The following is a 57434-nucleotide window of genomic DNA, read 5'->3' as shown; positions in this document are numbered from 1 at the left end:
GCTACGCTGCGTGCGCTCTTCGCCAATGCTGTTGTGCCGCAATTCTCTCTCCCCCGGGTTGATATCCCTGACTTTGCGGCTCACCGCATCATCAACGAATAGCCCTTCGGGTGAGCGCATCTCCTCCAACCATAAACCACTGATTGAGGATTCACACGAAAAAATCAGGCTTCGGAGGTGCTTTCGTAGTGCAACTGTGACTGATTCCGCTCCTCGGGCGACCCACCCAACCCTGCTATTAATCTGAGCCAGCGACTGTTAATCTCAGATGATGCAGCCACCATGGACCCCCGACGGCCCTGACCTCGTTGTGCACGGCGACAACCTCCCGGCCATCAGCGCCCTTCCCGACGAGAGCTTCCGGCTGATCTATATCGATCCCCCGTTCAATACGGGGCGCACACAACGCCGCCAAGCAATTAGCACTCAGCGCTCGGCTGACGGCAGTCGCACGGGCTTCGGCGGCAACAGCTACGACACGATCAAGGGAGTGCTCTACTCCTACGACGACACCTTCGCCGACTATTGGGAGTTTCTCGAGCCCCGATTGCAGGAAGCCTGGCGGCTGCTCGACGATCGCGGCACCCTTTACCTGCACCTTGACTATCGCGAAGTGCACTACGCCAAGGTTGCTCTCGACGCCCTCTTTGGCCGAGACAGCTTCCTCAACGAGATCATCTGGGCCTACGACTACGGCGCCCGTGCTACCAAGAAGTGGCCTTCGAAACACGACACGATTCTCGTCTACGTCAAAAACCCGAAGAACTATTACTTCAACAACGAAGAAGTCGACCGCGAGCCCTACATGGCTCCCGGGCTCGTGACGCCTGAGAAAGCCGCCCGCGGAAAACTACCGACCGATGTGTGGTGGCACACCATCGTCTCCCCTACCGGTAAAGAGAAGACGGGCTACGCCACCCAGAAACCCGAAGGCATTCTGCGGCGCATTATTCAAGCATCCAGCCAACCGGGTGATTGGGTCCTGGATTTCTTCGCCGGCAGCGGAACCACCGGTGCCGTCGCGCAAGCTCTAGGGCGTCGCGTGGTGTTGGTGGAACAAAATCCCGACGCGATCGCCATCATCACGAAGCGGCTGTCAGAGCACACCGCGTTCGCTAACATGAGCGCATGAGGAATCGTGACGAAATTGAATGCTGGCTCACCGACATGGATGGTGTTCTCGTTCACGAGAACCACCCCGTGCCCGGCGCTGCCGAACTCCTCCAGCAGTGGCGGGATGAGAAGAAGCCCTATCTTGTTCTCACCAACAACTCGATCTTCACGCCACGCGACCTGAGCGCCCGCCTCCGGGCATCAGGCCTTGACGTTCCCGAATCGGCGATCTGGACTTCGGCTCTCGCCACCGCCGACTTCTTGAAGCAGCAGATTCCGGGCGGTAGCGCCTTCGTGATCGGCGAGGCTGGCATCACAACCGCTCTCCACGAGGCAGGGTTCATCATGACCGAAACCAACCCCGACTATGTCGTGATTGGCGAGACCCGCAACTACTCGTTCGAAGCCATCACGAAGGCCATCCGCCTTATCGGCAACGGCAGCCGTTTCATTGTGACCAACCCGGATGCCACGGGCCCGAGCGCTGACGGCCCACTGCCCGCGACGGGCGCGGTCGCCGCTCTCATCACCAAGGCCACCGGCCGGGAGCCGTACATCGTCGGCAAGCCCAATCCCATGATGTTCCGCTCGGCGCTCAACAGAATCGGCGCCCACAGTGAGACGACCGGCATGATCGGTGACCGCATGGATACCGACATCGTCGCCGGCATTGAGGCCGGGCTGCACACCGTTTTGGTGCTCACCGGAATCAGCGATCAAAAAGAAATCGACCGCTACCCGTTCCGCCCCACCGAAGTTCTCGATAGCGTCGCCGACCTGCTCCGCTAGGGGCTGCGCTACTCGGCTGGTGTTTGTGGTTGGGCGACGGATGCCGTGAGGGCATCGTCGCCGGTCCGCGTCGCGAAGCAGTAGTAGTCGCGGTTTCCGGCGTCCCAGTCGCTCGCGTTTGCAGCGAAGCTCGCCACGATTTCGAGGTCGGCGAATGATTGTGCCGCGGCGAAGTCAATGACCGCATCCGTCGAGCAGGCTGCCGCTGTGCGCGATGCGAGCGCGTCGGCTTCGGGATACGGATCGGATGCCGCGTCATCGAACTGGCCGATAGTAAGAAGTTGGGCCGCATGTGGCTGCTCGCACTCGACCACGGTGTATTCCTGCTCCCACGCGGAGGCGAACGGATCGAGGCACTCACCACCGGCGAGCTCATTCCATTGATACGTGCCCACGGCAACCGGCCCCACGATGGGAACCGCAGCGGTCGCTGTTGCCGACGGCGTCGGGGAGGCAACGGCAGCGGGCATCATCGAGGGACCGAGGCGAGTACCCGCCAAGAACAAAGCGACCAAGGCGAGTGCAGCGACAAGGCCTCCGGCAATTGCCAACCCGATGAGTTGACCGCGCGGAATCGGCGGCCGAGGCGGCTGAGGCACCCGAGGCCGCGAAATGACCGCTGGCACCTGAGCGACGAGCGCCTGATCTTCGTACTCCACGAATTTGTCTTCGCCGAAGAGGTCGCTGACGGCATCGTGCTCGACGGATTCCGACTCTGCCGAGATGCCCCCGAGCGACTGTGCGCCCAACAGTTCGGTCGCGCCCTCAAGCGAATCGTCGACCGAAGCCGGCAGCTGAGCCTGTCGCCGAGTCGCGACATCCATCGCAGCTGTCGGCAGGTCAGCGGAATTGATCGCGGCCGTCGGCAGGTCCGAAATGTCCATTGCACCAGTGGGGAGATCCGAAATGTCCATTGCACCGGTCGGGAGATCGGAGATGTCGAGAGCTCCCGTGGGCAGGTCAGAAATGTCGAAAGCGCCAGTGGGCAGATCGGCGACATTGATGGCTTCTGTCGGTGGTGGCTCAACGAGCGGCTCGCGCGGCGGCACCGCCGGTTCGGCAGGCTGAGCCGGTTCGGCTGGCTGGGCTGCCGCCGGTGATGCCGGCGGCTGGACCGCAGGGGTTTCGCCTGGTAGCGGCGGAAGCGTAAGGAGCCCCGGAATCTCGGGAGTTGCCGGAGGCGCTGGCGGAGTGCCGGGTGGCGGCGTCAACGGGGGAAGCGGAACCTCAAGCGCGGTTGGCTGAGGAACCGTGGGTGCAACGAAGGGGTGGGGGCGTTCTGGAGCAGGCGAGTTCGCAGGAACCTCAGGAGATTCGGGCTGTTCGGGCTCGGTAGGAGTGAGTCCCCAGTTGAACGAGGACTCGCGCGGCTGCTGGTCGTCGCCAGCGCCCGAACCGTTGTCGCCAGAGGTCACGGAGTGAGCCCCAAGTCACCAAGCCCGATCGCTGAGTAGTAGGGATAGCCGGCAGCTTCGATGCGCTCTTTGGCTCCGGTGTCACGGTCGACAACAACAGCGACACCGGCAATGATCGCGCCGACCTTCTCGAGCGCCTCGATTGCGGCAAGCGGTGAACCGCCGGTCGTTGACGTGTCTTCGAGAACGATGACGCGCTTGCCTTCGAGCTCAGGCCCTTCGACCTGACGACCACGCCCGTGATCCTTGGGTTCCTTGCGCACGACAAAAGCGTCATAGGTGAGGCCGCGAGCGGCACCCTGGTGAAGAATTGCCGCGGCGATCGGATCGGCCCCCATCGTCATCCCACCCACAGCCACAATGTCGGGAACCTCGGCAATGAGGTCGATCATGACCTGACCGATGAGCGGAGCGACCCGGTGGTCAAGGCTAACGCGACGCATGTCGACGTAGTACGTAGCCTTCTTTCCGCTCGTCAGAGTGAAATCACCGTGGAACACGGCATCGGCGGAAATGTACTCAATGAGCTGTTGCTTGGCGTCGGTCACGAGTACAGAATACCTATTCTGGGGAGTCCCCTAGAGGATGGTCTCGCCGAAAACCAGCAAAGCACCCGAGATGGTGACGCCCACGAAGCCCAAGATGGCGACGATTGTCGCGTTACGGCGGTCGAGACGGTCAGCCTTTTCCGCAGCTTCGTCGAGAAGGATATCTTGCTGCATACGAAGACTTTACGGGGCAGAGCGGCCCCTGTCGTCGCCCAATGCGGGGGTAGACCTATTACCGTTGAAGCATGCTCATTGCCACCTGGAACGTGAACTCCATCCGAACCCGAGTCAGCCGAGTCGTCGACTGGCTGCTCCGCGAAGATATTGATGTTCTGGCGATGCAAGAAATCAAGTGCAAGCCTGAGCAATTTCCTCTCGAAGCGTTCACCGAAGCGGGCTACGAGGTCGAACTTCACGGCCTCAACCAGTGGAACGGTGTGGCTTTCGCTAGCCGCCTCCCGATGGACGATGTCACGGTCGGTTTCAATACCCAGCCGGGGTTCGGCAAACCGCTCGATGACGGCACAGTGCCGATCGAGGCACGAGCTCTGGGTGTCACTGTCGAAGGCGCCCGCCTCTGGAGTCTGTATGTGCCGAATGGTCGTGAGCTCGACAACCCGCACTACAGCTACAAGCTGGAGTGGCTCGCCAACCTTGCCACTCAGGCCACCAAGTGGATGCGGGAGAACCCGGAACAGCCTCTCGCCCTGATGGGCGACTTCAACATTGCGCCCTTCGACCATGACGTGTGGGATATCGCCGCGTTCGAAGGCAAGACCCACGTGAGCGACGCTGAACGCGCAGCGTTCCGGGCCTTTGAAGAGGCCGGGATGATCGACACTCTCCGCAGCCGCAACATTGAGGGCTACACCTACTGGGATTACCAGCGCCTACGGTTCCCCAGAAACGAGGGCATGCGCATCGACTTCGTGCTCGGTTCACCCGCATTCGACGAACTCGTTACGGGCGCATCGATTGACCGCGACGAGCGCAAAGGCGATGGCCCTAGCGACCACGTTCCGGTCGTCGTCGAACTCGCGATTGATACCGAGAACGACGACGATCGGCCAATGTTTCTCTAAGCGGTTCGCCTAGGCAGTTCGCCCAAGCGGTTCGCCTAGGCAGTTCGCCCAAGCAGTTCGCCTAGGCAGTTCGCCCAAGCGCGCGCGTTAGCCCTCGTCAGGCTCCGAACGCGACACCTTGAGGCCTTCGCCGTTCTCGGCGAGCCCCACGAGCACGGTGTCCCCGTCGCGAATGTCGCCAGCAAGCAACGCCTTGGCGAGCTTGTCGTCGATCTCGCGCTGCATGAGTCGGCGAAGCGGTCGCGCGCCGTAGATGGGGTCGTAGCCACGCTCCGAAAGCCAGGTGCGAGCATCCGGGGTCACAGCAAGCTGCAGGCGACGATCGGTGAGACGCTTGCCCAAACGATCGATGTCGAGCTCAACGATCTGGCTGAGGTCATCGGTCGAGAGCGGCTGGAACACCACGATGTCGTCGAGACGGTTGATGAACTCCGGCTTGAACGACTTGCGTACGAGGTCGTCAACGGCGGCCTTGCGGGCATCCCACGGCAGCTCTTGGTCGGTAATGAACTGGCTACCCAAGTTGCTGGTCAGAATCAGGATGACGTTGCGGAAGTCGACAGTGCGACCCTGACCGTCGGTGAGACGGCCGTCATCGAGCACCTGCAGGAGAATGTCGAAGACCTCAGGGTGCGCCTTTTCGACCTCGTCGAGCAGGATCACCGAGTAGGGACGACGGCGCACAGCCTCAGTCAGCTGACCGCCCTGTTCGAACCCGATGTAGCCGGGAGGGGCACCGACAAGGCGCGAGACGGAGAACTTCTCGCCGTACTCACTCATGTCGATGCGCACGAGAGCTTTCTCGTCGTTGAAGAGGTACTGAGCGAGCGCCTTGGCAAGCTCGGTCTTTCCGACACCGGTGGGCCCGAGGAAGAGGAACGAGCCGGTGGGGCGATCGGGGTCGGAGATTCCGGCCCGCGTGCGGCGCACCGCTTCGGAGACCGCTTGCACGGCTTCCTTCTGCCCGATGAGGCGCTTGCCGAGTTCAGCTTCGAGGTGAAGCAGCTTCTCGGTCTCGCCCTCGGTGAGACGGTCGACGGGGATGCCCGTCCAGGCGGCAACAACGGCAGCGATGTCTTCTTCGGTCACCTGGTCATTGACCATGCGAGGGCCGGTTGGTTCATTGCTTTCGGCGGTAGCAATCGCCTGTTCAATTTCAGGGATCGTCTCGTAGTTGAGCTTGGACGCCTTTTGGTATTCGCCGTCACGCATGGCACGGTCAAGCTTGATGCGCGCATCGTTAAGGCGCGTCTTGAGGTCACCAACACCGGTGAGGCTCGACTTCTCGATCTTCCAGCGGGCTTCGAGCTCGTGGAGCTCTTTGCTCTGAACCGCGAGGTCTTCGCGCAGCTTCGTCAGACGGGCCTTCGACGCGTCGTCTTTCTCCTTCTTGAGAGCGAGCTCTTCAATGCGAAGTCGATCGACGGCACGCTTGAGCTGGTCGATTTCGACGGGCGAGGAGTCGATCTCCATCTTGAGACGGCTCGCGGCCTCATCGATCAGGTCGATGGCCTTGTCAGGCAACTTGCGGCCGGAAATGTAGCGGTTGCTCAGCGTTGCGGCAGCTACAAGAGCGGAATCGGCAATGGCCACCTTGTGATGGGCTTCGTAACGCTCCTTGAGCCCCCGCAAAATAGCGACGGTGTCTTCGACCGAAGGTTCGCCGACGAATACTTGCTGGAAGCGGCGCTCAAGCGCGGCATCCTTCTCAATGTACTGGCGGTATTCGTCGAGCGTGGTGGCACCAATGAGTCGCAGTTCGCCACGAGCCAGCATGGGCTTGAGCATGTTGGATGCCGCAACCGAGCCGTCGCCGCCGCCAGCACCCATGAGGGTGTGGAGTTCGTCGATGAAGGTGATGACTTGGCCGTCAGAGTCTTTGATCTCCTTGAGCACAGCCTTGAGGCGCTCTTCGAACTCTCCGCGGTACTTGGCACCGGCGACGAGGGCAGCGAGGTCGAGGGAGATGAGTTGCTTGTCTTTGAGGGAGTCGGCAACGTCGCCGGCGATGATGCGCTGAGCGAGGCCTTCGACAACAGCCGTCTTTCCGACGCCGGGCTCACCAATGAGCACAGGGTTGTTCTTCGTGCGGCGCGTCAGCACTTGGCTCACGCGGCGAATTTCAGCGTCGCGCCCGATAACGGGGTCGAGCTTGCCGCTGCGAGCAATCTCGGTGAGATTGACGCCGTACTGCTCAAGAGCACTCTTTTGCTCTTCATCGGTACTTGGGGCACCCTGCATGTTCGCCATTTACAAACCCTCCGCAAACTTGAGTTGATATGACTCAACTTTATACCCGTACGCCCGTCCGTGGCTAGGTGAATGCTGTGGACTTCGAGAGATTGGCGATCAAGTGAGAGACTTTTCTAGTGAACGCCGATTCCCGAGACGATCTCCAGTCCTTTCAAGTGAATCTCACGGGGGTCGTCGACCTTCTTAGCAAGCACATTTACTCCAGTCCGCGGGTGTATCTGCGTGAGCTACTGCAGAACGGGCGCGATGCCCTGGCCGCGCGAGCAGAGCTCGAAGGCGCAGACGCGAGCCGCGGCATCCGCATCACTCCCCTCAGCGAGCACAACGACACTTTCCAGTTTCAGGATGACGGCGTCGGACTCACTGCCGCCGAGATGACTGAGCTGTTGTCGACCGTGGGCCGATCATCCAAACGCGACATTTTTGATCTGCCTCGCAGCGACTACCTCGGCCAGTTCGGTATTGGATTGCTCAGCTGCTTCATGGTGGCGGATCAGATTGTGATTCAGTCACGCTCCGCTCGCGGCTCAGCCCCGGTCGAATGGATCGGCAATAGCGACGGCACGTTCAGCGTGCGCGAGTTGGAGGGCGACCTGCCCATCGGCACCACCGTGTCGCTCAAGCCGCGCTTCGACCAGCACGACCTGCTCAGCACCCCCACGGTGTTGGCGCTCGCTCGCACCTTCGCCGAGTTCTTGCCCGTGGGCGTGCGCGTTGACCTGCCCGGCGGCGGCACCGAAACCGTGACGCACGAGGCTCCGTTTCTCGAGGCGCACACGGCGTCAGCATCCGACCTGCTCCGGTACGGCAGCGAGCTACTGGGCGTGGAGCCCTTTGCCGCGATCCCGCTGAGCGTGCCCGGCACGAACACCACCGGCGTTGCGTACGTGCTGCCGAGTTCGCCGCCGCCCGGCGCCCGGCAGGCGAACCGCGTCTACCTCGGCCGCATGTTGCTGAGCGAAAACGTGGATGCGCTCGTTCCTGACTGGGCGTTCTTCGTGCGCGTCGTGCTGAACAGCACCGCACTCACTCCCACGGCCAGCCGCGAATCGCTCGTCGACGACGACATCCTCGAGCACACGCGCACCGCCATCGGCACCGTGCTGCGGCAGTGGGTGCTGGAGCTGGCGGCCCGGCATCCGGCCCAGCTGAACGACTTTGTGCAGATTCATGCGCTCGCTCTCAAGTCGCTCGTGATCCACGACGAAGAGCTCGCGAAGTTCATCACGCCCTGGCTCAGCGTTGAAACCACTCTCGGGCGCATGACTATCGAAAGCCTCACGCGCGACCACACGCAGTTGCGCTACGCCGAAACGGTCGACGAATTTCGCCAGATCGCCAGTATCGCGAGCCCCGACCGCCCGGTGATCAACGGTGGCTACATCTACGACACCGAGATCGCGCGGATGCTGCCCACGATTGTGGACGGCCTCACCGTCGATCGCGTGAGCGTGCTCGACGAGCTCGACTTTCTCGAAGTACCCCCGCTGGACGTCCGCAGCGTCGTCGCGAAGCTCGAAGACCGCGCCAGTGCCGTGCTCGCCGATGCTGACTGCGCCGTGATCGTGCGCGGAGTGCCCGCCGCCGACGTCACGGGCCTCTACTTGGCCGACCCCGAAGTGCTGCGCTCCATCGACCGCCGCACCGCCCGCGAGATCAGTCGCCCGGGGCTGTGGAAGAACGTGCTCGGCAAAATGGATGCCTTCGCCGAGGACCGCCTCGCGAGCGACGGCACCAGCAAGAGCCTCGCGCGCCTCTGCCTCAACTGGAACAACCCCGTTGTCGTCACCCTCTCGACCCTGCGCGACGACGCCGTCTTCTCCCGCACCATCGAGCTGCTCTACGTTCAAGCACTGCTCACGAGCCAACGCCCCCTCAGCGTGCGCGACCGCGCCATGATGACCAATTCAATGTCCGATCTGATTGCCATGAGTGTCGCACTCGGTGATTCCCTCCCAGAAAGTTCTCCCCTATGAGCGCCGACCGCATCACCGAACTGTTCCGCGAAATTGATTCCATTGCGTATGGCCCCGAGGAACGTGCTCGCGTCGAAGAGGCCGTCGCGCTGGCGGTCGAAATCGGGGATGAAGAACTCGAATACCGCGCCCGGGTGCGGCTGACGGCATCCGCCAACATGAGCGGCGACACCGAAGTACTGCTGTCATCGTTCGCGTGGTGCTTGGCTAAACACGACGAAGATCCGGTGCGTTTTCCGGATGACATTGGTCACCAAGGTGCCGGCCTCATGTGGCAGTTCAAATGGATTGCCAGCTCGCTCGCAAGCTCGCCCATCTTCGACACTGCCGACATCGATGGCGCGCTCGCCGACATGGAAGCGCACTACCGCGCCGCAGGAATCGGCCAAAGCGGAGTCTTGACGTCACAATTTTCAACCGCGTGGCGCCTCGGCGAACTCGAGCGTGCCGAGGCCCTTCGCACCCAACTGATCGCTACCCCGCGCGACGAATACAGCCACTGCGATGCCTGCGTGCGCAGCGACTCAAGCGGGTTCCTCACCGAAACCGGCCGCGATGCTGAAGCGATCGTGCTATTCGATGAGCTCATTGCCGGCGGCTATAACTGCGGCGACGAGCCCGAAGCGGCACTTTCCCGTGCGCTGCTTCCCTACCTGCGCGTCGGCCGTCTTGACGATGCCAAGGCAGCCCACTTTCGCAGCTACACGCTCGCCCGCGACAACGCCGACAACCTCGGAATCATCGCCAACCACTTCATCTTCTGCGCCGTCACCGGCAACGAAGCCCGCGGCTTGGCGATGCTCGAACGCCACCTCTCGTGGTTCGTGCATGACCAACTCAACGCCGACAACCAGTTCTCGGGCCTCGTGGCTGCCGGAGTGCTTCTCGACGCCGTGACCCGCGCCGGTTTCGGTTCCCAGACCGTTCGCGGTGCGGAGAACCGCGAACTCGTCGGGCTCTTCGGAGAACACGATGGTGCGTGGACGGCCGAAGAACTCGCCGCCGCCATGTGGGCTGCCGCGGCAAAGATCGGCGACCAGTTCGACGAACGCGCGGGCAACGACTACCGCGCCCACCGCATCCAGAAAGCACACGAACTCGCCAACGAACACTTCGACCTGCCTCTCACGAGCGAAACTCTCGGCCTCGGCACGCCCGCCGATGACGAACCGACGGATGGCGCCGGCTGGTTGCTGCGCGCCGAAGAACTGATCGCGATCGGCTGGCTTGCCCCCGCGTTGCCCGCCGCGCGCGCTGCAGTCGAGCTCACGACGGGCCAGGAACACACCGCCGCGCTCAGTGCGCTGATCGCGCGACTCGTCGCCTCGGGTGATCTCGCCGAAGCCGAAGCGTTGCTCGCCACCCGCATTCCCGCGCTGCGCGAGCATGGCGATGACGCTCAAGCATCCCTCGAAGAACTTCTCGGTCTCTCGCTGTTTGGCCGTGCCGAACAGGACGACCTCGATGCCCTCCGTATCGCTGTGGACGCGTCAAGCGCCCTCGCTCCCGCCCAGCAAGCTGACCTGGAAGTATCGCTGCTGAGCGTGCTGCTGCGCGGCGACGAACCCAACCTCGAGGCGGCTACCGAGCTCGCGGCCACCGCGCTCACCCACGCTAAAGAAGGAGATGTGCCTCTGCTGCGCGACCACGCGCTGCGGTATCTCTCCGACCTCGCGGCGAGCGCGGGCGACACCGATGGCGCACTCGCGTACGTCGCCGAGCTCGTGGAGTCGACATCCAATCGCGGTGTTCTGGCGCACGCCCACGCTCTGCGGGCTCGCATCTTGGGCGGCAGCGGTGAGTTTGCTGAGGCTGCCGCGAGCGCTGATGCCGCCGCTGAGTGTGCTCACGCGATCGACGCGGTCGGCCCCCTGCACGACATGACCATTCTTGCTGGCCGACTCTACGACGAGGCAGAAGCGTTCTCGGATGCCGCCAGCCGGTTCCGCCTCGGAGTTCGCTACGCCGAGCGCCTCGAGATCGACACCGTGGGGGCGCGCTACGCCCTCGGCCGCTCCCTGGTTCGCGCCGGCGAGTCATCCGAAGGCATTGACCTGCTGCTCTCGCTGTATGAAGAAGAGACTGCGGCTGAGGCCCCCGCGGGAAGCCGCGGTGAGACCCTCTACTGGCTCGGCCATGGCTTCGCGGATGCCGGTGAACCAGGCTCCGCCGTGGGCACGTGGGAGACCGCGACCGAGCTCTACCTCGAAGCTGAAGACACTCAGAGCGCGGCACGCACGCTCGCTGACAACGCTGGCTTGCACGCGCAACACGGTGATCACGACAGCGCTGCGGCGTTGCTTGAACAAGCAGTAACCCACGCCCGCGCCACCCCCGAGAACCTCAACCTTCTCGTGCGGGTGCTTCACCAGTCAGGCCGCGCACACGCTGAAGCGGGCAAGAAGGAAGGCCTCAAGCAGCTCGATGAGGTGCTTGCTCTCGCGGCTGAACACGGCGCCGACTGGTTGCACGCCGATGTCACCGACTCAAAGGCGCGAGCTCTCGCTAGCCTGGGCAAGCCCAAGAAAGCTGTCAGCCTCGCCCTCACCGCCGCCGACGAATACCGTGCTGCTGGAGACCCCATTGCCGGCGCCAACTGTGAACGCTTTGTGGCCAGTGTGCTCGCCGCCGAAGGCCGCCATGATGAAGCCGTCGCCGTGCTGAACTCAGTGATGGAACAGGCCGCCGAGCACGCTCAATTGCGTCAGATCACCGCGTTCGATCTCGCCGAAAGTCTCGAAAAACTGGGGCGAACTTCGGATGCTGCTGCCGCCCGGGCGATTGCGGAGGGCGCATAGCGCCTATAGCCGAGGCGGCGCGTCTTACGCGAGTGCCGGGCTAGTCGTCTCGGGAACGGCTGTAGGACTTCCAGCCGGAGCGATTGTCGCCGCCCTCGGCATAGGCCTTGGCGTAACGTCCACGTATTTCCTGTGGCGGGTGGACCACGTAACTTGGAGCTCACAACGGGTCTGTTTCTCAGCGCTCAACGGCACAATTCTCACGGCGGGAGCCATGTCAACTCAGGTACTGCTCGGCTTCGCAGCCGTACTTTTCATTGCCCTAATAGCAATAGTGGGCATTTTCCTTCGAGCACGACGAGAAAAGGATCACGTGAAAGCTCCTCTGTGGGTCGGGGTGATGGCCGCGGTCGGGGCCCTCGCTCTTATCCTCATGGCGGTTCTTATCGTCGCTCTTTTCCCGATCGATTAGGGCGGATTAAGTGTCAGCACGTTACTGGCGCCCGGGCGATTGCCGAGGGTGCAGAGCGTACTCAGCCGTGACGCCCTGATCAAGAACGCACGCAAAAAGCCCCGGTCGCGACTGCTCAGTGCAGCGCGGCCGGGGCTTTTTACGCAGTAGTTACGGGCGCTTAACCAGCTTGCGGTTCATGAACTCGTCGATGCCGTGGGCACCCAGTTCGCGACCGGTGCCGGAGTTCTTGACTCCGCCGAAGGGCAGCTCGGGAGCATCCGCCCCGACCTCGTTGATGTAGACCATGCCCGCGTCGATACCGTCAGCGAGGCGGTCAGCCTGATCGGCATCCGTCGTGAAGACGTACGAACCGAGCCCGAACGGCGTCGCGTTAGCGAGCGTGATGGCTTCTTCTTCGCTGCTGACGCGGTGCAGCTGAGCAACCGGTCCGAAGAACTCCGTGATGTAGGCGGGGTTCTCGGGGCTGATGTTTTCGAGCACGGCGGGAGCGAACTTGGTGCCGTCGCGCTTGCCGGTTCCGACGCGCAATGTGGCACCAGCGGCGACCGCTTCGGCTACCTGCTCTTCGAGTCCCTTGGCGGCGGCGACTGAACACATCGGGCCAAGTTCGGTGCTCTCATCCATGGGGTCACCCACGGTGATCGCTCCCATCGCGGCGCTGAACTTCTCGGCGAACTCTTCGTAGAGCGAGTCGATGATGACGAAGCGCTTGGCGCCGTTGCAGGCCTGACCGTTGTTGTCGACGCGGGCGGCGACAGCAGCTTCGACCGTGGCATCCATGTCGTCCGTCGACATGAGGATAAATGGGTCAGAACCGCCCAGTTCGAGCACGCTCTTCTTGAGGTTGGCACCGGCGGCAGCACCGACGATGGCACCGGCACGCTCGGAGCCCGTCAGGGACACTCCCTGGATGCGCGGGTCGTCAATCATCTTGGCAATTTGGTCGTTGTCGGCGAGCACATTTTGGTAGCCGCCGACCGGCAAACCGGCTTCGTGAATGAGGGCTTCAAGCGCCGCCGAGGATTCGGGGCACTGCTGCGCCGGCTTGACCAAAACGGGGTTGCCGAGAATGATGCTGGGGCCCGCAAAACGAGCGATCTGGTAGATCGGAAAGTTCCACGGCATGATGCCCAGAACGGGCCCGATCGGGCTCTTACGAATCCACGCGGTTCCGGCTCCGGACGGAATTTGCTCGTCGGCGAGAAACTCTTCGGCGTTGTCGGCAAAGTAGCGGAAAATGTCGGCGGAAAACTCGACTTCACCGACTGCTTGAGCGAGCGGCTTGCCCATTTCTCGCACGATAATCTCGCCGAATTCGGCGGAGCGCTCGGCGAGCAAATCGGCAATGCGCGTGACGATTGCGGCACGCTCTTTTACCTGATCACGGTTCATTCCGCCGTTGTATTCAGAGTGCGCTGCCGCGACGGTCTGCTCGATGACTTCGTCACTCGCGGCGGGGTATGCGGTGCCCTCTTCGCCGGTGTAGGGATTGATCAGTTGAAAAGTCTTCATGAGAGGTTCCTCGCTGCTCGAAAAGGTCCGGCGACGTCGCCGTGAATTGTTCGTAGGCTACATCCGAAATCCTGAAAATTGGAAGTCAGAGTTTTTGTGGGGCACTGTGAGGGGCGGTCGCGGCTCGCAAAAGTGGCGCGGCTAGGAGCCGGTTTCGCCGAGGTCAATCGCCGCCAACATCGCCCACAATTCGGCCCGCCCCTGGAAGGTGTCGAGGCTCAGATTGGTGAGCTCGGAGAGCCGCTGCATCCGCGTCTTCAGACCGTGCCGATGGATGCCCAGCTCGCGCGCCGCGGGATCCCACTGCCCGTTGTGCCGCAGCCACACTTGCGCGAACCGCAGCAGCCCGAGACCCTCGGTGGATTCGATGACGCTCGCGAGCCGGGCGTGAGCGATATCGGCGACCGAGCTCGACGCCAGCAGGCCGAAGAAACTCTCGCCGACGAGACTCGCGAACTCGGTGACCGTGGCCGGCGGTGATGCTTCGAGCGAGCGCACGGCCTGGGTGATCGCGACCGTGAGCTCGGGCCAGCCAACCTCGGCCGAGAGACCGACGGTGAGACCACTCGCGGCGAAGAACCGACGTTCGGCAGCGAGCTGCTTGGCATCGATCAGCACGAGCAAGTGGCGCCCATCCGCGACCGCGAAAATGCGACTGTCGGAGCGCGCCGCCCGCCGCTCGAGCACATCGCGCACACTCGCACTTGTCTCGCTGAGATCGAGCGCCGCCACCGCGAATCGGTCAGCCGGCAACTCGATGCCCGCCACCCGCACCGCACGCCGCACGCTATCGACCCGGCCATCCTTCAGCAGCTGGAACAACTGCTCCAGAATCGCCCGATGCCCCACCCGCAGGTTCTCGGTCTGCTCGAGCGACACCTCGGCGAGCGCCGCCAACACTGTCATGACCGAACGCTCGAGCGCCCCAAATTCGGTGTCGCGAACCCACGCGATAGCGCCACACAGCCTCCCGGTGGAGCCGAGAGTCTGCACGACGCGAAACTCGCCAGCAGCGCCATCGGCGACGCGCGCGCGACGAGCCCGACCCAGCAGATCGGTGACGGACGCGTGGATGCCGGGGGCGGGATCCGCGGATCGTGTCGGCTTGCGGCTGTCGCCGGGTTCGCTCACGAGCTCGCCGTCGGCGTCGAAGATCCAGACGCGGCAGCCGAGTCGTTCAGCGGCGACGGCGGCAGCAGCGGCGAGGCGGCCCTTGCCGACGGCGGCGCGAGCGATGTCGTTTTGGGCAGCGAGCGCGCGGTCGAAACCGGCGCGGGTTTGTTCGGCTTCGTTGTCGGCGACGAGGCGGCTGATGGCGATGAACGGGATGCGGTACGGCACTTCGAAGAGCGGCAAGCCGGCGGTCGCGCACGCGGCGACGAGCCCGGCGGGCACTCCGTGGGTGATCACTTCGGTGCCGAAACCGATTGCGGCGACCCCGGCAGCCACGAGTCGGGCGACGTAGGAATCGAAGTCGGCCTCGGCTGTCGAGTCGGCGTTATCGACGAATTGGCGACCGGTCGTGAGCAGCAACTGACCCTCCGACACGAATGGCGTGGGGTCGTTGAGGTCGGAGTTGTGCACCCACGTGACGGAGCGCTCGAAGGTCGTCGAATCGGTGAGCGGGCGCAGCGCGAGACGCTCGGTCGCAATCATCTCGCTGAGGGGTGTGGGCATGGCAATCCTCCTGCTGCCATTCTGTCAGTAATCGCCGCCCGAACTGCCACTCTGTGACTGTTGCGTCGAGCATCCGCGCACTAGGTTGAACCCAACGTTTTCGCACGACCCGCCCGCCCTCGACGCGTGCGGGTCATCTCCACAGATTGGATCCTGGTGGCCATGTCTACTTCTTCCACCCCCACGGCCCCGCTCGGCGGCCCCTCGCTTCCGCAGAAGCGCGAACTCGTCACCGCCATTCCCGGCCCCCGCTCGCAGGAAATGCTGGAGCGCAAGAAGCAGGCTGTGCCCTCCGCGATCGGCATCACCCTTCCGGTCTTCGTCGAAGCTGCCGGTGGTGGCGTGCTTCGCGACATCGACGGCAACACCCTCATCGACTTCGGTTCCGGCATCGCCGTGACCGGTGTCGGCAACTCGGCCCCTGCCGTTGTCGAAGCCGTGACCGCTCAGGTCGCCCAGTTCACCCACACGTGCTTCATGATCAATGGCTACGAGGGCTACATCGAGGTCGCTGAGAAGCTCAACGAGATCACCCCCGGCACGCACGAGAAGCGCACCGCGCTCTTCAACTCAGGCTCCGAAGCCGTCGAGAACGCGATCAAGATCGCTCGCTACTTCACCGGCAAGCAGGCCGTTGTCGCTTTCGATCACGCGTACCACGGCCGCACCAACCTCACGATGGGTCTCACCGCCAAGTCGATGCCCTACAAGAGCGGCTTCGGTCCCTTCGCGCCCGAGATCTACCGCGCACCGATGTCGTACCCGTTCCGCGATGGCGGAATCAGTGGCGAGGATGCCGCAGCCCGTGCCATCCTGCAGATCGAGAAGCAGGTCGGCGCCAGCAACCTCGCCGCGATCATCATCGAGCCCATCCAGGGCGAAGGTGGCTTCATCGAGCCGGCCCCCGGATTCCTCCCGGCACTCGCCGAGTGGGCCACGGCCAACAACGTGATCTTCATCGCTGACGAAGTGCAGACCGGCTTCGCTCGCACCGGAGACCTCTTCGCTTCCAACCACGAGAACCTCGTTCCCGACATCATCGTCACGGCCAAGGGCATCGCCGGCGGCCTCCCGCTTTCGGCTGTCACCGGCCGGGCCGATGTCATGGATGCCGCTCACGTCGGCGGACTCGGCGGAACGTACGGTGGAAACCCCATCGCCTGCGCCGCAGCGCTCGCCACCATCCGCACCTTCGAAGAGTCGGGCGCCATCGAGCGTGCCCGCGAAATCGGAACCGCCTTCCGTGGCCGCCTCAACGGCCTCCGCGCCGGCGACCCGCGCATCGGAGATGTTCGTGGCCGTGGCGCCATGATCGCCATGGAACTCGTTGACCCCACCACGAAAGAGCCCGACGCCGCCCTCACGTCGAAGGTCGCGGCTGCAGCGCACGCCGCCGGCGTTGTCGTGCTGACCTGCGGAACCTATGGCAACGTCATCCGCTTCCTCCCGCCGCTCTCGATCTCTGACGAGCTCATCGCCGACGGCCTCGACGTCGTGCGCGACGCTCTCGCCAACGCCTGATTCACCGCAGCGGGCACTGAGCGCGCGCTCAGTGCCCGCCCATGCGGCGCCAAGCCGAAGTTCAGCTAGCGCTGTTTGACTGACTCGCAGATTTCCCACCACGAAAGGTGCACACCGTATGACGAACTCCACCGAAACCCAGCTTCTCGAAGCCGTGCCGAACCAGCTCTTCATCGGCGGTGAGTGGGTCGCCGCAACGGGCAGCAAAACTCTCGACGTGACCGACCCCGCTACGGGCAAGGTCATCCGCACCATTTCGGATGCCTCGGCTGAAGACGGCATGCGGGCGCTCGACGCGGCCGTTGCTGCGCAGGACGCCTGGGCTGCGACTCCCGCTCGCGAGCGTGGCGAGATTCTGCGTCGCACCTTCGACCTCGTGCAGGAGCACCGCGACGACATCGCTCTGCTCATGACGCTCGAGATGGGCAAGCCTCTCGCTGAGGCCAACGGTGAGGTCACTTACGGCGGCGAGTTCTTGCGCTGGTTCAGCGAAGAGGCCGTGCGCATCTCGGGTCGCTTCGGCAACACCCCCGAGGGCACCGGTCGCATGATCGTGTCGCAGCGTCCGGTTGGCCCGTGCTTCCTTATTACGCCGTGGAACTTCCCGCTCGCGATGGCGACCCGCAAGATTGCGCCCGCTCTGGCCGCTGGTTGCACGGTTGTCGTGAAGCCCGCCGCGCTCACTCCGCTCAGCACTCTGTTCTTGGCGAAGCTGTTCGAAGAGGCCGGGCTGCCGGCAGGCGTGCTCAACATCGTCACGACCTCGAGCTCCTCTGAAGTCTCCGAGCCGATCATCGCGGACTCGCGCCTTCGCAAGCTGTCGTTCACCGGCTCCACCCCCGTCGGCAAGGCGCTCATCAAGCAGGCTTCCGAAAACGTTCTGCGCACCTCGATGGAACTCGGCGGCAACGCCCCGTTCGTCGTCTTTGATGACGCTGACCTCGACAAGGCCGTAGACGGCGCGATCGCGGCCAAGTTCCGCAACATCGGCCAGGCCTGCACCGCCGCCAACCGCTTCATCGTGCACAGCTCGGTTGCCGCCGAGTTCGCCGAGAAGATTGCCGCTCGCGTCGCCGATATGAAGATCGGTCGCGGCACCGAAGACGGCGTCAACATCGGCCCGCTCATCAACGACAAGGCCGTGGACAAGGCCGACGAGTTGGTTCAGGATGCCGTGAAGCGCGGCGCGACTCTCGTCTCCGGCGGCAAGCGCGTCGAAGGCGATGGAAGCTTCTATGAGCCCACGATCGTTTCCCACGTGCCCGCCGACAGCGACATCCTGCGCGAAGAAATCTTCGGACCAGTTGTCTCGATCGTGGAGTTCACCGACGAAGCCGAAGGCGTGCGCCTCGCGAACGACACCGAATACGGTCTCGTCTCGTATGTGTTCACCGAAAGCCTGGCTCGCGGAAACCGGATGATCGATGCCCTCGACACTGGAATGATGGGCCTCAACGTGGGCGTGCTCTCCAACGCAGCCGCCCCCTTCGGTGGAGTGAAGCAGTCCGGCATCGGTCGCGAAGGCGGCTCGGAAGGCATCCACGAGTACCTCTCTACTAAGTACACGCTCGTACCCAACAGCTAATGTGCAACTGCATCCCGTCAGCGCATCTCGAGGAATGTCCTCTGTGCGTTGACGAGCCCCACATCACGCGCGGCTACAACTAGATTCCCGTGAGCGAGTGGCCCCACCTAGTGCCGGGGCTGCTCGCTTTCTGGGTTAAAGGGCTCGCCTCCGCGTGGGGGCCGCTCGGGCGCGCTGCAGCCCGGTGCTGTGTTGTCACCCGCCGGCTGCATTCGCGCGCTCGGCTACGCTGGGAGCACCGCCACACCTGCTGGTGGCGGTGTCGCGCCACTGAAAGAGTTCCCCATGTCTGAGCACTTGTTCGCCACTCTGCGACGTTGGCCCGACGTGGAAGCCCCTAACCTTTTCGCGGTGGATGCCAGCGATCGGCTCATTCTTGATGAGGCCGCTCCGCAGTTGGCCGACATCCAACCCGGCGAGCTCGTCGTGATGGGCGACAACTATGGGGCGCTCACACTGGGTGCTGTTTCGTTGCACGACTGCCGCGGCATCCGCGTGTTTCAGGATTCGCTGGTGTCGGAGCTGGCGCTGGCCGAAAACGCGGGCGATCTTGCCCCGCACTACACGTCACACACCTTGGGCGCTGAGCTGCTCGAGGGCGCGCGCTTGGTGCTGATGCAGTTGCCGCGCAGCCTGGCCGAGTTGGATGAGTGGGCTCAGGCCATTGCCCGCTTCGCGTCGCCCGACGTGGTCGTGATTTCGGGCGGCCGCATCAAGCACATGACGATGGCGATGAATGAGGTGCTGGCGCGTTCCTTCGATGATGTGAACGCCGGTCGTGCCCGCCAGAAGTCGCGCACGCTCACCTCGCTGGGCCCGCGACGCGATGGTACCGAGGCTCGCTACCCGACAACTTCGGTGCTGCGCGAACCCGAGCTTCCCATCGACGAGCTCACGGTGAGCGCCCATGGTGGCGCTTTCGCCGGGGCCACCCTCGACATCGGTACCCGTTTTCTCATGACGTTCCTGCCCGAGATGAAGCCGGACGCCGCCACCGCCGTCGACCTCGGCAGCGGAACCGGAGTGCTCGCCGTGTCGCTCGCCCTCGCCCGCCCCGACCTGCACGTGGTTGCCGTTGACCAGTCCATCGCCGCCGTGGCATCGACCCGCGAAACGGCCGACGCGAACGGAGTCGGAGCCCGCGTTGAGGCGGCGCGCGAAGACGCTCTCACCGAACGGCCGACGGCCAGTGCTGATCTGATTGTGTGCAATCCGCCCTTCCACACCGGCGCCACCGTGCATGCGGGCGTTGCGTTGCGGATGCTGGCTGACGCCCGCCGCGTGCTCAAACCCGGCGGCGAACTGTGGGTCGTCTTCAACACCCACCTCGGATACCGCGACTACCTGAACCGCACCGTCGGCCCCACCCGCCAAGCCGGCCGCAACAGCAAGTTCACCGTGACGGTTTCGGTGCGGGAGTAGCTCTCGCTGTGCAGGCTGCCGACTTCGAGCTATGAGCGGGGCAAACCTAATCGTTGCCGGGAATCCGGCCCTTCCGGCTGAGCGCTGCCGCTAACTTTTGGGTGTCCGTAAGCGCATCCTGCTCCTCTGCCGGAAGGGTGTCGTAGGTATACGTCGAAACAGCTAGCGGGGAGTTGGACTGCCCCAAGGAGTAACGGACGGTGTGCTCATTGCGACTGCTGCACACCAAGATTCCGATTGTCGGGTTGTGAGCGGGCTGTCGAAGTTTGTCATCGACCAAGCCAACATAGAAGCCGAGCTTGCCAGCGTATTCAGGGCGAAACTTTCCAGCCTTCAGCTCCATGACGATGTAACGCAGTTGGACGACGTGGAAGAAAAGCAGGTCCAGATAGAAGTCATCACCTCCAACATCGAAGTGAACTTGGCGGCCCACGAACGCGAAACCGGCACCGAGCTCTCCCAGCGTTTCGACGATTCGATCCATCAACGCCTGTTCCATGTCGCGCTCCGCGACCTCACCAGTCAGGCCAAGGAAGTCGAAAACCTAGGGGTCTTTGGCGATTTGTTGCGCAAGTTCGGAGTCTCCGGCTGGCAGCTGCCGTGCAAAATTCGTGGCTTCTGAACCGACGCGTTCGTGGGTGCGATTCATAATTTGGTTCAACATCACAGCGCGCGACCACCCGTTTTCGATGGCTGCCGTCGTGTACCACGCGCGAGTCTCGGCATCGTCGAGCTTGTCGATCAACACCAAGATGTGACCCCATGGCAATTTCCCAGCAGCCTGCTGGGAAATTGGATCTGGGCCGGGCCACGCGTCAGCGAAGGCCCGCATATATTGCAGGTTTGAAGCAGAGAATCCCTTCATCTCCGGAAACTCCGCCCGAAGGTCTGCGGCGAGATGACGGATTACCCCGCTACCCCATCCGGCCTGCGCCTGCTGCTCAAGAATTTCACGCCCAATGTGCCAGTAGAGCTCTATAAGTTGAGTGTTTACAACTCGCTGAGCGCGCACCTGCGAGTCGCGAACCCGTATCTTCAAACTCGTAAAAAGTTCGATGTATCCGTGCGGAAGGTCGAGAGCACTGTTTGCCATGCTCGGGATCTTTTCCCAAGCCACCGACATTCTTCACGAATCACGCTGCGCACATCCGCCCTATGGCGAGAAACCAAAAGAGCTAGATCTGCTGGCCCTCATACGGGACCTAGGGACACATGGTTTCTGACGCATTGCTAAAGTCGACGCATGAATGCCGACGCTCCCTCATCTTTCGCGAGACGCGCCCTCGGACTACTCGGCGCGAGGCTGGCACTCGTCGGCCTCGCAACAGTGCTGGTCTGGATGCTCTCCCGCGGCTTCGATCCGAGTGCCGCGTTTCCGCCCTCACCGATGCTGCTCTCACTCTCGCTGCTGCCGGTCAACCTGATCTCGTTGTGGCTCGTGATCCGCCTGCTGCGTGTGGACGGCCAAACACTCCGCGGCCTGTTCGCGCCTCGGCGCGGAGTCGGGCTCGTCGCCGACATCGGGTGGGCGCTGCTCTGGATTGCCGTGCTCTACATCCCCTTCGTTGCAACGATCATCGGCACGATGTGGATTCTGCACGGGGCGAACACGTTCACCGCTTTCGAAACCGTCTTTGTTAACTCGGATGCCGCATCCGTCACGTCACCGGTCTGGGCACTCGTGCTCGGGGTCGTCGCCGTGATCACCTTCGCCCCGCTCAATGCCCCCGCCGAGGAGGCCGTGTATCGCGGCTACGCGCTCTCTCGTCTCAGCGGAATCTGGCCACGGTCGCTCGCGATCGCCGCCTGCTCCGTAGCGTTCGGATTGCAGCACGCGTTCTTCGCGCCGACCGTCGACGCCATGATCGTCTACGTTGTGGCCTTCACCGTGTGGGGCATCGGCTCCTCGCTGATCGCTCAGAAACAGAAACGGCTCATGCCCATCGCGATCTCGCACTTTGTAGTGAACCTGATGACGAGCTCCCCCGCCGTCATTTTTCCTGCCTTGCAGCTGGCGGGAGTCATCTAGGCGTGAGATATGGGCAAATAGCAGCTACTCGCCCGGAGAACGACGAGATTACCTGCTTCAATAGAGCATGACGATAACTCAGGCACAAGCGGATGTGCGCCGAATCTACCGCGGCGGCTACAGCGGTCCACTCGTCTCGGCGATCCTGTGGGCCTCCGCGAACGCTGTCTACTTCCTTGTGTCACCGGGAGCTGCGATGGTCACCCTCTTTTTCGGAGGCATGCTGATTTTTCCGCTCTCCGCCATCATCCTCAAACTCACGCCAGGCGAGACCGCGCTCCCGAAAGGTCATCCCTCGATTGGGCTCGCGATGCAGTCCGCTTTCACGGTCCCGCTGGGGCTTCTTGTCGCGATTGCGCTAGGCGCTCACGCCCCCGAGCTGTTCTTCCCAGCCTCGCTGATCATCGTCGGCGCCCATTACCTCACCTTCATCTCGCTGTACGGGATGAAGTCGTTCGCGGCACTTGCGGGCGCGCTCGTTCTCGTTGGGACTATTCCCCTCTTCTTTGTCCCTGCGATTGCGCCGGTTAGCGGCTGGATTGGAGCGGGAGTGTTTGCTGTCTTTGCACCGATCCTGTTCAAGGCGGCGAACCTGGGCAAACGTTGAGGCGACTAGGCGTCCAGAAACGCCTCGACCGCTTGCTTGAAAGCCACGGGCTGCTCGACCCACGGATAATGGCCGCTTTTCTCAATCACCGCGGTGCTCCCCGCAGGAAAGAGTGATGCGAGCGCGATCACAGGATTGAGCCCGGTGAGGCAGTCCTCCGCGCCGGCGACTACGAGCACGGGCGCCGCGATGTGCCCTAGCCGCGAAGCAAGGTCATCCGGAGGGGCAGCGGTGAAATACGCCTGAGTCGCCGCGAGGCTCCAGCCGCCGACGAGGGCGTGAGCCTGTTCCTTCGCACCCCAATTCGCATACCCCGCGGGCGCTGTTTGCTGCTGCCACGCGTTGTAACCGGCCTCGTCCGTTACTGCTGGACCCACAGATAGTGCGGCAAAAGCTGACTCGAAAACCGGGTCTCCCCGTCGTCTTTGGCTAAGCACGTCGGTATCGGATGCTTCGCACACTAAGTACGTCGCCGGAGGAGTTATCAGCACCATCCGGGCGAGGGGTTCAGCGAATTGAGCAGCGTATGCAATGGCCAACCGCGTCCCGGCTGAATGCGCCACGAGAACGACGCGCTCGAGCCCTAGATGGATACGCAGCCGTTCTATGTCGGCGGCTTGAGCCCAATACGAGCCGCGCTCTTCGGCAACTGGCATCGGCGAGCGACCCACGCCCCTGAGATGGGGAACGATCAGCCTATTTCTCTCACCGAGCCCAGCAAGATCGCCAAGATAGCTCGGGTGGCGTGCAGCTCCCCCGGCGAGGACAATGATCGACTCTGTGCCGCTGCCCACAATTTCGTAGTGGAGCGTTGCCCCGTCGGAACCTTCGTAGCTTGGCATTACTTGACGCTACACGGCGCTGCCGGCGGAGGGAGTTACTGCCGCGAGAGGGTCTTCCCCCGTCGCCTTTGGCTAAGAACAGGCGTGGATGATCAACCCGTTGCCGCGCCCTCAACCGTCACGCAACGTGCGACGTGAGTGCGTCCCAGATAATCTCCACCGCCCCCGGCGGACACTTACTCGTGCGATCCAGACTCGCTCTTCCGGCGCCGCGCGTTTCGAACGACGACATAGATCGTGAGCGACCAGATCGGGACGATCGAGATGAATCCCAACCAGTTGTTGGTGCCGCCGCCCTCTATATAGAGGATGTTGAGTCCGGTCAGCCACGCGATGGCCGCAACAAACCACGCCACGGCCCACCATGGCGACAGCAAGCGTCTGAGTTTTTCCCTTGCACTTGTCATGGCTTTCCTCATTGATCGCCGATTGAAACCGCGCGGCATTCGACAACGATGGCCGAACATGAGAAATTTACCACTCCGGGAGGGCGTTGTCTGCTGCAATACATCGCACTCGCCCGGGAGAATCTGGAGCTCTTTGGGCTACTCCCGCGAGAACGCCGAAGCACGCGCGATCTGCTCGGGCGTCAACGTGACACCGGTGTAGCGAACGAACTGCGCCGCGGCCTGGAGTGCGATGACTTCGGCGCCCGTGATGACGAGCTTTCCGGCATCCCGAGCAGCCCGAATCAGTGGAGTCTCGGCCGGGAATGCCACCACATCGAACACCGTCTGCGCGGCGCGGATGTGGTCGGGAGTGAACGCGAGTTCGTCGGCGGTGTCTCCCGCCATCCCGAGCGGGGTGACGTTGACGATCACCGCGTGGCCGGGCTGCGGGTCGACGCTTACGGCGCGGAAGCCATACTTCGTCGCGATCGCTTCGCCCGCCTCGACGTTGCGCGCGAGCACGGTCACGTCAGCAAAGCCGGCACCGTGGAAGGCGGCGACGACCGCTTTGGCCATGCCACCCGATCCACGAACCAGCACCGACAACGTCGGGTCGAGCTGGTGGCGTGCGATCAGGTCGGCCACGGCCTCATAGTCGGTATTGGATGCCGTGAGCACGCCGCCGTTGTTCACGATCGTGTTCACCGACTCGATCGCTGCGGCCGAGTGCTCGACAACATCCACAAGCTCAAGCACGGCCTCTTTGAACGGCATCGACACGGAACAACCCCGGATGCCCAGGCCGCGGACTCCCGCGATAGCATCCTCGATGTTGCTCGTCGTGAACGCCTTGTAGATGAAGTTCAGGCCGAGCTCGTCGTAGAGATAGTTGTGAAACCGCGTGCCGAGGTTGGAGGGCCGGGCGGCCAGCGAGATGCACAGCGTCATGTCTTTATTGAGGATCGGCATTGACCCATTATCGCGGCAGATCAAACGAGTAACCCGCGCTCAGCACGGCGGCGACGGTGACGGATGTAGGTGGCCAGCGGCGACTGCGAAAACTCGACGCGCCCATACCCGACAGCTTCAGTCCAATCCCAGATTTTTTCTCGCCATCAGCGCAAACTGCGGACTACCGCACTATCGTGAAGGCATGGGGATCGCGCTAGCAATCATCGGTATCGCAGTTGTCGTCCTGCCTTTTCTGTGGCCACTGTGGCGGAAATGGGAGATAGCTCGTGACCGCGAAACGAATCCCCGAAAGCAGATGTCGGGCGGATTCATCGCCCCATTCGACGAAGTTTTCCATCCCACGGCGTACTCCGCACATCTCCTGTGGGAGGCGGAACAATCGATCCCGGCGCCCGCCCCCGACAGCGACGACAACAACGCACTGCCCGATCTCGCCAACGGCAAAATTGTCATTCTCGTCAATGACAGTGCCTGAGCGCACTATGCCACTAAGCGTCACTCACTTCTTGTCAAGCTGTGCGTCACGAGAGGTCGCACTAATGCCATAGAAGTATCAGCGAGAGCGCATAACTGATACTTCTATGGCATCAGCAGGGCACGTTCCGCAAAAAGCTGGCTGCGCTACGCTCGCGTGAGACACCAATCGTGAACTTAATTCAAGCAATCGGGCAATACCTAGTGTGACTAGCGATAACGAGATCATCCGGAGGTCGTGGGATAACCCTGCGGTCTTCGCCGAGATGTACGACCGCCACGCGACATCCGTCTATCGGTATGCGGCACGGCGAGCGGGCGTCGACACTGCGGATGACATCATGGCCGAGACTTTTTTGGTCGCTTTTGAGCGGCGCAACCGCTTCGATAGTGCCTTCGAGAGTGCTCTGCCGTGGTTGCTCGGAATCGCGACAGTGCTGATCCGCAAACAGCGGGGTTCTGAAGCGCGGTTCTTGCGTGCGGTCGTGGCCTCGGGGCCTCCGGCGACGGTCGTCGAGAATCACGATGATCGACTCGACGCCGACCTCTCGATTCGGGCTCTGGCGGGAGCAATTCGCAAACTGCCTGCTCGCGACCGGGATGCACTGCTGCTGTATGCGTGGGGCGACCTCGACTATGAGGGCGTCGCACTCGCCTTGAACATTCCCGTCGGGACTGTTCGGTCACGTCTCAATCGCGCGCGGCGAGTGCTGCGCCAATCTGCTGGCGTCGCGCCGGCACAGGAGGTGGATCGTGGACGAACTTCAACTGCTCCGATCGTTCGGTAAGGACGTCGCGGATCCGTCTGCCGAGGCTCTGAGCCGCGGTCGACGAGGTCTGGTCGAACACATCGGGCAACAACCGGCAATCGCCAGACCGAACTCTAAGAAGCGCATCGCTTTGTTCAGTGGCACCAGCGCTCTCGCCGCTGGCGCCCTCGTCGCGACCTTGGTTTTCACTGACGTTTTAGGGCTCGCTGGCTGGCAAGGTGGAGCGGATGCTGCTGCCGCCTCTGCCTTGGGCAACGCCGCTGCTGCCGCGATCGAGAACTCCGATCCGGTTGTGGGTCCGGGCCAGTATCTGAAGGTCGACACCGAGGCGGCATTCATGGGCCAGGTCCAGAATGCCGACTGGGAGAACTTTGCATATTTGGAGAGCCAAAACTTGCAAATGTATGTTCCTGCTGACCATTCAGACGAGTGGGTTTTCGTAACCGAGCCGCGTGCAGCAATCAAGGTCTTCGGTGAGGGTTTTGAAGAGGAAGCGCAGGAGTCTGCCCGGGCAGGCTTCGAGGAAGAGCAAATCAGTCGGGCTCCGTTCGGCGGTTTCGATAACTCGAAACCACGCGGCTGGAGACTGGATGAATTGCCACGCGACCCCCAGCGACTGCTCAACTATATCTATCGGATCACCGCAGGCCATGGCGTGAGCGCCGATGGTCAAGCGTTCGACTTCATCTCCACGACGCTGCGCACCGGCGTGGTTCCGGCGGAGCTCCGTGCCGCGCTCTATGGGGCCTTGGCGGGGATTCCTGGGGTTGAAATCACCGATGAGGCAGCTACGCTCAACGGTCGAACCGGAGTAGCCTTCGGCCGCGAAGAAGAAGACGGATTTCTTTATGAAATCATCATCGACCCCGATTCGGGGCTCCTCATTGGCGAGCGCATTGTCCAGCTTGTCGACAGCAAGTTGGTCCCGGTGTTCGCCGGCGAAATTATCGGGTGGACAGCGATCACGACAACTGTGGTCGATGAGGCGCCACCGGGCGGATCACTGTGCGGAAACGGGGGCGAGCCGGTGAACGGCCTCGGCAGCGGTCAGTGCAGTGACCCCAACAGGCCGCGCACTGACTGACTCTTCGCCGCGATCGTGGCCGCGAGCTCGGCAACCACGTTCGCACTTAGGATGCTGGGATGAGCACCCTGAACTTTCGCACGGCTACCCACGACGACATCCCGGCGCTGCTGACGCTCGTCACTGCGGCGTATCGCGGCGAAGAGAGCCGGGCCGGTTGGACGAGCGAAGCTGACCTGATTGAGGGTGCACGCTTGGACGCCCCAGCACTGGAAGCCGACCTTGCTCGACCGCGGTCGAGCATTCTGCTCGCCGAGCGTGACGACCAGCTCGTGGCCTGCGCCCACGTTGCCGACGACCACGGCACAGGGTACTTCGGGATGTTTTCCGTCGACCCCAATCAGCAGGGCAGCGGGGTCGGCAAGCTGGTGCTCGCGGAAGCCGAAGCGTACGCGACTCGAGAGTGGGGCGTCTCCGTGATGCAGATGACTGTAATCGATGTGCGCGAAGAGCTCATCGCCTTCTATGAACGCCGCGGGTACGTGCGCACCGGCATCACGAAGCCTTTTCCCTACGGCGAAGAGCGGTTCGGGATCCCCCAGCGTGACGACCTGCAGTTCGAGGTTCTGGAGAAGACATTCGACCCGATCGGAGCGCCCACCTCAGCCGTGAGCACAGAGCAGAAACCGCGCGACTGACCGCCCTCTGCTCGGCGCTTGCTGCTTGCGCGACTACGAAGCGGCGGCCGCCGAATCGCACTGCGGCTCGAGGGTGGACTTGATCTTGTCGCTGGCCGAAGCCAGGGCATCCTGCTCCTCGCGGGTGAGCAGGTCGAAGAAGTGCGTGCGCACAAACTCGAGGTAGCCGGATGATGCCTGGTGCACGGCTTCGAGACCGTCGGCGGTGATCTGCAGGTCCAGGCCACGAGCATCCGAGGGGCAACTCTTTCGCTCCAGTAGGCCGCGGATCTCCATGCGCTTGAGCAGGTGTGAGAGACGGCTGCGGTCCCAGCCAAGCGCAAAGCCCAAGTCACGGGCGCGAATGAGAATGTCGGACTGCTGGGCGTGCTCGGCAAGCGCCGTGAGCACCACGTGCTCCGGGCCGGAGAGCTGAGCATCCTGAACCAACTGCCTGTCGAGAGACGACGCCAGCTGCTGTGTTGCGCTCACGAAACCACGCCACACGGCGTTCTCGCGGTCATCCATTTCCTGTGCGTTCGTCATCACAGCCTCTTTTCATCGCTCGCAAGATTTAGTTTGACACCTTATTGTTGATATGACAACATCTTTAGTGACACGTCAACAAAATTCGTCCTAAGGGGATACAGCATGACCAAGATTGCGATCATCACGGGCGCCAGCCGCCCGGGCAGCGTTAACCAGTCCGTCGCCGAATGGGTTCTCGCCCAGGTTTCGACCCGCGAAGACGCCGAGTTCGAACTCGTCAACATCGCCGACTTCGACCTCCCGATGCTCGACGAGCCCTACCCCGCCGCGTACCAGAACTACCAAAGCGACCACACCAAGGCGTGGTCAGCCAAGATTAGCGAATTCGACGGCTTCATCTTCGTCGCTCATGAGTACAACCACACCGCTGGTCCCGTTCTTGTGAACGCACTCTCGTTCCTCAACGCTGAGTTCAAGAACAAGGCTGCTGGCTTCGTCTCCTACGGCTCCATGGGCGGCGTTCGCGCCGTCGAGCACCTGCGCGGGGTGCTCTCCGAGCTACAAGTAGCTCACGTGCAGCGCTCGGTCATGTTCTCGCTGTTCACCGACTTCGAGAACTTCACCGTCTTCGCCCCGACCGAACAGAACGCCGGCACCCTCGAACCGATGGTTGACCAGCTCACCGCGTGGACACGCGGTATGGCAACTGTGCGCGCCGAGCAGCTGGCCACCGCCGCCGCCTAAGTACCCGCGTACCCCTCGAACGGCTTCCCGCAATACCCGGGGAGCCGTTTCGGCGTTCGGGGGGATGCGCTATTTGCCTCGCGCCGGATCCCGCCACATTGTGTTAACCGCCGGCAACCCCGGCGCTACAGGAACACTGCCGTGCATCCTGAATCCCGCTGCCTCATAGCGCCGGTCATTGGCACCGTTGCTTGACTCTAGATAAGTTCCAATTCCTTGAGCATCTGCCTGCGCTAAGACACGAGCGAGCAGGGCCATCCCGATTCCGTTTCCGCGTGCCTGATCTTGAACGCCGAGCATGGAAATGTAAAGGTGCGGAGTATCGACAGGGCGAGCGTGCTCGAAGCGTTCGAAGAGACCGTTTACTGCCTCGGCATGATCTCCGACAAAACCACGAAGAACGGTCGGAAACCGTTCCGCATCTGAATCGGACATTTCATTGACGCCGGGGCCAAACGCCGTCACGACCGCTCCGCAACCTGCGGTGAGCCAGGCGGCGTTATTCGCAATGGCGTGGGCGACCGTCATCCGAAAGACAGTTGCGTGCTGCGCAGCACGCAACTGGGGATCGGGAAACGCCCAAGCCCACACCGGGTCCCTGTCGAACGCCTCCACAAGAGTGCCCACGACACCGGACAAATCTTCCAGCGCCGCAAGACGCATTGGTACTCCCGCATTGGATTCCGGCGAATTCGCCTGTGCACCCGTCGTCGCCATACGAAGAGCATACGACGGCTCGCCTTACACGTTCGAGATACGGAGCGATGCTTTCTCGCCGACGCCTGAATTATTCAGCGATGATCTCCAGCGCGACGCCCTCGCACGCCGTGCGCTCGAGCTCAGCGAGGGCACCACCACGCACGGCATCCCCGGTGGCATGACGCGGGTCAGTCGAGATAACGACGCGACCAACGCTGTTCACGAGGGTCACTTTGTCGCCGAGTTCGGCGAGCTTTGGAAGGAGCTGTCGCTCGACCGAATCGATGAGTAAATCGAGGCCAGCGACGCCGACGAACGTGCCATCGATGTGCACGGGAGCAGCGATCGTGATCGTGTATTCGTCACTGCAGAGGTAGTCAACATAAGGCCCGGCAACGTGGCCACGGCCGGTCTCCATCGGCACTCGGAACCACTCAAGTTCGCTGTAATCGATGTGCTCTTTGTTTACCGATTGCGCGGCTAAAAGCAGGCGTTTGGGGTCATCGCCCTGCCACCACGACAGGTGATTGCGCTCATCCGTCAGCAGTCCAACGGCCGCAATAAACCCGGCGCCGTAGATGTGAACATCGGGCAGCGACACCGTCGCAAGAGCGTGTGGTTCGACCAGCGCATCAAGCTGCTGAGACGAGAGCGGGCCGAGGTTTCCGGATGCCGCGAGCTCGGTGCCGAGCAGAGTTGCGGTGGCTTCGAGGCTGGCAATCGGGGCGCTGAAATACTGCGAGACGATGGCCGCCGCGCGAGCTGCTGTGCTCGTGCTCGTTGCTGTCGTCATCGCTGCGCCGCGCTAGGGCTGGTAATCATCGGGTGCCGCCTACTCTGACTGATCCTGTTCGTGGCATCCTATGCACCAGATGCCCTGCACCGCTACTTCACCGCGATTGGGACTGCAGATCGATGAGGGCGTTGATCACGGCATCTACCATGCGTTCGGTGGCGGCAACAGCTTCGTGGTCGTCGCCAGCTTCAACGGCATCCACCACACTGGCCAGCAGCGCGGGCTGGGCTTGACGCGAGGTTTCGTCCACGTCAATCAGGCGAAGCAAGGGTGACATTTCGGCCTGCAATCGCATCTGCTCCCGCGTGAGGCGAGCCGATTGGCTGAGCGCGACGAGTTCGATCTGCGCATCGTCGAGGGTGCTGCGCCACTGCTCAAGATCTGACTCGTCGAGTCGCCCCAGGCGCGAGCGCACTTGCTGCACCTCGGAGGGCACCGCTCGGCGCGCAGCCAAGCGAACGCACGCAGCCGTAATGGCGGCATAGTGGGCGCCCAAATCACGAAGGGCGACGCGGGATGTTGCCGCCAAGGCGGTGCGCGCGTGAGCTACGGGGTCGGCTGAGTCCGCCACGAAGCTGCCGCCATTGCGACCGCGACGAGTCACCACGAGACCCTGGCTACGCAGAGCCAGCAGCGATTCGCGCACGGTAGTTGGCGCGACGCCGAAGCTTCGAGCGAGGTCGTTTTCAGAGGGAAGACGCTCCCCCGCACGCAGATGGCCGCCCGTAATTGCACTGGCGAGACGGCGTTCCACGAGCTCGGCGCGACCGGCATCGCCGATCGATTGAAAGAGCGCACCCTGCAAGCGGCCAGGCCTCGAGGCATCGCGAGAGCGTGCGGTGTCATCGACGACCACCGCACTTTTGCGCGGCGCGTCTGCCGAGTCGGTCGAGTGCATTGCTCAATTCTCGCACCGATCACCTGAGCCGTTGCCCTTTTGTGACGATTTGGACACACGCTTGAAATATGAACTCTGGTTCTATAGGTTTACTCTCACTCAGAGATCACCGTCGTTCCAAGGAGTCACCCGTGCACGCGTCCGCTCAGCAAGCCCCGTCCACCACGGATGCCGCTCCCGCGCCCGGCACCGTCAGCCTCGCCGGCGTCTCCAAGACATTCGGCGACTTCACCGCCGTCGAGGCGCTTGACCTCGACGTGAAGCCCGGCGAGTTTCTCTCGATGCTCGGCCCCTCCGGATCAGGCAAGACCACCGTGCTGCGGATGATCGCCGGCTTCGAGAACGTCACGAGTGGCAGCATCCACCTCTCCGGCACCGACGTAACCGCCGTTCCGCCGCACGCCCGCCAGGTCAACACCGTGTTTCAGGACTACGCGCTGTTCCCACACTTCACGATCGCCGAAAACGTGGGCTACGGCCTGCGCGTTGCCGGCGTCAGTCGAGCCGAACGGGCAACCCAGGTCGGCGCCGCGCTCGAGCAGGTTCGCCTCTCGGCCGTGGCCGACCGCCTGCCCCACCAGCTTTCGGGTGGTCAACGCCAGCGCATCGCCCTGGCTCGCGCGCTCATCCTGCGCCCCCAAGTGCTGTTGCTCGATGAGCCACTCGGCGCCCTCGACAAGCAACTGCGCGAAGAAATGCAGATCGAGCTCAAGCAGATTCAGCGCGAAGTCGGCATCACCTTCATCTTCGTCACCCACGACCAAGAAGAAGCCCTCACCCTGAGCGACCGCGTCGCCGTCTTCAACAATGGCCGCGTCGAGCAGGTCGGCACCGCCCGCGAAGTCTACGAATTCCCCGCGACTGAATTCGTCGCGAAGTTCCTCGGACTCTCTAACCTCATCCCCGCCGAGCTCTCTGTGGATGGCGTGCAATCGAGCGTGCGCCCCGAACGTGTGCGCCTGCTCACCGCCGACACCGCGGCGAGCGCCGGAGCCGTCTCCCTGCTCGGCACGGTCGCCGAAACCGTCTACACCGGCCCCACCACGCGCTTTCTCGTTGACACCGAATCCGGTGTTCGCGTGATCGCCGAACGCGCCAACGACCACCATCCCTCCGCTGAATCCGCCTTCGCGCGCGGCGACCGAGTGCGCGTCGAATGGACTACCGACCACGCCTCGCGCATCGGCTAACCGATCGGCCAACAGGCACATCGCCCCACAGATCACCCCTGCAATACCGGCAAATCCGGCACAACCGGCACAGCCACAGTCACACAGCACACAGTCACACAGCACACAGCACACAGCACACAGCACACAGCACACAGCACACAGCATCCGCACTACACCCCACCAATCACACAAGGAGTCATTATGCGATCCAAGATCATGACCGGCGCAGCGTTCCTCGCTGTCGCCGCTCTCGCCCTCAGCGGCTGTTCGGCTGATACTGACAGCACCGCCACCGGCGGCCTCAGCATCGACGTGCCCGACATCCCCATGCTCGAAGAGCTGGGCGAGATGGAAAGCGAAGTCAACATCGTCGCGTGGAGCGGTTTCGTTGAGCCCGCATGGTCCGACGCCTTCACTGAAGAAACCGGATGCACGGTCAACCGTCGCGTTGCTGGCACCAGCGACGAAATGGTTCAGCTCATGCGCACGGGCGACTACGACCTCGTCTCCGCTTCGGGTGACGCGAGCCTTCGCCTCATCGCGGGTGGCGACGTTCAGCCGATCAACCTCGACCTGGTTCCCAACTTCGGTGACGACATCGTTGAGGGCATGAAGGGTCAGATTTATGACACCATCAACGGCCAGTCGTACGGTGTCCCGATCGGCCGCGGCGCCAACATCCTGCAGTACAACAGCGATGTCGTGACCGAAGAGCCCACGAGCTGGGATGTGGCGTGGGAAGCTGACAGCCCCTACGCCGGTCAGATCATCGCGTACGACGCACCGATCTACATCGCTGACGCCGCCGTGTATCTGATGGCTCACGAGCCTGACCTCGGCATCACGAACCCTTACGCCCTCGACCAGGACCAGCTCGACGCTGCGATCGACCTGCTCAAGCAGCAGAACGAGATCGTCTCCGAGTACTGGGCTGACCCTGCCGCTCAGATCACCTCGTTCGCCGGTGGAACCACCGCGCTCGGCACCTCGTGGGAGATCCTGCGCAAGCTCACCGACGACGACAAGTTCAAGAGCGTTCTTCCTGAAGAGGGATCAACCGGATGGTCGGATGCCTGGATGATCGCCGCTGAGTCGGAATCGCCCAACTGCGCTTACGCCTGGGTTGACTACACAAGCTCTGCCGACGTGAACGGCGCTATCGCCACCAACTTCGGTATGGCTCCCGCCAACGCTGCCTTCTGCGACACGAGCGACGAAGCCGCAGCCCACTGCGAGTACTTCAACGCCACCGACGAAGAGTACTTCAGCAACGTCTGGTTCTGGACCACCCCCATCGAGCAGTGCATCGATGGTCGCACTGACGTCATCTGCACGAACTTTCAGCAGTGGACGGATGCCTGGCTCACCGTCAAGAGCTAGCTAGCCCGAGGGGTGGGCCTCACCAACCCACCCCTCGCCCCTTCTTCAGCTGCACTTCTCGACCCGCACTTCTCCCCACGCACCAACCGATCGGACTCCCATGAATCGCCGCGCGCAACTCTCGGCCTTGCTGGCGCTGCCCATGCTGTGGCTCATCGGCATCTACATTTTCTCGCTCGTCATGCTTCTGGTGACGGCGTTCTGGGTGACCGACCCCTTCACGTCCAAGGTGAAGCCGGGCTTCACCCTCCGCAACTTTGAGCAGATCATCGCGAACCCCGCGTATGCCACCACCTCGCTGCGCACCCTCGGTATCGCCCTCGCGGTCACGGTGTTGAGCATCCTGATCTCGGTTCCACTCGGCATCTTCATGGCGAAAGTCGCCTCGCCCAAGCTGCGCGCCATTCTGGCCGTCGCGATCACCCTGCCGCTCTGGGCCGGCTACCTCGTGAAGATTCTGGCCATGCGCATTACCTTCACCGAAGATGGCTTCTTCAACTCGATGCTCGGCCCGCTCGGCATCAGCGGCCCCGGCTTCAGCATCGTCACCGTCGTGCTGACGCTCACCTACCTGTGGCTGCCGTACATGGCGGTGCCGGTCTACACCGCGATCCGTCAGCTGCCCCCGAACCTGTTCGACGCTTCCTCTGACCTGGGAGCTGGGGCTGGGTTCACCATCCGCACTGTCGTTCTCCCCCTTATCAAGCCCGCGATTATCGCCGGCTCGATCTTCACGTTCTCCCTCAGCCTGGGCGACTACATCGCCGCCAAGTTCGTGGGTGGGTCGACGCAGATGATCGGCAGCATCATCGCCTCGAACATCAACCTGAACCCCCCGATCGCCGCCGCGTACTCGCTCGTGCCGATCGCCTTTGTTGTCATCTACCTCGTCAGTGTGCAGCGCACCGGCGCACTAGAACGGATGTGATGCCGCCATGTTGAGACTCTCCCTCGGCGCCAAGTTCACCCTCGGCACTATCGTCGCGATCGCCCTCGCGTTCATGTACATCCCGCTGTTCCTCGTCGTGATCAACTCGTTCAGCGCCGCGCGCCTGTCGAGCTGGCCGATCGCCGAGTTCTCCACCATCTGGTGGGAGAAGGCGTTCGTGAGCGAACCCATCCGGGCTGCGCTACTGAACTCGGTCATCGTGGGGCTCGGCGCTACCGCCATCGCGCTCATCCTGGGCACGCTCGTCGCCTTCGCCCTGCAGCGCTACACCTTCTTCGGTAAGCAGAGCGTGAACCTGCTTGTCGTTCTCCCGATCGCGCTACCCGGCATCGTGACCGGCGTTGCCCTCAACAACACGTATAACCAGATTCTCGAACCCATCGGTATTGACGTGGGCTATTTCGGGATGATTATCGCGCACGGAACGTTCTGTATCGTCATGGTCTTCAACAACGTGCTTGCTCGTTTGCGCCGCATCAACCCGAGCATCGAAGAAGCCTCGCGCGACCTCGGCGCGACCCCGCTGCAGACCTTCCGGCTCGTGACGTTCCCGCAGTTCCGCAGCGCCTTCGTGGCCGGTGCAATTCTTGCGTTCGCGCTGAGCTTCGACGAGGTTGTTGTCACGATCTTCACCGCCCCGCCCGGTGTCGACACCCTGCCGCTCTGGATCATGAACCAGATGGCACGACCCAACGAGGCATCCATGGTCAACGTCGTCGCGACCGTCGTGATTCTCGCCTCGTTCATTCCCGTGTGGGTTTCGCAGCGCCTGGCGCGCGGGGCTGACGAGCGCGAGTAGCTTCCACAGCCTCGTCGCCGAGGCGCCTCGTGCTATATATTGAGATATATAGAGAGGGGCCACTCATGACCGTGACATCCATCGACATCGATCCCACCGAACTGCGGACCGCGCGAGACCTCACCGGTTCACGCAGCAACCGAGAGACGGTCGATTTAGCCCTGCGCACTCTTATCGCGCTGCGCCGCCAACCGGCTGCCGTTGAGCGCATCATCGGTCGCACGTTTGATGACGATCAGATCGACGCTCCCACATCGCGACCGACCGCCGAGTAGTGGCCACCTACCTCGTCGACAACAGCATCTGGCAGAAAGCCAGCAGGAGCCCGACGATTGCGGCACGCCTGCGGTCGCTTTCGCCTCAACACCTCATCCTGACGTGCCCGCCCCAAGTGCTGGAGTACTGCCATTCAGCGCGAACGGAGACCGAGTACGCGGAGCTGCGTGAAGACATGGAGCATTTGCTCCCTGCGCTCGAACACCCTTCGACCAGCCAGGCCCTCGACATTCAGCAGGCCCTGTGGGCTACCGGTCGCGTACGTGCTGCCGGCGCCTTTGATTGCCTGATCGCCGCTTATGCCCTGGCTAACGACGCCATCATTCTGAATAGCGACCACGACTTCGGTTATATCGAGAGCGCAACCAACGGTGCTGTGCGTCAGGAGTTCGTGCCCGAATAAGGCCGTCGTTGCGGCGCGGGCGGGCCCACCGCTTGCGAGCGGCAGGCCCTTCTCCACTACAGAGAACTAAGGATGTCGCGCATGAGCGCGATTTCGATAGTTTGCGCGTCCATAATCTTCTGAGCGAGCGCGATAACATCCGCGTTCTGCCCGGAATCCAACTCAGGTTGCGCCATATCAATCGCTCCCTCATGGTGCACGATCATCTGCTCTAGGAACAAGCGCGAGGCCTCGTCTCCGCTGGCCGCGTTGAGCTCCTCCATGTCGGATTCACTCATCATCCCGTCGCCATGGTCCATGCCATCCATGCCGCTCATCTCGCCCATGCCATCGCCCATGTCGGTGCCCCAGTCATCGAGCCAGCCACTCATGAGGTCGATCTCGGGGCCTTGCGCGGCCTTGATATCTTGGGCGAGCGCAACGACGCGCTCGTCGATTCCGTCCTTGGCGAGCACCATGTCTGCCATCTCCACGGCCTGCTCGTGATGGGGAATCATCATCGCCGTGAACATCACATCCGTCATGTTGGCGTCAGCGGCGGCGGCCGCGTTGGTGGATGATGAGTCGGAGCTGGGCCCCGCGTCGGTCATTCCGTTGACACATCCCGACAGCGTCAGTAGCGCCGTCAGGGCAATTGCGGCCGTAGCCGTCGAACGAGTATTCATCTTTTAGTTCTCCACATAAGTCATTAGTAGGAGCGCGACCAGAACGGTCACGCCAGGACGCGTCGACCCTGAGTCGACAGAGCGTTTCCTAGGTTCGACTAATGCAGAGAGTGGCGAGATCCGGGCGCGGCGCGACAGCGCGAGCCCACCGAGCGACGAGCACCGCAAGCAACGACCACTGGCTGAGGAAACTGCCCCAGCCTCGAATCACAGCAGGCGCGGCCAGAAGGAGCGCGACGGTCAGCAGTGCGAGCACACACCACATGAGATTCATGGATGCCTCGCCCCCGCATCCGGAACAATCGAGTGCCGTAAGGGCGGCGCCAGTCGGCGCTGCTTCCGTTGCGGCACCGTCGCCCATAGACATCGTGGCCGCCATCGTCATCTCGGAATGCGAGCCGGACGACACGAGCGAATGCATCGCCACAATGCCGGTGATGAGCGCCAGCGCGAGGAACGTCATCGCCACGAGCTGCCACGACGCTCGCAGCAGACAAGAAACGGAGTTACCCGCGCGCCGTGCGGGCGCAGTGTCGACGCGACGATGTGCTCGTTCTTCGGCGACGGGGGTCATGGCTCAAACTTTTCTCAGAGGGTAAATCTGGGGCGGTGCTGCCCTGAGTGTGATCCATTCCCCTGTGCACTTGCCGAAAAACGCGCGATGATGTGGCCGCGTCTCACCCCAGCGAAAGACTCCTGCCTCAGCCGGCCCCCAACGCCGCTGCTAGCTAGGCCAGCTCGGCCGTCAGCACCGCATCGTAAATCTCCATCGCCTCAGCGATTTCGTCGGGCGTAACTACGCACGGTGGCAGCACCTGGATGCGGTTTTCGGTCACGAAAGGCAGCAAGCCACGCTCCACCAGGCCAGCGCGAATGCGCCCCATCGTTGCAGCCGGCACTGGTTCACGAGTGCCCCGGTCGGTCACGAGTTCGATCGCCCAGAACACTCCGCGACCGCGCACTTCACCGATAGACGGATGACGTTCGGCGAGCGCGTTCAAGGCCGGGCCAATGTGGTTCTCCCCGATATCGCGCACGTGCTCAAGCACGCCTTCGGAGGCGATCGTGTCGAGCGACGCCACAACGGTGGCGGCGGCCAGCGGATGCCCCGAATACGTTAACCCGCCGGGGAACACCCGGTCGTTGAAGAACGCTGCAATCGGGTCGTCGATGATCACGCCGCCGACGGGAACGTAGCCCGAGTTCACTCCCTTGGCGAAGGTGATGAGGTCGGGCCGCACGTCGAAGGCATCGAACGCGAACCACTCACCGGTGCGCCCAAATCCGCACATCACTTCGTCGAAGATCAGCAGAATGCCGTGCTGATCACACAGTTCGCGCACGCCAGCGAGGTAGCCAGCCGGCGGCACCAGAATGCCCGGAGTTCCCGGAATCGGCTCCAAAAGCACGGCAGCGATTGTCTCCGCGCCCTCCGCTTCGATCACGCGCCGCAGATGCTGCAGTGCACGTTCGCTCTCCTGCTCGGGCGTCGTCGCCCAGAACTCGGAGCGGTACAGGTACGGACCAAAGAAGTGCACATGCCCGCGCGCGAACTCGTTCGGGATACGGCGCGGATCCCCCGTGGCCACAATGCTGCTGCCGGTGTTGCCATGATACGAACGATACGCCGAAAGAATCTTGTCGCGCCCGGTGTAGAGCCGCGCCATCCGCATCGCATTCTCGTTGGCGTCGGAGCCACCGTTCGTGAAGAACACGCGATTGAAGCCCTCGGGGGCGATCGCTGCCAAACGCTTGGCGGCCTCACCGCGCGTCACGTTGGCCGTCGGCGGCGAGATCGTCGCGAGCAGCTGAGACTGCACCCGGATAGCTTCGAGCAGGGCCGGATGCTGGTGCCCCAAATTCACGTTGACGTGCTGGCTAGAAAAGTCGAGATATTCATTCCCGGCGTGATCCCACACGCGGGTGCCGAGCCCACTCTTGATGCTCACGGCGGAAGCATGGGCAGGAGTCTGCGCCGACCACGAATGAAAGATGTGGGCCTGGTCGAGTTCGAGCGCGTACGCGTCGAGGTCTCGGGAGTCGTGCTCGGTCATGGCGCTGGCCCTTCAGAGTGATTACGCGGTGCTGACATGAAACTGGTACTGCGAGTGTCGCTCGGTGGCAAGTGATGCCGTGCAACAACGAAACGAATGCCGCCCTCACAAGCGTAAGGGCGGCATCCGTCTAGCGGTTATTCAGTGTGACTAGTTGCCGCCCTCGAGGAGGGTGACATCGATCGGTGCGAAGCTGGAACCGGTGGTGTCAACACCCTCGGCTTCGAGCTCTTCAAGTGCCTGCATGATCCAGTCGTTCGACCATGCCGTTGCCGGCGGTGCCGTGGTGATGGGGCTTGCGCCCGTCTCGTTGACGGCGCTGATGGCGCCTTCAACGGTGCGGTCCCACGCGGCTTCATCGATGACGCCGATGCCGTTCTCGGCCGGCCAGATCAGCTTGTTCGTTTCGTTGACCATCCACAGTTCGTGGCTGGGGCCCCAACCGGAACCAGCAGCAACGGTGCCTTCGGCAGCACCTTCAGGGTTCTCAGCCGAGTAGATCCAGCCCTTAACTACAGCCTTGAGGAACTTGACCGTGGTCTCTTGGTAGTCCTCGTCGCTGTCGAGACGCTCGGTGTCAGCCCAGATTGCATCCTGGAGCATGGCGCCAACGGTGTCTTCGTAGCTGATGACGTTGAAGTCAGAGGGCTGGTAGAGCTCTCCGGTGTCGGGGTCGGTCGACTCGAGCAGCTGAGCGTACTCGTTGTACGTCATGGCCTGCGCGGCGTCGATGTCACCCTGCAGGAAGGCGTTCATGTTGAAGTCCTGCGTAATGATTTGCACGGTGGAGGAGTCGAGGCCTTCCGCAGCCATTGCTGCGAAGATTTCCCACTCGTTTCCGAAGCCCCACGAACCGATCTTCTTGCCTTCGAAGTCGGCGACCGAGTCAATACCCGAGTCAGCCCACGACACCTGAAGGGTGCCCGACTTCTGGAAGATCTGAGCGATATCGGTGAGGTTGGCGCCCTGTTCGATGGAACCCAAAACCTTGGGAACCCACGCTACGGCGTAGTCAACGTCGCCGTTGGCGAGAGCGTCTTGCGGAACGATGTCGCCGCCCGACGGGATGATTTCTACGTCAAGACCTTCCTCTTCAAAGTAGCCCTGATCGGCGGCGGCAAAGTAGCCAGCGAACTGCCCCTGAGGCAGCCACTGGAGCTGGAGCTTCACTTCAGTGAGCGCTTCCCCAGATTCTGTGGTGGGCTCTTCGGCGGTGGAGCATGCTGCGAGGAGGACCGCTGCCGTTACGGCGAACGCTCCGGCCGCGAGTGCGCGGCGTTTGGTGAACTTCATGTCAGACCTTCCAGATTCACGGTGCAAGTGGATACTGCTGGTAGAGCTGGTGGAGCGGTTATCTCCTTCCCTGTTCTGCGCGGGGTGCTGTCATCGGGAGCCCCCGGTCGGTACACGGCGCAGCACTAGTCGTTCGAGTGCGAGCGTCGCGAGGTAAAAGAGCAGACCGAGTGCGATGGATGCCCCGACATAGGCCCACGCGCGGGAATACGCGCTTGAGGCTGCCGAGGTCGCAATCAGACTGCCGAGACCGCCGCGCGGTCCACCGAAGTACTCAGCCACAAGAGCGGAGATGACGGCGAGCGACGAAGCGATACGGATGCCAGTGAGAATAAAGGGGCGGGCTGTCGGCAGTGTGAGCGAGCGCAACATCTGCCCGGAGCTTGCTGCGTAGGCCTTCATGAGGTCACGGTGCACTGGCCGCGTTTGGCGGAACCCGCGCAGGGTATTGATGAAGATGGGAACGAACGAGGCGATCGCGGCAATCGCTTGGCGACCGAACTGGCTGTCGGCCCCAAACATGGAGTTGAGCACCGGGGCCAGCGCCACGATCGGAACGACCGCGAGCGCAGCAATGATCGGTGCACTCATCTGGTCTGCGATGCGCCACCGTGCGGCGACCGCAGCGAGAATGATTCCGAGCAGCGAACCAACGAGCAGACCCAGCAGGCTGTTCGTTCCGGTGAGCACCGTTGCCGAGACGACGGCTGGCCAGTACGCGACCAGTTCCGCCATGATCGAAGTCGGGCTCGGCAGCAGGTAGTCGGAGACGCCACCAACGGTGACGAGAAACTGCCAGATGGCGAGCACGATGATACCGAGCGTGACGGGGGCAACCACGCGAAGGATCGACTCCGTTCGCGGGCTCCAGTCTTTGCTGCGGGTGGCTCCGGTTCCGGCGCCAATGATCGCGTTGGCTGTCGTGTTCGTCGTCATCGGGTGTCCACTCCCCGGGCGGCGCGCGGTGCGGGGTTTTCCCCATCCGAGGCTCCGCCGTGCAGTGCTTCACGCACTTCGGTCACCATTTCGAAGAACGAGGATGCTTCGCGCAGGTCGTCGTCGCGTTCTTCGCGACCCTCGGCAGCATCCAATCGCATCGGGATGATGTCGCTGATTCGTCCCGGACGCGGCGACATCACGACGACGCGGTCAGACAAGAACACGGCTTCAGGAATCGAGTGGGTCACGAAGACCACAGCAGCTCCCGTGTCAGCGGCGATGCGCACGAGGTCGGTCTGCATCTTCTCACGGGTCATCTCGTCGAGGGCGCCGAATGGTTCATCCATCAGCAGCAGTCGTGGTTGCTCTGCCAGCGAGCGGGCAATCGCCACACGCTGCTGCATGCCACCCGACAGCTGGTCGGGAAAACGATCAGCAAATTCGGTGAGGCCGACCATTTCGAGCAGGTCAGCAACGCGAGTGCGCCGAGCAGCGGATGCCACCCCGTGCAGTTCAAGCGGAAGCGCAACGTTCGCGGCAACCGTGCGCCACGGCAAAAGCCCGGCCTGCTGAAAAGCGATGCCATAGTCCTGGTCGAGGCGAGCTTGCGTAGCGGTCTTACCGAACACGGTCAGTTCGCCCGAGGTCGGAACATCGAGGTCAGCAATGAGCCTCATGAGCGTTGACTTGCCACAGCCCGACGGCCCGATGAGCGAGACAAATTCGCCGGCCTCAACAGTGAGGTCGATTCCTTCGAGCGCATGAACGATGCCCGAGGCGGTCTGGAACTGCTTGTTGAGTCCGCGAACTTCCACGGCGGCGTCGGCGCCAGCAGCGCCAGTCATCGTCTCTGCAGCGGAAGTGGTGGTCGGGATCTGGTCGCTCATGCGGCCTCCTCGGTTCGTCTGTAGTCCTTGAGAATCATGCCGAGCAGCGCAACGGAACCGGCGGCCACAAGGCCGAGCACGATTGCGCCGAAGATGGGGCCCCACGCCTTCGAGGGGTCTCCCGATGCTTGACCGGCAAATTGAATGAGCAAGCGTCCGATGCCGCCCTGAAGTCCTGTGGATACTTCGGCAACAACCGCGCCGATGACAGCGTTCGCTGCTCCGAGTCGCAGCGCAGGCAGAAGGTATGGAACGGCGGCGGGCAAGCGCAGTCGCACGAGCGTCGGCCAGTAGCCAGCGGCATACGTGTCGAAGAGCTCAACGTGGATGCGGTCGGGAGACTGCAGTCCCTTGAGCGCGCCAACGGTGATGGGGAAGAACGCCAGGTAGCTCGCAATGAGCGCCACCGACATCCAGTCTTGCCATTCGAAGGAGCCGATCTCGACTCGCGAGCCCCAGCTTTTGACGATGGGCGCGAAGGCGATGAGCGGCACGGTTTGGCTGATGACGATCCAGGGAAGCAGACCGAATTCGGCGAGACGCCAGCGTTGCATGAGGAGCGCAAAAACGACTCCCACGATCACTCCGACAGCCCAGCCGGCGGCAGCGATCCCGAGTGTCATGAGCGAGGCAAGCGCCACAACTGCCCAGAGGGGAAGCGCCCCATCTGCTCGCGTGACGGGCTCTGCGAGTCGCGTCAGCATGTCCCACAGGTGGGGCATGGCAAGGTCGGTGGTGCGCGGAAGTACACGCAGTTCGCCGATGAGCACACCGTTGTCGGGGCCGAAGAACTTGTAGCCCTCCCAGATCAACGCGATGAGCACGACGCCGGCGATTCCCCACAAGAAACCGCCGAACAGCCGAGTGCGCGCGGGGTTAGCCACCGCACCCGACTGGTTCGCAGGGCGGACGGCAACCTCCCCACGCTGATCGTTTCGGGTTGCCGTCATCGGGTTAGGCCTTCGCCGTCACTGTTTCGGTGAGGGCCGGGATTACCGTCTCGCCGTAGACCCGCATGGTCTCTTCTTTGTTGTCGTGCTGCAGGTAACCGGCGAACTGATCGACACCGAGTTCGCGCAACTTCTCGAGCTTCTCGATGTGCTCCTCGGCGGTTCCCATGACGCAGAACCGATCGACGATCTCGTCGGGCACAAACGCCGCGTGCGTGTTGCCCGCTTGGCCGTGCTGGTTGTAGTCGTAGCCTTCACGCTTTTCGATGTAGTCGGTGAGCGCCTTCGGCACGTCTCCGTCAGAGCCGTACTTCTTCACGATGTCGGCCACGTGGTTTCCCACCATGCCTCCGAACCAGCGGCACTGGTCGCGCATGTGCTCCCAGTCATCACCGATGTACATCGGCGCGGCAACGCAGAACTTGATCGACATCGGGTCGCGACCGACAGCCTCAGCGGCGTCGCGCACCTTCTTGATCATCCAGGCGGCAATATCGAGGTCAGCGAGCTGCAAGATAAAGCCGTCGCCGACTTCACCGGTGAGCTTGAGCGCGAGCGGGCCATAGGCTGCAACCCACATCTCGAGCTCAGAACCCTTGCTCCACGGCAGCTGCAACTGCGCTCCGCCATATTCGACCGAACGCGAGTTAGCGAGTTCACGGATGACGTGAATCGACTCCCGCAGATCCTTCAGCGTTGTCGGCTTGCCGTTGGTCACGCGCACAGCGGAGTCGCCGCGGCCAATGCCACAGACGGTGCGGTTGCCGTACATCTCGTTGAGCGTGGCGTAGGTCGAAGCCGTGACGGTCCAGTCGCGGGTGGCCGGGTTCGTGACCATCGGGCCGACGATGACCTTGCGCGTCTCGGCCAAAATCTGGCTGTAGATCACATAGGGCTCTTGCCACAGGATGTGTGAATCGAACGTCCAGACGTAGGTGAAGCCATGCGCCTCTGCAAGCTTCGCTAGTTGGACCGTACGTGCTGACGGCGGGTTGGTCTGAAGTACTGCTCCGAAGTCCATGGGGCTCCTCATTCGTGGTGGAAAGTCGTTTAAAGTGCAGTATCCGCTGGTGGTAGCCAGCGGATGCTGCAGCGAGACCGTTTAGGTCAGGTACTGAGTGAGGCCGCGCTTCATGAAGCGGCCATCGCCCTTCGCGCCGAGGTACTGATCGTCGTCGATGATGACCTTGCCGCGCGAGAGAACGGTGTCCACGTGGCCGTCTATCTCGAAGCCCTCCCAGGCTGCGTGGTCCATGTTCATGTGGTGCTTCTTGCCGGTGGGGTTTCCGTTTTCATCAACGGGCATACCAATCGACGTGTGGCCGTTGGGGTCGTACACCACGATGTCGGCGTCGGCGCCTGGCTGAATGACGCCCTTGCGGCCGTACACACCAAACATGCGCGCGGGGGTGGTGCTCGTAAGCTCAACCCAACGCTCGAGCGTGATCTCACCGGTGACAACACCTTGATACATGAGGTCCATGCGGTGCTCGACGGTGCCGATCCCGTTCGGAATCTTGCGGAAGTCGCCGAGTCCCAGCTCTTTCTGGTCTTTCATGCAGAACGGGCAGTGGTCGGTGGAAACCATCTGCACATCGTTAGTGCGCAGCGACTGCCACATGGCATCCTGATGTCCCTCTTCGCGTGAACGAATCGGAGTCGAGCACACCCACTTGGCGCCTTCGAAGTGACCGTACTGCTCACTCTGAGCACCCAGCTGTTCTTCAAGACTCAGGTAGAGATACTGCGGGCAGGTTTCGGCGAAGACGTTCTGGCCACGGTCGCGAGCGCCGGCGATCTGTTCGACCGCTTGCTTTGCGCTGACGTGAACGATGTAGAGCGGGGCACCGGTGAGCTTCGCGAGCATGATCGCTCGGTGCGTCGCTTCCTCTTCCATTTCCCAGGCACGAGCGACACCGTGATAGTACGGGTCAGTCTTGCCCTGTTCGATGAGCTGCTCGGCGAGAACGTCAATGACGGGACCATTCTCGGCATGCATCATCGTCATCAGGCCGGTGTCGCGCGACACCTGCATAGCCTTCAGAATTTGTGCATCATCCGAGTAAAAAACGCCCGGGTACGCCATGAACATCTTGAAGCTCGTGATGCCCTCATCTGGCAGCTTTTCCATCGCCTTGAGCGACTCAGCGTTGACGTCGCCGACGATCTGGTGAAAGCCGTAGTCGATGGCGCAGTTGCCGGCAGCTTTGCCATGCCACGCGGCGAGCGAGTCCTGAAGACGCTCCCCATAGGTCTGCACAGCGAAGTCGATGATCGATGTCGTGCCGCCCCACGCCGCAGCGCGAGTGCCCGTCTCGAAGGTATCGATTGCCGCGGTGCCACCGAAGGGCAGCTCCATATGCGTATGCGCGTCGATGCCGCCGGGAATGACGTACTTTCCCGTGGCATCAATGACGTTGTCGACGGATGCCGCAATGTCAGTTCCAAAAAGCGTGCTGCCTGGTGACAGCACTGCCTTGATTACTTCGCCGTCGATCAGGACGTCTGCTGGGGCGCGCCCCGTTGAGCTGACGACCGTACCGCCGGAAATGAGAGTGGTGGCCATGATTCGCTCCTCTGCGATGTCGTGTGCCTACTGTTCCCCGGGCACCAAAACAACCTGGGGGTTGAAGTTATGGCTTATTTAGGGATCGACAGGTACGCGTCGGGGCGACGGTCACGGTAGAACTGCCAGTCGTCGCGCATCTCCTGCACGAGGTCCATGTCGAGATCGCGAATCATGATCTCTTCATCGGTGCCTGAGCCACGTTCGCCCACGAAGTTTCCGCGGGGGTCGATGACCTGGCTGGTGCCGTAGAAGTCAACGGCTTCGTCGCCGTACTCGTTGTCTTCGAGGCCGACACGGTTGGGCTGAAGTACGAAGTAGCCGTTGGCCACTGCTGCTGCGGGGCCTTCGACCTCCCAGAGACGGTTGGAGAGGCCGGGCTTCGTCGCGTTGGGGTTGAAGACGATCTCGGCGCCGTTCAAGCCCAGTTCGCGCCATCCCTCGGGGAAGTGGCGGTCGTAACAGATGTGAACGCCCACCTTGCCGACGGCGGTGTTGAACATCGGGAAGCCCAAGTTGCCGGGCGTGAAGTAGAACTTCTCCCAGAACTTGTCGAGGTGAGGGATGTGGTGCTTGCGGTACGAACCGAGGTTCGTGCCATCCGAATCAACAACGACGGCGGTGTTGTAATACACACCCGTCATCGCTTCTTCATAGATCGGCAGAATCATGACCATGTCGAGCTCTTTAGCCAGGGCTTGGAAGCGCGTAACGATCGGGCCATCAACAGGCTCGGCGTAACGGTAATACTTCTTGTCCTGAGTGATCCCAAAATACGGACCGTAGAAAAGCTCTTGGAAGCAGATGATCTGGGCGCCTTGCGCCTTCGCATCCCGAGCGAACTGCTCGTGCTTGTCGAGCATCGACTCTTTGTCGCCCGTCCAAGTGGTCTGTGTGATTGCTGCGCGAACTGTCGTCATGGTGCCTCCTGCGTTATTCGGCGTCGTTGCCTGCGGCGATAAACCGAGAAAATGACGCGCGAACGGGAACTATCCCCGTGCCCTTATTCTCTAGGTTCATCGTTTCAATCGTGTTGTGCTTGTGTGACGGTGTGGTTACTCATCATGTCCCTGTCGAGAGCAAGAGGCAATGCTCATTTGTGCTGATGAGACCATGTTGCACAAAATTGTCTATACAATTCCACAATATTTCTGCAAATACCTACGCAGAAGGCGCGGATGTCCAGATTGCACTCGGTCGAGGCTGGCGCGCAAGGGCCGGCTGACGTGGTGCCGCAAACACCGTCGTAACATCGCTCGCGTACATCACCGAGTCGGGAACGCGATCGGCTAGACCCTCAAAGCCCGCAGCGGCGAGCAAACCATCATCGAGGTAGACCAGTTCGGCCGGTTGCAACGGCCACGGTTCGTGGTGGTTGCGCGAGTAGATCGTGCGTCCACGATGAGTTTCGTGAAACCCCCACCGCGCGGTCAAGAACGTTGCCAGAGGGTCAGCCGCGAGCGCAACGCTCGCCGCCGGGTCAGCTACCGGCTTCACGATGATGTGGGATGCCGCATCCGGTCGTCCGTGACGTTTCGTTTTGTAGGCAATCTGTCCGTCTCGCTGCCCGATCTTCATCGATGCCCACTGGTACGGCAGGCCAAAAGCAAGCCGCGCGGTGAGCACTGGAATCAGGTGCGACGCCTCGAGGGAAAGGAAGACCACTCCGCGTCGTCCATGGGCATCAACAGAGTAGAGGCGCACGTTGACTTCGGGAAAGTCGCCGAGCCACGGGATGCGGGGGCCACCAAAGAACGAACTTTGCGACATTTGAAAGGCGATGAGTCCCACCCACGTGCTGCCGTTGAGCGTGTCGGGACGGCATCCCTCCGGCAGCAGCGGAGCCACCATGGCCGGATCAACCTGCCAGTGCAAGAATGTCACCTCGCTCCAGCGCTGCCGCAAGATGGGGGAACCGCCGAGTGGTGGAGCTTCACGGATCATCATCGGGTGCTCACGATCACCACGGAAGTTGGTTATCGCGCCGCAGGAAAGGTCGCCACAGTTCGACCTGGTCGGCGCGTTCGGCGCGGGTTCCCGCTTTGAGCGAGATCACCTCACCAGCAGAACCGGCGGCGAAGACGCGGCGGCCGGGCTTCGAAAGGAGTTCATCAGCAAGCGCCGCTTCGAGTTCGCGAACGCGCGTGCTGAGTTCCGTCACTTGATTCTCAAGATCGAGGATTCGTTTGATGCCTTCAAGGTTGAGACCTTCAGCACTGAGGGCTGCGATCTCGCGCAACTGCATCACGTCGCGCATGGAGTAGCGCCGCGAACGACCGCTGGTTCTCGTGGGAGACACGAGACCCAGACGGTCGTACTGTCGCAGCGTCTGCGGATGCATGCCCGCCAACTCCGCCGCAACGGCGATAGCAAAGGCGGGGCTCAGCTCATCCATGACTATTAGCTCCTGGCTCTAGCAATCAGATCGTCCCGCGGGTTTTCTGCGGGCATCGCTTCAGCAAAGGCCTTGAGGTGCTTGAGCGCGGCATCCGGAACGTGACTAGGCACGGCCACTTGCACTTCGGCAAGCAGGTCTCCAGTTGCCTTCGTCGTAGCGACCCCGCGACCTTTTACGCGCAATACTCGCCCGCTCGGGGTTCCCGGCGCAACTTTCAGCTTCACCGGTGCACCGCTCAGCGTCGGCACCTCAATAGTGGCGCCGAGCACAGCTTCTGCAAACGTCACGGGCACGACAACCCGAAGGTTGTTGCCGTCACGTTCGAACACCGGATGCTTGCGCACAGCGACTGTGAGCACCAGGTCGCCAGCGGGGCCACCATTGGGGCTCGCCTCGCCTTTGCCCTTGAGGCGGATCTTCTGACCGTCGCTGACTCCCGCAGGAATCTTGACGTTCATCGGACGACCGCCGGCTGGCTGGAGCTTGATCGTTTCGCCGTTAATCGCGGTCGCAAAATCTAGCGTCGTATTTGCTGCCAAATCGCGGCCCTTTGCGGGGCCACCCCGGAATCCGGGGCCACCACCGGGACCGGCTTGACCGCCGAACATGCCACCAAGAAGGTCTTCGAAGCTCGCGCTCGACTGACCTCCCCCATAGCCCTGACCGCCGCCATAACTTTGGCCGCCATAACTCTGGCCACCGCCAAACATCCCGCCAAAGACATCCTCGAAGCCGCCGGCCTGACCGCCTTGGCCGCCCGCTTGGAAGCGAGCGCCCGAGCCCATGGCACGAACCTGATCGTATTCTTTGCGCGTTTCAGGATCAGAAAGCACGGAGTGCGCTTCACTAATTTCCTTGAAGCGCTCTTCGGCTTTCGGATCTCCCGGGTTCGAATCCGGGTGAAACTTACGCGCGAGTTTGCGATAGGTCTTTTTCAACTCGGCCTCGGAGATATCTTTCGATACTCCAAGCACCTTGTAGAAGTCCTTATCGAACCAATCTTGGCTAGCCACTACACGCCACCCCCGACCTAATCAGTGGGGCCGGAGACAGCAACCTTCGCGGCACGAACAACGCGCTCACCAAGAATGTAGCCCGGCTCAACGACATCAGCGATCGTGTTCTCGGTCGCCTCAGGATCGTTCAAATGAACAACAGCCTCGTGGAACGCAGGATCAAAGACTTCGCCCTTTTCGCCGATCTTGCGCAAGCCGAAGCGCTCAAAACTTGAGTTGATCTTCTGCGCAACAAGAGCGATAGGGGTGCCTTCGATAATGTCGCCGTGTTTGTCGGCACGATCGAGATCATCGAGGGCAGGCAGCAACGACCGGATGACGTCGGCGATCACGGCTTCGCGGTTCGCTACTCGATCCCGCTCAACGCGAGTGCGGAAGTTCACCAGCTCAGCCTGGGCGCGCAACATCTGATCGCGCATCTCAGCGACGAGGTCCCGACTAGCTTCCTCAAGAAGACGCTTGTCTTCTTGACTCAACTCATCGGGGGCCTTCGTAGCGTCCGCAGCAGGCTCCTTGTCAGAGGAAGGCTGCCCCTCGGCTGCTGCAGAGTGCTCTGCAGCAGCCGAGTCGGCCGCACTCACGTCGCCGGTTTCCGGATCAACACGACTGTCGTCGTGAGTCACCGGATCCTGGTTATCGTCGTGGTCCTTGTTTTTGTCAGGCATCTACTTCTTGTCCGTGTCAGCTTCGTCTTCGTCAACAACTTCAGCGTCGACGATGTCTTCGTCAGAGCTTTCATCAGCGGTCGCGGTGTCGCCCTCTGCAGCGGCCTCAGGGTTTTCTTCCTGGTGCTTGTAGATTGCTTCGCCCAGCTTCTGCTGGCTCTCGGTGAGCTTGTCGAACGCGGTCTTGACCTCTGCTTCGTCGTCACCGGCGAGCGCAGTGTTGAGCGCGTCAACATCAGCCTGAACCTCGGTCTTCACATCTTCCGGCAGCTTCTCAGCGTTGTCGGTGATGAGCTTTCCGGTGGAGTACGCAAGCTGTTCAGCGTTGTTGCGGACCTCGGCTGCCTCACGGCGAGCCTTGTCTTCTGCAGCGTGCTCTTCACCTTCGCGAACCATGCGCTCGATGTCTTCCTTCGACAGGCTTGAACCGCCCGTGATAACCATCGACTGCTCCTTGCCAGTGCCCTTGTCCTTGGCGGACACGTGCACGATGCCGTTGGCGTCGATGTCGAAAGTAACCTCAACCTGCGGGATGCCACGAGGCGCCGGCGCGATGCCGGTGAGCTCGAACGTTCCGAGATTCTTGTTATCGCGAGTGAACTCACGCTCACCCTGGAAGACCTGAATCGACACGGAAGGCTGGTTGTCATCCGCCGTGGTGAAGGTCTCGCTGCGCTTGGTCGGGATAGCCGTGTTGCGGTCGATGAGCTTGGTCATCATTCCGCCCTTGGTCTCGATACCGAGGCTCAACGGGGTGACGTCGATGAGCAGAACGTCCTTGCGCTCGCCCTTCAGCACGCCAGCCTGAAGTGCAGCACCAACGGCTACGACCTCATCAGGGTTGACGCCCTTGTTCGGTTCTTTGCCACCGGTGAGCTTCTTGACGAGCTCAACGACGGCGGGCATACGAGTCGATCCACCCACGAGTACAACGTGTGCAACGTCGCTCAGCTTGACGCCGGCTTCCTTGATGACATCGTTGAAAGGCTTCTTGACGCGCTCGAGGAGGTCTGCGGTCAGTTCTTCGAACTTGGCGCGCGAGAGAGTCTCGTCGAGGTTGGCCGGGCCGTTCTCGGTGAGCGAGAGGTACGGAAGCTGGATGCTTGCCGTCATCTGCGACGAGAGTTCCTTCTTGGCCTGCTCGGCAGCTTCCTTGAGGCGCTGCTTCGCGATCTTGTCGCCTGAGACGTCAACACCGGTCGAGTCCTTGAAGCGCTGGATCAGGTAGTCGACAACGCGGGCATCCCAGTCGTCACCACCGAGGCGGTTGTCACCCGAGGTCGACTTGACCTGGATGGTGGAGAAGTCGTCGTCCTTGCCCACTTCGAGCAGCGAAACGTCGAACGTTCCACCACCGAGGTCGAAGACCAGGATGAGCTCGTCTTCCTTGCCCTTGTCGAGGCCGTACGCGAGTGCAGCAGCGGTGGGCTCGTTGATGATGCGCAGAACGTTGAGTCCCGCGATCTCACCGGCTTCCTTCGTCGCCTGACGCTCAGCGTCGTTGAAGTAAGCAGGAACGGTGATTACTGCGTCAGTGACGTCTTCACCCAGGTACTGTTCGGCATCGCGCTTGAGCTTGGCAAGCGTACGAGCGGAAATTTCCTGCGGGGTGTACTTCTTGTCGTCGATCTTGACGGTCCAGTCAGTACCGATGTGGCGCTTGACGGATGCGATAGTGCGATCGACGTTAGTGACGGCCTGGCGCTTAGCGGTTTCACCAACGAGGACTTCGCCATCCTTGGTGAATGCGACGACGGAAGGCGTGGTGCGCATTCCTTCGGCGTTTGCAATGACGGTGGGTTCTCCACCTTCGAGGACGGCAACTACCGAGTTGGTGGTTCCGAGGTCAATACCTACTGCTCGAGCCATGTGCTCTTACTCCTTAAGTCTCGTGAAGCACGAACTTGAGTCGCGCTGTATCAAGTTTGCTCCTGCACGCGTCGAGAGTCAAGCCGAATAGCTGAAAGTTGAGTGGGAGTGACTCAAGGTGATGTTCGTCACCGGTTACAACGAAAGGCGCGATGAGTACACCGAGCCCGACGCCCGGTGCGCTCATCGCGCCTTCTCGCTTGCTGCTGTAACCGCTACTTCTCGATAGCGAGGAGTTGTTTCCCTCCGCCACGCACCCGACGTGTCGGCAGAAGGAAGAGCAATCCACTCAACAAGAGCAGTCCAGCAAGCAGGCCTCCGGCGGCGATGCTCGAACCCGTGAAGGCGAGCATCAGCGTAGTGAGGCCCTGGATGACCGAGCGCTCACCAAAGGCGGGCAGCTCGACCGTTGAAGTAGTACCCGTTGACGGGCGGTACTCGGCGTCGACCGACGAAAGGTCGACTGTTGCTGTGTACGTTCCGGCGGGAAGGTTCGTGAGTTCCCACGCACCGTTCTCGTCGGTGGTGACGCGCACGGTGACGGGCCCGTTCGGGCCGTCCCAGATAACATCCAACTCAGCATTGGGGATGCCGCGGTCGCCGCTGTCACGAACGCCGTTGCCGTTCGGGTCATCGAACACAACGCCGTTGAGCGTTGCGCTACCGACCACGATGAAGTCAACATCGAGGCGTGTCTCGCCCGAGACGAGCGTTGCCGTCGTCTCGAAGAGCACATCGCCGTCGAGGTCTGAGCTCGGCACATAACCTTCGGTTAGCGTCGTCGCGTCATAGGAGACCTTCACTTCGCCAGCCGGCAGTCCCTCAACGAGGTAGTTGCCGTTCTCATCGGTCGTGGTTGTCACGATGATGTCGTCTTCGTTACCGAAGATTCCGTCGAAGCCGGGGCTCGTAACGGTCATCACGATGCCAGGGAGGCCAGGCTCATTAGTGCCCTGAATACCGTCGTTGTTGACATCGAGCCAGAGCAGATCGCCGACTCCCGCGTCACCGCGGTAGCCGAAGTCCTGATCCAAGTTCTCTTCGCCACCGGTGAGCGTGAGCTCAGAGACGTCGTCAGCTCCGCCGTCAGGGTCAACTGTCGACGTCAGGCCTGCGGGCAGGTTCGAGAGTTCAACAGTGAAGAGTCCTGAAGGAAGGTCTTCGAAGAGGTAGTTGCCCGAAGCATCCGTCTTCGTTGTCGACTCAACGTCGTCCTCATTGCCGAGGATGCCGTCGAGGCCAGCCCACGTGAGCGTGACATCCACCTCGGCGATGCCGGACTCAGTGTCGTCAAGGATGCCGTCACCGTTCTGGTCGAGCCAGACGGTGTCGCCAATCTTTCCGGTACCGACGTAACCGAAGTCGATGTTGTCGAGATCGGTCGCTGCAGGCAGCGAGACCGCAGTCGTGGAGTTCGGGCCAACGCCGGAAGCAACCGTGGTCGCCGTCGGCTGGTTGGGGCCAGCATCCGCATCGAATGTCGGGGTTACGCCAGCAGGCAGCGTCGTCGTGTCAACCGTGGCGGTGTAGTTGCCCTCGGGCAGACCATCGAAGAGGTACTCACCGTTGGAGTCGGTGATTTCGACGAACGTGACGTCATCGCCGCCACCTGCTGCGCCATCCGGGCCGAACCAGACGAGGGTTACCTCAGCGTCAGGCAAGCCAGGCTCGCCAGCATCCTTGACGCCATCCTTGTTGAGGTCGAGCCACACCGTATCGGAGATGCTCGAGTCTCCGGCGTAGCCGAAGTCCTGGTTGAGGTCAGAGCCAACCAGCGTCACCGCAGACTCTTCGTCGGGCGACGCGGTTCCGCTGTCGTTGTCGAAGGTCGGGCTGAAGCCAGCAGGCACGCCACTGACAACCTCGACGATGAAGTTTCCGTCGGGGATCTCAGTGACAGTCCAGTCACCATTGCTGTCTGTCGTTGCCTCGAACTCGATGTCACCAGCAGCGCCGGATCCGCCAAGAACACCATCTGTTCCCAGGTAGGTGACGAGAATCTTGACTCCACCGAGGCCAGGCTCGTTGCTGTCTTGCACGCCATCCTTGTTGCGGTCCCACCAGACGCGGTCACCGATTACGGACGTGACGTCGTAGCCAAAGTCGACGGTGGTCACCGCTTGACCGATCGTTAGCGAGACCGGAGTTTCGGAGTCGTTGTCGCCATCGAGGTCGAAGCTGTTGGTGGCGCCAGCAGGCAGCCCGCCCGTCACTGCGACGGAGAAGTTGCCGGGGAGCAGGTTGGGGAAGCTGTAGAGGCCGTCGCCGTCAGTCGTCGTCGTGAACACGCCGTCATCGCCACCGCCGAGCACGCCGTCTTCGCCGAACCAGGTCAGCTCAACGGTGGCACCGAAGATGCCGGGCTCAGTGCTGTCTTGCACGCCGTCGCCGTTGCGGTCGATCCACACGAAGTCACCGATGGATGCGGTGCCCGCGTAACCGAAGTCTTGGTCGACACGGTTCTGGCCGGCCGTCAATGACGTCGTCGAGGTCGCGCTCGTGCCGCCGTTGGGGTCGGAAAGAACCGAGTAGCCCGCAGGCAGGTCGCTGACAGTGACGGTGTAGGGGCCTGCAGGCAGGTTCTCTACGAGGTACTTGCCGTCTTCATCCGTCGACGCCGTGTACGTGATGTTGTCAGCGGTCGTGGCGAGGTCGCCATCGAGGCCGCCAAACACTACCGTGACCGTCGCGCCCGGAAGTCCGGGCTCGTTGGCGTCCTGAACGCCGTCCTTGTTCTGGTCGAACCAGATGAAGTCACCAATCGAGCCGGATCCCGTGTAACCGAAGTCGACGTCGCGCTTCTTGTCGTTCTCGGCGAGGGTTCCCTGCCACACGCCGTTAGGCGTTGCGGTGGTGCCGTCGAGGTCGTAGCTCGGAGTCATTCCAGCGGGAAGCGTGGACGCATCCACGGTTACGCGGTATGACCCACCGGGCAGCTGGGTGACAAGGTATTCGCCGTTGCTGTCGGTCGTGCGAGTGAAGGTCTCGTCGTCGGTGTTGCCGAAGATGCCGTCAATTCCCGCGTAGACAACCGTGACGCCGACGCCCGCAAGAACGGGCTCAGTGGAATCCTGAACACCGTCGTTGTTCACGTCGAACCAGACGTAGTCACCGATGGAGGCGAGGTCGAGTTCGACGCTCACGACATCCGGAGTCACGTTGTCGTAGTCCTTGTAGTCGATACCGGAGACCTGCGCGCTCGGGGCCACACCGAAGTAGTGAGGAACGTCAGCGGTGTTGATGACTTCGCGCGCCGAAACGAGTTCGCTCGTTTCGTCGACGACGGGCATCGTGACGGTGTATTTGATCGTCACGGATGCGCCCGCCGCAATCGGGCCAGCGATCGTCCAGCCGAGAGTTCCGTCTGAAGGGTCGACGTCGGTCGGGGTCACGCCAACAACACCAGCGGAGGTGAAGTCGGTGACGCGAGAGTCGGGGGTGTCAGTGACGGTCACGTCGTAGGCGGGCGAGTTGCCCGCGTTGCGCACGACGATCGTGTACTCGAGATCTTCGCCCGGCTTGGCACGACGAGTGTCAGAGTCGCCAACCTGGCCAGCAACATCCTTGTCGATCGTCAGTCGCGGTTCGATGACCGAGACGTTCGCGGTTGACGGAGTGCCCACCTTGTCGAAGTCACCCGGCGCCGGAACGGTCGTGGGCGAACCCGTGATCGTGTCGGCGTTGTTCCAGTAGGGACGAACCGTGTTGGTCAGGGTGTTTCCGGATGCCGCAGCAGCCGTGACGATACCCGTGTAGGTGATCGTGACGGTGCGAACTTCGTCTTCGGCGGTAGCGATGTCACCGATGAAGTAGCCAATGGTGCGGTCAGTCGTGGTCGGCGAACCGATCAGCGCAGCGGACTCAGCACAGGGCGAGCCAGCCTGATCGCACGTCGAGCTCACGAACTCACCGAAGCGCACGTTGGTGGGCATCGTGTCGATGATGGTTGCGTCGTAGGCAACAACATCCTTGGGGATGGTCACGTCGACGGTGTAGGTAATGACCTCACCGATGGTGCGTGACGACGGCGTTGCCGATTTGCTCACACCGAGCTCGGGAGCCCGCAGCGTGAGGTCGTCGTTGGCCTGGTAGCCGCCCGCTTCGGTTCCGAGCGGTGATAGCGCTGTGCGCTCGTTCGGGTTTCCGCCGGCAATTGACGACGTAATAGCGTCGACCGTGTTGACGATCGTCGCACCACTCAGAAGCGGGTCAACAATGCGAACGCTGTAGGTCAGGTCAGGGCCTTGGCCGCGCAGGATCGATGCGACAGTGAACGTGATCGTGCGCTCACTCTCGTCCCAGATTCCGCCACCGGGCAAAGTCTGGTCGGTCGTTACGGGAACATTGCTGGCGTTAACCGGCTGAACAGTGTTCGGCACGTGGTCGACAACAGTGGTGTCGTACGCGGTCGACACGTTCGACGCGTTACTGTTTCGCAGTTCGAGCGTGTACGTCACGATCTGGCCAGCTTCAACCTGTCCAGAAACAGCGTTGCTCTTTTTGGTGAGGTTAATGTCGGGCTCAACGATTCGCGTCGTCGTAGTGTTGCTCAGCTGCGAATCGTTAGTGCCGTTCACTCGTTGCCACGTGAGCGACGCGCGGTTGGTGATGCCATCGCCACGCTTGGGTCCTGCGATATCGAGCACGCGTGCGGTGATCGTCAGAATGACGTCATCGTCACCGCTATTGGGGGCGTTGACGTAGTCGGCGCCGATCAATGCGGTGACTTTCTGTCCGGCAACGGTGGCGTTCTGCGAAGCACCACCATTCACAGTGAAGGTCGGTGTTCCCACGATTGCGTACCGGCTGCTGAGAGTGTCAGTAACGGTCGGGTTGACGTAGACCGACGACCCCTCGGGAATTGTGGTCTTCACGGTGTAGGTGACTGTCTCACCAATCGTGGCCTGAGTGCCGAGGTTGTTGCCTGACTCGTTGATCGAGGTCGTAAATGACTTCAGCAGTGTCGGACGACGCAGGTTTACACTCGCGGTGTCCTTGGCCTCAACGCTGTTCGCGCTCGCCTCAAGCGTCGGGTCAATGTTGTTGACGGGAACGTACACCTGCTGGCCACCAGAGTTGGTCTCGGCCTCGTAGTTGCGCACCCCAGCAGTGTTGACGAAGATATCGCCAGCCGAAGAATCAGCGGGAGTGATCACATCGTAAGTAACCGTGTACGAGTCCCCGGCATCTAACGACGGTATCGTCCACTCGATAGAGCGCGGAAGCGACGTCGAGGCGCCACAGACACCAGAGTCACTGATGTTCTCGATCTCGGAGCATTCCAGCAACGAGGGCAGGTTGTCACGAATGGACACGTTCTCGGAGTCCTGGCTGCCGGAGTTCGTGATGACAACCGCGTAGGTCACGCGGTCCGTTGCCTGAACCGCAAGAGTATCGAGCGGGCCATTGGCAACCGCAACAGTGTTGAGGTGCGTGATGCCCTTGCTGAGCGTGACGATCGGCTTCTCGATACGAGTGTCTGCCTGATCACGCAACTGGAACACATCCCCCGCGGTGTTCTGGTACGTCATCTTCATAATGTTCGCCGTGATGTCGCCATCAGCGATCGCGGCAGGGTCGGTGATTTTCGCCGTCACCAGAACCTGGAAGACAGCAGCGGCATTCACATCGCCGATG

Annotated in this window: 53 protein-coding genes and 1 pseudogene (2 of these 54 only partly in view); 22 read left to right on the top strand and 32 right to left on the bottom strand. The window is 62.1% G+C overall.

Annotated features, from left to right (window positions below; all coding sequences use genetic code 11):
- Positions 1-120, bottom strand: partial view of a DUF11 domain-containing protein gene (locus tag I6E74_RS02180; RefSeq protein WP_197122608.1) — the beginning only. Its footprint begins 18189 nt before the window's first position; only the first 120 of its 18309 coding nucleotides appear in the window; it begins with the start codon at positions 118-120; its stop codon lies off the left edge, out of view.
- A 148-nt stretch (positions 121-268) separates the two neighbouring features.
- On the opposite strand from I6E74_RS02180, the gene I6E74_RS02175 reads away from it, so the two are divergent.
- Positions 269-1132: a site-specific DNA-methyltransferase gene (locus tag I6E74_RS02175; protein WP_197122606.1), complete on the top strand. Its 864-nt coding sequence runs from the start codon at positions 269-271 to the stop codon at positions 1130-1132.
- Entirely contained in the window at positions 1129-1902 is a 774-nt protein-coding gene (locus tag I6E74_RS02170) for an HAD-IIA family hydrolase (protein ID WP_197122604.1), read from the top strand. The genes I6E74_RS02175 and I6E74_RS02170 overlap by 4 nt, the downstream gene beginning before the upstream one ends.
- 8 nt (positions 1903-1910) lie before the next feature.
- On the opposite strand, the gene I6E74_RS02165 is transcribed toward I6E74_RS02170, so the two are convergent.
- Genes I6E74_RS02165 through I6E74_RS02155 form a run of 3 tightly spaced genes read right to left on the bottom strand, consistent with a single transcriptional unit; the run spans position 1911 to position 4039 of the window.
- Positions 1911-3317, bottom strand: coding sequence for a septum formation family protein (locus tag I6E74_RS02165; protein WP_307784357.1), 1407 nt, complete (start codon positions 3315-3317; stop codon positions 1911-1913).
- The gene (pyrE, locus tag I6E74_RS02160) at positions 3314-3865 is read right to left on the bottom strand and encodes an orotate phosphoribosyltransferase (RefSeq protein WP_197122602.1); all 552 of its coding nucleotides are present in this window, start codon (positions 3863-3865) and stop codon (positions 3314-3316) included. Before pyrE ends, I6E74_RS02165 begins: the two co-directional genes overlap by 4 nt.
- 30 nt (positions 3866-3895) lie before the next feature.
- Positions 3896-4039, bottom strand: a complete 144-nt coding sequence (locus tag I6E74_RS02155) for a hypothetical protein (protein WP_197122600.1) — start codon at positions 4037-4039, stop codon at positions 3896-3898.
- Between the two features lie 71 nt (positions 4040-4110).
- On the opposite strand from I6E74_RS02155, the gene I6E74_RS02150 reads away from it, so the two are divergent.
- The gene (locus tag I6E74_RS02150) at positions 4111-4947 is read left to right on the top strand and encodes an exodeoxyribonuclease III (RefSeq protein WP_197122599.1); all 837 of its coding nucleotides are present in this window, start codon (positions 4111-4113) and stop codon (positions 4945-4947) included.
- A gap of 87 nt (positions 4948-5034) precedes the next feature.
- Here the strand turns inward: I6E74_RS02150 and I6E74_RS02145 are convergent, their stop codons facing one another.
- Positions 5035-7197, bottom strand: coding sequence for an ATP-dependent Clp protease ATP-binding subunit (locus I6E74_RS02145; RefSeq protein WP_197122597.1), 2163 nt, complete (start codon positions 7195-7197; stop codon positions 5035-5037).
- Positions 7198-7316: 119 nt separating this feature from the next.
- Between I6E74_RS02145 and I6E74_RS02140 the strand changes: the two genes are divergently transcribed.
- The 3 genes from I6E74_RS02140 to I6E74_RS02130 all read left to right on the top strand — a co-directional run bounded on the left by I6E74_RS02140 (position 7317) and on the right by I6E74_RS02130 (position 12386).
- Complete coding sequence (locus I6E74_RS02140; RefSeq protein WP_197122595.1) at positions 7317-9176, top strand: HSP90 family protein; 1860 nt, start codon at positions 7317-7319, stop codon at positions 9174-9176.
- Entirely contained in the window at positions 9173-11974 is a 2802-nt protein-coding gene (locus tag I6E74_RS02135) for a hypothetical protein (protein WP_197122593.1), read from the top strand. The genes I6E74_RS02140 and I6E74_RS02135 overlap by 4 nt, the downstream gene beginning before the upstream one ends.
- Positions 11975-12188: 214 nt before the next feature.
- On the top strand, positions 12189-12386 hold the full coding sequence (locus I6E74_RS02130; RefSeq protein WP_197122591.1) for a hypothetical protein: 198 nt from the start codon (positions 12189-12191) through the stop codon (positions 12384-12386).
- A 150-nt stretch (positions 12387-12536) separates the two neighbouring features.
- Here I6E74_RS02130 and I6E74_RS02125 read toward each other — a convergent pair whose 3' ends face one another.
- Both I6E74_RS02125 and I6E74_RS02120 read right to left on the bottom strand, forming a co-directional pair.
- Positions 12537-13901, bottom strand: a complete 1365-nt coding sequence (locus I6E74_RS02125; protein ID WP_197122589.1) for an NAD-dependent succinate-semialdehyde dehydrogenase — start codon at positions 13899-13901, stop codon at positions 12537-12539.
- Positions 13902-14042: 141 nt separating this feature from the next.
- Positions 14043-15578, bottom strand: coding sequence for a PucR family transcriptional regulator (locus I6E74_RS02120; RefSeq protein ID WP_197122587.1), 1536 nt, complete (start codon positions 15576-15578; stop codon positions 14043-14045).
- A 162-nt stretch (positions 15579-15740) separates the two neighbouring features.
- On the opposite strand from I6E74_RS02120, the gene gabT reads away from it, so the two are divergent.
- From gabT to I6E74_RS02105, 3 genes are all read left to right on the top strand, one after another.
- Positions 15741-17099, top strand: coding sequence for a 4-aminobutyrate--2-oxoglutarate transaminase (gabT, locus tag I6E74_RS02115; RefSeq protein ID WP_197122585.1), 1359 nt, complete (start codon positions 15741-15743; stop codon positions 17097-17099).
- 118 nt (positions 17100-17217) lie between these two features.
- A complete protein-coding gene (locus I6E74_RS02110; protein WP_197122583.1) occupies positions 17218-18684 on the top strand; it encodes an NAD-dependent succinate-semialdehyde dehydrogenase in 1467 nt (488 codons plus the stop codon).
- A 285-nt stretch (positions 18685-18969) separates the two neighbouring features.
- Complete coding sequence (locus tag I6E74_RS02105) at positions 18970-20106, top strand: class I SAM-dependent methyltransferase (protein WP_197122581.1); 1137 nt, start codon at positions 18970-18972, stop codon at positions 20104-20106.
- A 46-nt stretch (positions 20107-20152) separates the two neighbouring features.
- On the opposite strand, the pseudogene I6E74_RS14685 reads toward I6E74_RS02105, so the two are convergent.
- Both I6E74_RS14685 and I6E74_RS14680 read right to left on the bottom strand, forming a co-directional pair.
- Positions 20153-20638 (bottom strand): annotated as a pseudogene (locus tag I6E74_RS14685) (PDDEXK nuclease domain-containing protein); the annotation flags it as partial.
- A 12-nt stretch (positions 20639-20650) separates the two neighbouring features.
- A complete protein-coding gene (locus I6E74_RS14680; protein WP_307784356.1) occupies positions 20651-21199 on the bottom strand; it encodes a DUF1016 N-terminal domain-containing protein in 549 nt (182 codons plus the stop codon).
- 150 nt (positions 21200-21349) lie between these two features.
- Here I6E74_RS14680 and I6E74_RS02095 point away from each other — a divergent pair, with 150 nt between their 5' ends.
- Together I6E74_RS02095 and I6E74_RS02090 are read left to right on the top strand one after the other, a co-directional pair.
- The gene (locus tag I6E74_RS02095; protein ID WP_197122578.1) at positions 21350-22135 is read left to right on the top strand and encodes a CPBP family intramembrane glutamic endopeptidase; all 786 of its coding nucleotides are present in this window, start codon (positions 21350-21352) and stop codon (positions 22133-22135) included.
- A gap of 67 nt (positions 22136-22202) precedes the next feature.
- Complete coding sequence (locus tag I6E74_RS02090; protein ID WP_197122576.1) at positions 22203-22742, top strand: hypothetical protein; 540 nt, start codon at positions 22203-22205, stop codon at positions 22740-22742.
- A 5-nt stretch (positions 22743-22747) separates the two neighbouring features.
- Here the strand turns inward: I6E74_RS02090 and I6E74_RS02085 are convergent, their stop codons facing one another.
- The 3 genes from I6E74_RS02085 to I6E74_RS02075 form a co-directional block, all read right to left on the bottom strand.
- Complete coding sequence (locus I6E74_RS02085; protein ID WP_197122574.1) at positions 22748-23584, bottom strand: alpha/beta fold hydrolase; 837 nt, start codon at positions 23582-23584, stop codon at positions 22748-22750.
- 176 nt (positions 23585-23760) lie between these two features.
- Positions 23761-23991, bottom strand: a complete 231-nt coding sequence (locus tag I6E74_RS02080; protein WP_197122572.1) for a hypothetical protein — start codon at positions 23989-23991, stop codon at positions 23761-23763.
- 138 nt (positions 23992-24129) lie between these two features.
- A complete protein-coding gene (locus tag I6E74_RS02075; RefSeq protein ID WP_197122570.1) occupies positions 24130-24942 on the bottom strand; it encodes a shikimate 5-dehydrogenase in 813 nt (270 codons plus the stop codon).
- Between the two features lie 184 nt (positions 24943-25126).
- On the opposite strand from I6E74_RS02075, the gene I6E74_RS02070 reads away from it, so the two are divergent.
- The 4 genes from I6E74_RS02070 (at position 25127) to I6E74_RS02055 (ending at position 27911) form a co-directional block, all read left to right on the top strand.
- On the top strand, positions 25127-25420 hold the full coding sequence (locus I6E74_RS02070; protein ID WP_197122568.1) for a hypothetical protein: 294 nt from the start codon (positions 25127-25129) through the stop codon (positions 25418-25420).
- Between the two features lie 205 nt (positions 25421-25625).
- The gene (locus tag I6E74_RS02065; RefSeq protein ID WP_307784197.1) at positions 25626-26207 is read left to right on the top strand and encodes a sigma-70 family RNA polymerase sigma factor; all 582 of its coding nucleotides are present in this window, start codon (positions 25626-25628) and stop codon (positions 26205-26207) included.
- Complete coding sequence (locus I6E74_RS02060; RefSeq protein ID WP_197122566.1) at positions 26173-27273, top strand: CU044_5270 family protein; 1101 nt, start codon at positions 26173-26175, stop codon at positions 27271-27273. The genes I6E74_RS02065 and I6E74_RS02060 overlap by 35 nt, the downstream gene beginning before the upstream one ends.
- 59 nt (positions 27274-27332) lie before the next feature.
- Positions 27333-27911 (top strand): GNAT family N-acetyltransferase, encoded by a 579-nt coding sequence (locus tag I6E74_RS02055; protein ID WP_197122564.1) that lies wholly within the window; start codon positions 27333-27335, stop codon positions 27909-27911.
- A gap of 33 nt (positions 27912-27944) precedes the next feature.
- Here I6E74_RS02055 and I6E74_RS02050 read toward each other — a convergent pair whose 3' ends face one another.
- Positions 27945-28436, bottom strand: coding sequence for a MarR family winged helix-turn-helix transcriptional regulator (locus I6E74_RS02050; RefSeq protein ID WP_197122562.1), 492 nt, complete (start codon positions 28434-28436; stop codon positions 27945-27947).
- Between the two features lie 105 nt (positions 28437-28541).
- On the opposite strand from I6E74_RS02050, the gene I6E74_RS02045 reads away from it, so the two are divergent.
- Positions 28542-29123, top strand: coding sequence for an NADPH-dependent FMN reductase (locus I6E74_RS02045; RefSeq protein ID WP_197122560.1), 582 nt, complete (start codon positions 28542-28544; stop codon positions 29121-29123).
- Between the two features lie 69 nt (positions 29124-29192).
- On the opposite strand, the gene I6E74_RS02040 is transcribed toward I6E74_RS02045, so the two are convergent.
- The 3 genes from I6E74_RS02040 to I6E74_RS02030 all read right to left on the bottom strand — a co-directional run bounded on the left by I6E74_RS02040 (position 29193) and on the right by I6E74_RS02030 (position 31516).
- Positions 29193-29840, bottom strand: a complete 648-nt coding sequence (locus I6E74_RS02040; protein WP_197122558.1) for a GNAT family N-acetyltransferase — start codon at positions 29838-29840, stop codon at positions 29193-29195.
- A 70-nt stretch (positions 29841-29910) separates the two neighbouring features.
- Positions 29911-30615, bottom strand: coding sequence for a cache domain-containing protein (locus I6E74_RS02035; RefSeq protein WP_197122556.1), 705 nt, complete (start codon positions 30613-30615; stop codon positions 29911-29913).
- Between the two features lie 97 nt (positions 30616-30712).
- On the bottom strand, positions 30713-31516 hold the full coding sequence (locus I6E74_RS02030; RefSeq protein WP_197122554.1) for a FadR/GntR family transcriptional regulator: 804 nt from the start codon (positions 31514-31516) through the stop codon (positions 30713-30715).
- A 131-nt stretch (positions 31517-31647) separates the two neighbouring features.
- Between I6E74_RS02030 and I6E74_RS02025 the strand changes: the two genes are divergently transcribed.
- The 6 genes from I6E74_RS02025 (at position 31648) to I6E74_RS02000 (ending at position 36495) form a co-directional block, all read left to right on the top strand.
- Entirely contained in the window at positions 31648-32706 is a 1059-nt protein-coding gene (locus I6E74_RS02025; RefSeq protein WP_197122552.1) for an ABC transporter ATP-binding protein, read from the top strand.
- 183 nt (positions 32707-32889) lie between these two features.
- Positions 32890-34068, top strand: coding sequence for an extracellular solute-binding protein (locus tag I6E74_RS02020; RefSeq protein WP_197122550.1), 1179 nt, complete (start codon positions 32890-32892; stop codon positions 34066-34068).
- A gap of 100 nt (positions 34069-34168) precedes the next feature.
- Positions 34169-34996, top strand: a complete 828-nt coding sequence (locus I6E74_RS02015; protein WP_197122549.1) for an ABC transporter permease — start codon at positions 34169-34171, stop codon at positions 34994-34996.
- Between the two features lie 7 nt (positions 34997-35003).
- Positions 35004-35816, top strand: a complete 813-nt coding sequence (locus I6E74_RS02010) for an ABC transporter permease (RefSeq protein ID WP_197122548.1) — start codon at positions 35004-35006, stop codon at positions 35814-35816.
- 65 nt (positions 35817-35881) lie between these two features.
- Positions 35882-36091 (top strand): type II toxin-antitoxin system VapB family antitoxin, encoded by a 210-nt coding sequence (locus I6E74_RS02005; protein ID WP_129072479.1) that lies wholly within the window; start codon positions 35882-35884, stop codon positions 36089-36091.
- Positions 36091-36495, top strand: a complete 405-nt coding sequence (locus I6E74_RS02000) for a PIN domain-containing protein (RefSeq protein ID WP_197122547.1) — start codon at positions 36091-36093, stop codon at positions 36493-36495. The genes I6E74_RS02005 and I6E74_RS02000 overlap by 1 nt, the downstream gene beginning before the upstream one ends.
- Positions 36496-36551: 56 nt before the next feature.
- On the opposite strand, the gene I6E74_RS01995 is transcribed toward I6E74_RS02000, so the two are convergent.
- The 16 genes from I6E74_RS01995 to I6E74_RS01920 all read right to left on the bottom strand — a co-directional run.
- Complete coding sequence (locus tag I6E74_RS01995; protein WP_197122546.1) at positions 36552-37160, bottom strand: DUF305 domain-containing protein; 609 nt, start codon at positions 37158-37160, stop codon at positions 36552-36554.
- Positions 37161-37248: 88 nt separating this feature from the next.
- Positions 37249-37734 carry a DUF6153 family protein gene (locus I6E74_RS01990; protein ID WP_197122545.1) on the bottom strand — a complete coding sequence of 162 codons (486 nt, stop codon included), beginning with the start codon at positions 37732-37734 and terminating at the stop codon, positions 37249-37251.
- A gap of 154 nt (positions 37735-37888) precedes the next feature.
- A complete protein-coding gene (locus I6E74_RS01985; RefSeq protein WP_197122544.1) occupies positions 37889-39214 on the bottom strand; it encodes an aspartate aminotransferase family protein in 1326 nt (441 codons plus the stop codon).
- 150 nt (positions 39215-39364) lie between these two features.
- A complete protein-coding gene (locus I6E74_RS01980) occupies positions 39365-40507 on the bottom strand; it encodes an ABC transporter substrate-binding protein (protein ID WP_197122542.1) in 1143 nt (380 codons plus the stop codon).
- Between the two features lie 90 nt (positions 40508-40597).
- Positions 40598-41443, bottom strand: a complete 846-nt coding sequence (locus tag I6E74_RS01975; protein ID WP_197122541.1) for an ABC transporter permease — start codon at positions 41441-41443, stop codon at positions 40598-40600.
- On the bottom strand, positions 41440-42333 hold the full coding sequence (locus I6E74_RS01970; RefSeq protein WP_197122539.1) for an ABC transporter ATP-binding protein: 894 nt from the start codon (positions 42331-42333) through the stop codon (positions 41440-41442). Before I6E74_RS01970 ends, I6E74_RS01975 begins: the two co-directional genes overlap by 4 nt.
- Positions 42330-43283, bottom strand: coding sequence for an ABC transporter permease (locus I6E74_RS01965; protein ID WP_197122537.1), 954 nt, complete (start codon positions 43281-43283; stop codon positions 42330-42332). Before I6E74_RS01965 ends, I6E74_RS01970 begins: the two co-directional genes overlap by 4 nt.
- Before the next feature lie 4 nt (positions 43284-43287).
- Positions 43288-44304 carry a TIGR03842 family LLM class F420-dependent oxidoreductase gene (locus I6E74_RS01960; protein ID WP_197122535.1) on the bottom strand — a complete coding sequence of 339 codons (1017 nt, stop codon included), beginning with the start codon at positions 44302-44304 and terminating at the stop codon, positions 43288-43290.
- 81 nt (positions 44305-44385) lie between these two features.
- Positions 44386-45849 carry a dihydropyrimidinase gene (gene hydA, locus I6E74_RS01955; protein WP_197122534.1) on the bottom strand — a complete coding sequence of 488 codons (1464 nt, stop codon included), beginning with the start codon at positions 45847-45849 and terminating at the stop codon, positions 44386-44388.
- Between the two features lie 74 nt (positions 45850-45923).
- Positions 45924-46769, bottom strand: coding sequence for a nitrilase-related carbon-nitrogen hydrolase (locus I6E74_RS01950; RefSeq protein ID WP_129072489.1), 846 nt, complete (start codon positions 46767-46769; stop codon positions 45924-45926).
- A gap of 241 nt (positions 46770-47010) precedes the next feature.
- Complete coding sequence (locus I6E74_RS01945; protein ID WP_197122532.1) at positions 47011-47796, bottom strand: YqjF family protein; 786 nt, start codon at positions 47794-47796, stop codon at positions 47011-47013.
- A 13-nt stretch (positions 47797-47809) separates the two neighbouring features.
- Entirely contained in the window at positions 47810-48244 is a 435-nt protein-coding gene (locus I6E74_RS01940) for a heat shock protein transcriptional repressor HspR (RefSeq protein ID WP_197122530.1), read from the bottom strand.
- Between the two features lie 5 nt (positions 48245-48249).
- Positions 48250-49260, bottom strand: a complete 1011-nt coding sequence (locus tag I6E74_RS01935; protein WP_197122528.1) for a DnaJ C-terminal domain-containing protein — start codon at positions 49258-49260, stop codon at positions 48250-48252.
- Positions 49261-49277: 17 nt separating this feature from the next.
- Positions 49278-49928, bottom strand: coding sequence for a nucleotide exchange factor GrpE (locus I6E74_RS01930; protein ID WP_231604450.1), 651 nt, complete (start codon positions 49926-49928; stop codon positions 49278-49280).
- Positions 49929-51797 carry a molecular chaperone DnaK gene (dnaK, locus tag I6E74_RS01925; RefSeq protein WP_197122525.1) on the bottom strand — a complete coding sequence of 623 codons (1869 nt, stop codon included), beginning with the start codon at positions 51795-51797 and terminating at the stop codon, positions 49929-49931. It abuts the gene before it with no gap.
- Positions 51798-52012: 215 nt separating this feature from the next.
- Positions 52013-57434, bottom strand: the 3' portion of a protein-coding gene (locus I6E74_RS01920; RefSeq protein WP_197122523.1) for an SdrD B-like domain-containing protein. 1856 nt of this gene lie beyond the right edge of the window; 5422 of the gene's 7278 nt are visible here — the last part of the coding sequence; its start codon lies beyond the right edge, outside the window; the stop codon is at positions 52013-52015.

The organism is Salinibacterium sp. SWN139 (assembly GCF_015864625.1).
Classification (GTDB): domain Bacteria; phylum Actinomycetota; class Actinomycetes; order Actinomycetales; family Microbacteriaceae; genus Rhodoglobus.
The sequence above is the reverse complement of the archived record's forward strand: the minus strand, read 5'-3'. Positions and strand labels throughout refer to the sequence as shown.

Coding starts and splice junctions, on each gene's coding strand:
- I6E74_RS01970 (WP_197122539.1), bottom strand. CDS start 42,333: ATGAGCGACCAGATCCCGACCACCACTTCCGCTGCAGAGACGATGACT.
- I6E74_RS02050 (WP_197122562.1), bottom strand. CDS start 28,436: ATGACGAACGCACAGGAAATGGATGACCGCGAGAACGCCGTGTGGCGT.
- I6E74_RS02005 (WP_129072479.1), top strand. CDS start 35,882: ATGACCGTGACATCCATCGACATCGATCCCACCGAACTGCGGACCGCG.
- I6E74_RS02080 (WP_197122572.1), bottom strand. CDS start 23,991: ATGACAAGTGCAAGGGAAAAACTCAGACGCTTGCTGTCGCCATGGTGG.
- I6E74_RS02030 (WP_197122554.1), bottom strand. CDS start 31,516: ATGCACTCGACCGACTCGGCAGACGCGCCGCGCAAAAGTGCGGTGGTC.
- I6E74_RS01965 (WP_197122537.1), bottom strand. CDS start 43,283: ATGACGGCAACCCGAAACGATCAGCGTGGGGAGGTTGCCGTCCGCCCT.
- I6E74_RS02045 (WP_197122560.1), top strand. CDS start 28,542: ATGACCAAGATTGCGATCATCACGGGCGCCAGCCGCCCGGGCAGCGTT.
- I6E74_RS01945 (WP_197122532.1), bottom strand. CDS start 47,796: ATGATGATCCGTGAAGCTCCACCACTCGGCGGTTCCCCCATCTTGCGG.
- I6E74_RS02090 (WP_197122576.1), top strand. CDS start 22,203: ATGACGATAACTCAGGCACAAGCGGATGTGCGCCGAATCTACCGCGGC.
- I6E74_RS01975 (WP_197122541.1), bottom strand. CDS start 41,443: ATGACGACGAACACGACAGCCAACGCGATCATTGGCGCCGGAACCGGA.
- I6E74_RS02035 (WP_197122556.1), bottom strand. CDS start 30,615: ATGACGACAGCAACGAGCACGAGCACAGCAGCTCGCGCGGCGGCCATC.
- I6E74_RS01995 (WP_197122546.1), bottom strand. CDS start 37,160: ATGAATACTCGTTCGACGGCTACGGCCGCAATTGCCCTGACGGCGCTA.
- I6E74_RS02095 (WP_197122578.1), top strand. CDS start 21,350: ATGAATGCCGACGCTCCCTCATCTTTCGCGAGACGCGCCCTCGGACTA.
- I6E74_RS14680 (WP_307784356.1), bottom strand. CDS start 21,199: ATGGCAAACAGTGCTCTCGACCTTCCGCACGGATACATCGAACTTTTT.
- I6E74_RS01980 (WP_197122542.1), bottom strand. CDS start 40,507: ATGAAGTTCACCAAACGCCGCGCACTCGCGGCCGGAGCGTTCGCCGTA.
- I6E74_RS02155 (WP_197122600.1), bottom strand. CDS start 4,039: ATGCAGCAAGATATCCTTCTCGACGAAGCTGCGGAAAAGGCTGACCGT.
- I6E74_RS02105 (WP_197122581.1), top strand. CDS start 18,970: ATGTCTGAGCACTTGTTCGCCACTCTGCGACGTTGGCCCGACGTGGAA.
- I6E74_RS02175 (WP_197122606.1), top strand. CDS start 269: ATGATGCAGCCACCATGGACCCCCGACGGCCCTGACCTCGTTGTGCAC.
- I6E74_RS02020 (WP_197122550.1), top strand. CDS start 32,890: ATGCGATCCAAGATCATGACCGGCGCAGCGTTCCTCGCTGTCGCCGCT.
- I6E74_RS02010 (WP_197122548.1), top strand. CDS start 35,004: ATGTTGAGACTCTCCCTCGGCGCCAAGTTCACCCTCGGCACTATCGTC.
- I6E74_RS01960 (WP_197122535.1), bottom strand. CDS start 44,304: ATGGACTTCGGAGCAGTACTTCAGACCAACCCGCCGTCAGCACGTACG.
- I6E74_RS02130 (WP_197122591.1), top strand. CDS start 12,189: ATGTCAACTCAGGTACTGCTCGGCTTCGCAGCCGTACTTTTCATTGCC.
- I6E74_RS02070 (WP_197122568.1), top strand. CDS start 25,127: ATGGGGATCGCGCTAGCAATCATCGGTATCGCAGTTGTCGTCCTGCCT.
- I6E74_RS02075 (WP_197122570.1), bottom strand. CDS start 24,942: ATGCCGATCCTCAATAAAGACATGACGCTGTGCATCTCGCTGGCCGCC.
- I6E74_RS01940 (WP_197122530.1), bottom strand. CDS start 48,244: ATGGATGAGCTGAGCCCCGCCTTTGCTATCGCCGTTGCGGCGGAGTTG.
- I6E74_RS01985 (WP_197122544.1), bottom strand. CDS start 39,214: ATGACCGAGCACGACTCCCGAGACCTCGACGCGTACGCGCTCGAACTC.
- I6E74_RS02040 (WP_197122558.1), bottom strand. CDS start 29,840: ATGGCGACGACGGGTGCACAGGCGAATTCGCCGGAATCCAATGCGGGA.
- I6E74_RS01930 (WP_231604450.1), bottom strand. CDS start 49,928: ATGCCTGACAAAAACAAGGACCACGACGATAACCAGGATCCGGTGACT.
- I6E74_RS02125 (WP_197122589.1), bottom strand. CDS start 13,901: ATGAAGACTTTTCAACTGATCAATCCCTACACCGGCGAAGAGGGCACC.
- gabT (WP_197122585.1), top strand. CDS start 15,741: ATGTCTACTTCTTCCACCCCCACGGCCCCGCTCGGCGGCCCCTCGCTT.
- I6E74_RS01950 (WP_129072489.1), bottom strand. CDS start 46,769: ATGACGACAGTTCGCGCAGCAATCACACAGACCACTTGGACGGGCGAC.
- I6E74_RS02150 (WP_197122599.1), top strand. CDS start 4,111: ATGCTCATTGCCACCTGGAACGTGAACTCCATCCGAACCCGAGTCAGC.
- I6E74_RS02085 (WP_197122574.1), bottom strand. CDS start 23,584: ATGCCAAGCTACGAAGGTTCCGACGGGGCAACGCTCCACTACGAAATT.
- dnaK (WP_197122525.1), bottom strand. CDS start 51,797: ATGGCTCGAGCAGTAGGTATTGACCTCGGAACCACCAACTCGGTAGTT.
- I6E74_RS01990 (WP_197122545.1), bottom strand. CDS start 37,734: ATGACCCCCGTCGCCGAAGAACGAGCACATCGTCGCGTCGACACTGCG.
- hydA (WP_197122534.1), bottom strand. CDS start 45,849: ATGGCCACCACTCTCATTTCCGGCGGTACGGTCGTCAGCTCAACGGGG.
- I6E74_RS02110 (WP_197122583.1), top strand. CDS start 17,218: ATGACGAACTCCACCGAAACCCAGCTTCTCGAAGCCGTGCCGAACCAG.
- I6E74_RS02055 (WP_197122564.1), top strand. CDS start 27,333: ATGAGCACCCTGAACTTTCGCACGGCTACCCACGACGACATCCCGGCG.
- I6E74_RS02120 (WP_197122587.1), bottom strand. CDS start 15,578: ATGCCCACACCCCTCAGCGAGATGATTGCGACCGAGCGTCTCGCGCTG.
- I6E74_RS02135 (WP_197122593.1), top strand. CDS start 9,173: ATGAGCGCCGACCGCATCACCGAACTGTTCCGCGAAATTGATTCCATT.
- I6E74_RS02145 (WP_197122597.1), bottom strand. CDS start 7,197: ATGGCGAACATGCAGGGTGCCCCAAGTACCGATGAAGAGCAAAAGAGT.
- I6E74_RS02015 (WP_197122549.1), top strand. CDS start 34,169: ATGAATCGCCGCGCGCAACTCTCGGCCTTGCTGGCGCTGCCCATGCTG.
- I6E74_RS02170 (WP_197122604.1), top strand. CDS start 1,129: ATGAGGAATCGTGACGAAATTGAATGCTGGCTCACCGACATGGATGGT.